Below are 57,150 nucleotides of genomic sequence, written 5' to 3' on the forward strand. Positions count from 1 at the left end.
CGCCCGCGCCGGCCGCGAACGGGCCGCGCGCCCCACGCGGCCTCGTTCACTAAGTCGACGTTTTCAGAAGAAGCGGTTGCTGCGGCGGCGCGCTCGGCTCAGGCGCGCCAGTCGTAGATCCAGTCCTGCCGCGCCAGCATGCGCTCCGGACCGATGGCGCGGATCGCAAGATCGCGCGCGATCGCCAATGGTCCACTCAGATGATAGATGCGGCCCTGCTGCCGCGCCATCCGCTGCACCTTCAGCACACGTCCGCGCCGCATCCGCGCGTAGCGCTTCAATGCGGCGGGAATGCCCGCGGTGTTCTCGCCGGTGCAGTCGGCCAAGGCCTTGGCGAGCACGGCCGCATCCTCGATCGCCATGCCGGCGCCTTGTGCGGCAAACGGCAACATCGCGTGCGCGGCGTCGCCGATCAGTGCGACGGCGCCTTCGCTCCAGCGGCCAATATCGGGCAGGGTGAACAGGGCCCATTTGCGCCAGCCATCGACCGCGCCGATCAGCATCCGCGCCGTGGCGGGCCAGCGCGCGGTGGCGAACGCGCCCTTGATCTCGTTGCCGTCGCCGGGCGCGCTCCAGCCGGGCCGATTCCAGGTGCCCGACACGATCGCGACCACGTTGATCTGGCGTCCGGCCGAGATCGGATAGGCCACGAGATGGGCGTCCGGTCCCATCCAGAGCTGCACGCGCGGCGCGGTGTATTCACGGGGCAGGGCGGTTGCGTCCAGCGTGCCGCGCCAGGCGATCAGGCCGGAGAATTGCGGCTGCACATCCGGAAACAAATGTCCGCGGACCGACGACCAGATGCCGTCGGCGCCGACCAGCGCGACCGCCAATTCCTCCTGCCGTGAATTGCCGCGGCGCTGCACCACCGTCAGGCCCTTGGCGTGCTTGGTGACGTCCTCGAACTGGCAGCCGAGCCGCAGATCGATATCGGGATGCTCGTTGACGGCGGCCTGCAATGCGGCCTGCAGATCGGCGCGGTGGATCACCCAATAGGGGGCGCCGGCGCGGAACTCGGCCGCCTTGCCGAGCGGCATCCGTGCGATCTCGCCGCCGGCCCGCGCGCTTAGGATGTTGACGGATTCAGGCGTGACCGCGCGCCGCGCCAGCGGCTCCTTGAGCCCGAGCTCGACCAGGATACGGCTGGCATTGGGGGAGAGCTGGATGCCGGCGCCGGCTTCCTCGAGCCGCTCGGCCTTTTCCAGCACCACGACGCGAAAGCCCTGTGCCGCCAGGGTCAGCGACGCCGTCAGTCCTCCGATCCCGGCGCCAGCAACGATGACGGTTCGCGTCAGCGCCACGGAGCGGTCAGGCGACCTTGTCTTTCAGCACGCATTCCGGCGGCCGCGCTTCGCCGGCAGCAAGGTCGGGCGCGAAGCGATAGAGCGTCGAGCAGTACGGGCAGATGATCTCGTTGTCGTTGCCGAGGTCGAGGAACACGTGCGGATGATCGAACGGCGGGTTGGCGCCCACGCACATGAACTCCTGCGATCCGATCTCGATCACCGAAACTCCGGCATCGTTATGGAAGTGCGGGACGACGTGGTCGGACATATTCTCACCTTGGTGGCAACGATGGGCAGACGCAATCAACAGCATGCGGCATCGCGAAATGCCGCGCACCATACTGGCGGGAACAGTTGATTCCTAGAGCCCCGATGGCTCATTTGCTCATGCAAATTCGACACAATCTTGTCGTCCCAGAGAAGCCCTTCTTTGGTCGGAGCCGTTGTGTCGCAAAAACGGCACACTATGTCCAAGGCGAACGAAACAAGGCGAATTAAACTTGAGGTTTCAAGCGGAATGAACGGGGTGCGCCTCGGCGTTGCGGTGGCTGGCCTGGCAGCAAGTGCTGCCATGGGCGTGGCTATTTGGCCGCATGCCCGTGACGCCGGCGCGGTGCTGTCAGCGCGGGACGATCCCGCAGATCTCGCCGACCTCAGGGTCAATTCCGTGCTGCGCAACAACCCGGCGTTGATCTCGGACAATATCGAGGCGGCACTCGCCTCCGGGGACGCCGATCTTGCGACCAGCTTTGTCGCGCTGGCGGGCGAAAAGAACATCGCGCTCAGTGCGGAACTCACCAAGCGCGTCGACGACGCGCGCGCCGAGCAGTCGTCCACCACGCATTTCGCCAAAGGGTTCGCCACCGGCCTCGTGACCGGCAACGCCGACGATGTCGCGAGCCTGTCCGGCACGGTCGCGGGCGACCTGTTCGTGTTCGGTGACATCAGGGATGTCGTGCGCGAGGGCAAGCATCTCGTGATGGGCGAGGACACCGACCGGCTGGTGCTCGGCCTTGCGGCCGCCGGGCTCGCCGTGACCGCGGCGACCTATGTGTCGGTCGGCGGCGTCGGGCCGCTGCGCGCCGGGCTGACGCTGGTCAAGGACACGCGCAAGGGCGGGACGGCTGAGCGAGGGCATGATCGAATGGGCCGGACGCTCGACCCGCGAGATGGTCGATCAGCCGGCGCTGCGCGAGGCGGTCGCGTCCGGCTCGGTGCTTCGGCCGGCGGAAACCGCAACCGCCATTCGCGCAGCGTTCCGCGCCGAGAAGGCCGGCGCGCTGGTGCGTGTCGCCAAGGATGTCGGGCGGATCGGCGAGGCGGCCGGCGTTCGCGCCGCGCGCGACACGCTGAAGGTCGCGGAGAACCCGCAGGAGATCGCACGCGCGACCCGCATCGCCGACGTGAAGGGCGGCCAGACCCGCGCGATCATCAAGCTGCTCGGCCGCGGCGCGCTGCTGCTCGTGGCCGGCACGTTCAATCTCGCCATGTGGCTGTTCGGCGCGCTGCTCGCTCTGTTCGGCTTCCTGTCGTCGATCAAGGCCACCAGCGAGCGAGCCACGGCGTGGTGGCTGAGACGAAGCAAGGCCCTGCGCCTGAAGCGGCAGATGGCTGCGCAGGCGGCGCTGGCGAGTATGCCTGCCAGAAGTTAGGTTTCTGGCTAAGCTGGCGGTCGCCGGTCGATCGCAAATCCCAACGACAAAAATCCCAAGAAAAATCCCAAGAACAAAACGGAATCGATGATGCCGAGTTTCCACCACGGCGATGTTGAAATTGCCTATATCGACGAAGGCGCGGGCGAGCCGATCGTGCTGGTGCACGGCTTTGCCTCGAGCAAGAACGTCAACTGGATCTATCCGACCTGGGTGTCGGAGCTCGTCAAGGCCGGCCGGCGCGTCATCGCGCTCGACAATCGAGGTCACGGCGAATCCGCCAAGCTCTACGATGCCGCGCAGTACGAGATCGCGATCATGGCAGGCGACGTGATCGCGCTGATGGATCATCTCGGCATCGCGCGCGCCGACATCATGGGCTATTCGCTGGGCTCGCGGATGACGGCGATCCTGGCGCGCGAAAATTCCGAGCGGGTGCGCTCGGCGATCCTGGGTGGCATCGGCATCGGGCTGATCGAGGGCGGCGGTCCTGGCGACGCCGTCGCGCTGGCGCTGGAGGCGCCGTCGCTGGACGATGTCACCGATCCGGTCGGCCGCACCTTCCGCGCCTTCGCCGATCAGACCCGCTCCGACCGCCGCGCGCTCGCGGCCTGCCTGCGCGGCTCGCGCCGGCTGATGACGCGCGAGGAGGCCGCCGGCATCCGCGTGCCGATTCTGATCGCGGTCGGCAGCAAGGATGAGATCGCGGGCTCGGCGTCAGCGCTCGGCCGCATCATTCCGGGGTCGCAGGTGCTCGACATTCCGAACCGCGACCACATGCGGGCGGTCGGTGACAAGGTCTACAAGACCGGCGTCATCGACTTCCTGTCGCAGCGCAAATAGCTCGTCGGCGTCGTTCTCGGCATCGTCTTTGGCGAAGGCACGCGCCCCCGCGATCAGCACCACGAAGGTTGCGACCCACACCATGCGCGCGCCGTAGCGGTCGTGCGGTCCCGAGATCACGCCGCAGATGGCGGCATTGCCGAGCAGAGCGAGCGTGACCGTGCCTGCCAGCAGCGTCAGATCGTCGAGCCGGCGCTGCCACAGCCCGCGGCCGAACAGCAGCACGGTGAGCAGCATCGAGGCCAGCGCGACCGGCACATGGATGCGGTTGATCGCGGTGAAGTCGAGATGCCATTTCTGTTGCCGCGCCGCGCGCATCGGCGCGACCTGCGCGGGAATGTAGCGCTCGATGATGCCGTAGGTGTGCGGGATCCAGCCGCTGGTGCCTTCGCCGGTCGCGACATGCATGAGCTGGTCGGCGGTCGCAGTCAACGCGGCCTCGGCCTGCCATGCCGGATATTCGGCCAGCGAACGCTTCACGATATAGCCCATCTCGTCGTTCAGTCCCTGGAAGCGGCCGAGCGTGTTGAACATGCTGTGGCCCCACAGGAAGTCGTCGGCGGTCGGCGGCAGCTCGTCGCGATAGGGACAGAGCTTCAGGTTCTCCTTCGCGCAGTTGTCGCGCAGATATTGCGCGACGATGCCATCCTGCAGCATGCGGCCGAACGCGACGCCGATGCCGCCGGGCGTCCAGGCCAGTTGCCCGGATAGCGCAAAATTCGCCGCCAGCAGCATTGCGGCACCCGCGACGGTCGTGAGGCTGCCTTGCACGAGGCTTGCGACCGGGATGCGCCGGCCGAGCCACGGCCGCAGCATCCAGCCGACGCAGCACAGGCCAAGCAGCACCCCGAGCGTTGCGCTGTGCGTTGCCGCCGAAAACGCGACGAAGCCGAACAGCACTGCCTTCTCCAGCGTCGAAACCCTGTCGCCGTGCAGGACGAGGATGAAGAGCGCGAGCACCGAAAGGCCGGCAAAGATGTCGGTCAGCAGCATGCTCGCGAGCCAGGGCAGCGCGGTGGTTGCGATCAGCGCAAGGCTGATCGCGATCATCCGGACCGGCCGGGCGAGGCCGAACACGCGCAGGGTCAGCTGCAGGACCCACAGCGTCGCCAAGGTCTGGATGCCGAGGTTGAGCCAGAAGCCCGATGTCTCGCCGGCATGGAGGTAGATGCCGAATACCGTGGACCGGCTCGGCACCAGATAGCCCTCATACCAGCGCGCCAGATAGCCGCCGGTATCCCATTGGAGCAGCGGATAGCCGTTCCAGAAGGCAGGGGCGAGCAGGAGGAGGGGGATGGCAATGGTGGCGATCCAGACCGACCGTGCGTCGGTCAGGCGGGCGCCCAAACTCCGGGTATTGATGATGTTTCCCCCTTTTTATTGGGGCCGACCATGCCCAAAACCACACTGGAGACGAAATCCGCCAATAGTTGCAGAAGCACGGCTTGATTTCGGCAAAATCCCGACCAACTCCCCTAGACGCTGGTCCGGGAGCGTGGGGGTGGGGTTTACCGCGCCGAGCCTTCCCGGGACGCGCTGGGTCCACCGTGCTATAACGCACATCAGAACAACCGAATTGCGAGAGCAGCTATGGCAGTTCATCAGGTCAATCCGCAGGGGAGCAAGCTGGCGGCGCTCGATCCGATCTGGGATCGGATCCGCGGCGAGGCGGAGGACATCCTGCGGCGCGAGCCGGAGCTCGCATCCTTCATCTATGCGACCGTGCTGCATCATGAGCGCCTCGAAGATTCAGTGGTCCATCGCATTGCCGAGCGGCTCGACCACGGCGCGCTGTCGGGCGACCTGATCCGCCAGACCTATGGCGAGGCGCTGCGCGACGAGCCCGATATCGGCAACGCGTTCCGCGCCGATCTCGTCGCCGTCTATGACCGCGATCCCGCGACCTCGCGCTTCATCGACCCCTTGCTCTACTTCAAGGGCTTTCATGCGCTGCAGACCCATCGCTTGGCGCACTGGCTCTATCAGAAGGGCCGCAAGGACTTTGCCTTCTACCTGCAAAGCCGCTCCTCGGCAGTGTTCCAGACCGACATCAATCCGGCCGCCAGGATCGGCCGCGGCATCTTCCTCGATCACGCCACCGGTTTCGTCTGCGGCGAGACCGCCGTCATCGAGGACGACGTCTCGATCCTGCATGGCGTGACGCTCGGCGGCACCGGCAAGGAGAACGAGGATCGCCATCCGAAGATCCGTCACGGCGTGCTGATCGGCGCCGGCGCCAAGATCCTCGGCAATATCGAGATCGGCCATTGCGCGCGCATCGCGGCGGGCTCCGTCGTGGTCAAGCCCGTGCCGCACAACGTCACGGTCGCGGGCGTGCCGGCGAAAATCGTCGGCGAGGCCGGCTGTGCCGAGCCGTCGCGCACCATGGATCAGATGCTGGGCGCGATCGGTCTTTGATTTCATTCGCTTTCTGATCGGCAGCGCGTTTCAGCGTGTGCGCAACATCACGTCGCCAAAGCCTGAAAAGGCTCTGGCGATCTTTGCCGTCTCGTCCTAAAACCTCCCCGAAAATCATCGACCCGATTGGAGACGGCCGTGGACGTTCAGGAAGTCAGGAAGCTCGACGCGTATCTGAAACGCGTGTTCAGCAATCCCAAGATCCGCGTGGTGCCGCGGCCCAAGAAGGACGACTCCGCCGAGGTCTATATCGGCGAGGAGTTCATCGGCGTGCTGTTCGTCGACGACGAGGACGATGATCGCTCGTTCCAGTTCCAGATGGCCATTCTGGAAGAAGATCTCGCCGAGTAAGGCTGAGCGGCTTGCCCCGTCATTGCGAGCGGAGCGAAGCAATCCATCGAACCTCACGCGCAGAAGCATGGATTGCTTCGTCGCTTCGCTCCTCGCAATGACGGATAGCAGGTCGCGCTAACCCTTCGCGCTGTGCATCTGCGCGGAGAGGCGGCCCATCGCGGTAGCGATGTCGCGCCATTGCGCGAGCCAGCTGCGCGGAAAGCGGAAGGTCAGGTCGGCGCCCTCAATGCGCTGCTCGCTCAGGCACATGCCAGGTGTTGAGGTGTCGCGGGTGCAGCGCGCGACCAGCTGCGGCTCGGTCGCGGTGAACAGGTCCTCGCCGCCATAGGGCGTGCCCTCGCGGAACGCGCGCGCCGTCAAGCCGTCATCGGTATTGGCACGCTCGTCGAGATAGCGCGGGTAGATCGTGCGCAGGCGCATGTCCGGCGCCAGTGAATCGTGGTGCGCCGCGATCGACACGAAGATCCTGTCGATCGGCTGCACCTTGTCCTCGACCGTATCGGCGCTGTAGTGCTTCGGCGCGGCAGGCGCCTCCAGCGACGGATAGAGGAAGCTCAGATCGACGCGCTCCTGCGGCCCGGAATGGCGCTGGATCTTCATGCGCACGGCCATCGTCGGCACGTTGAACAGCGTGCCGCCGACGCTGACCGGCAGCCGCGACGGATCGCTCGCCGGGACGGTCGTATAGGTCGGCCACAGCAGGTAGGCGACGAGCGCAATCGCGCCGGCCGCGATGACCGCCGACGCGATGATCGGGACGAGATGCGCGCGCGGATTGCGGCGGGTGTCGCGGGCGAGATGCTGGGCGGTCGACAGAAGCGTCATGAACGAGGCAAAGACCGGATCGGGGGTGGTCGAATCACCCGCCGAATATGCCATGAGGCGAGGAATTTCCGTACGATTCCAACGGAATCCCTGAGCGAATGGCCATGCGCAAACGCCGCGCCAGGCGAGCCGGATTAACCTTTCCTTAAGGATGATGTGGCGGCCGGCGGCCAATTCTGCGAAGCAGGGGTGAGTAGCCAGTTGCGTACCGGAAGTTCCCGATGTCGCCCGATACCTTGAATTCCCTGTTCTCGCTCTTGATTGGCTTTGCGTTCGCGGGCGCACTGGCGAGCGGCTATCAGGCAATGGCCGAGCGCCCGGCCGGCTTCGGCCTGCTGCAGGAGGGCGTGGCGCCGAAGACCTTCGCGGCGGTCCCGTTCCTCGTCTTCGCCGCACCTTTCATCATCATGCGCAACACGCTGCGCGGCGCACGCATCGAGCGCCGCCGCTTCGAGTTCGTGATGATGGCAACCGTCATCTCCGGCTTCTGGAGCCTGATGTCGGGCACCTTCTTCATGATGACGCTGCGCGCCGCGGGCGTGCTCGGCTGATCCGATCGTGATCCGCGCCGGATCATGGTCGCGCTTGCTTGAAACCATGTCGGCCGCTGTGCCAAGGTCTCCTCCGATCCAAGGAGACCTCAATGGCGATCTACGAACTCGACGGGCAGGGGCCCGATCTTCCCGCTGACGGCAGCTATTTCATCGCCGACAACGCCGTCGTGATCGGCAAGGTGCGCCTCAAGCCCGGAGCGAGCGTCTGGTTCGGCGCGGTGCTGCGCGGCGACAATGAGTGGATCGAGATCGGCGAGGGCTCCAACGTCCAGGACAATTCGACCCTGCATGTCGATCCCGGCTTTCCCCTGACCATCGGCTACAACGTCACGATCGGCCACAACGCGATCGTACATGGCTGCACGCTGGAAGACGGCGTGCTGATCGGGATGGGATCGATCGTGATGAACGGCGCGCGCATCAGGCGCGGCAGCGTGGTCGGCGCCGGCTCGGTCATCACCGAGGGCAAGGAGTTTCCGGAAAACTCACTGATCATCGGTGCGCCCGCGCGCGTGGTGCGCACGCTTGATGCCGCGCAGGCGGAAGCGTTGTCGCGGCCGGCCAAGTCCTACGCGATCAGGGGACCGCAGTACAAAGCCGGACTGAAGAAGATCGGCTAAAGCATGATCCGGAAAAATGCGAAGCGGTTTTCCCACGCGACAAACGCGTAGCGTTTGCGCGGAGATCATGCTTAGACAATAGTTCTGGTTTTCAGCGCTTGCGGCCCTGCTTGCGCGCAGCCTTCGGTGCTGCGGGGCCGGGCTTTGCTGCCTCCTGAAGTCTTGCGCTCTTGCGCAGCGCATCCTTCAGGTCGATCGGAATACCGTGCTTCCTGAGCAGGTCGGCGAAGGCCTCGTCTGCGAGCTCCTGCAAGGTCGCCATCCGGTCGCGTCCAAGCTGCTTCAGCTTGTCGAAAGTGTCGTCGTCAAACTCGATCAGCTTGCGCAAATTGCATTGCTCCCAAACCTTATCGCTCCAACGCCGGTGGGAACCGGCGTTTTGCGGACCCGTTGATGTTCGCAAGGGAGAACTTCCATGCGCAAATTATCCGTCACCATCGCACTCACGACAATCGTGATTCTGTCTGCGCCAGTCGTTGCGTTCGCCCAGGGTGCTGGGACCGGCAGCCCCTCATCAGCCAGCCCGACATCACCACAAGTGGCGTCGCCGCCCGGGACGAACAGGGCCGGGACCGCGCAATCCTCCGGCAGCCTCAATACCGGTAAGGGCGTCACCACCGGTTCGGCGACGACGACAGAGAGCGTCGACAAGGCGATCGCCGATGAGAACAAGGCGGTCGAGCAACGGCTGAAGGGCATCTGCCGCGGCTGTTAACTTTTGACGTGTGTGCCTTGATGAATGCGGGTCGCGCAGAAGTGAGCGCGACACAGGCGCGCGTTGGAAGCCGCGATCCTAGATTGGGTTAGCATGCGCGCGACGCGGCGGAGGAGGCTTGAAAAGAAGAGCCTTGGAAAAGGAGTAACGGGTGATGTTGCGTAAAACGATGATCGCCTTGCTGGCGACGGCCTCGGTCGGCCTGTTCACGGTCGACGCCGCGTCGGCGCGCGGCGGATTTGGCGGCGGTGGCTTCCACGGCGGCGGCGGTTTCGGCGGCTTCCACGGCGGTGCATTCCGCGCCATGGGCGCGGGCGGCGGCTTCCGGTCGGCTGCGATCGGCGGCGGTTGGGCTGGCGGAGGCGGTTGGCACGGCGGCGGCTGGCATGGTGGCGGCTGGCACCGGCGCGGCTGGGGCTATCCGTTCGCAGCGGCAGCGATCGGCTTCGGGCTCGGCTATGGCGCCTACGATTACTATGACGGCTACTACGGCAATCCGTACTACGCCGGCTACGGCTACGACGATGGCTACGGCTATGGTTATGGCTACGGTGACGGCGGCTGCTACGTCGTGCGCCGTCGCATGCTGACACCGTATGGCTGGCAGGTCCGGCCGGTGCAGGTTTGCAACTGAGCCATCCGCTGATGCATGGCCGGTCCATGCGATCGCCATGCTGATGGTCTTGGAATGTTTGGCGCGGCCTCGGTGTCTTGATGCCGAGGCCGTCGCGCATTGGTATGCAGCTTGCTTTGCGTGACGGCAGTTGCGTGAGCGCGTCGCGAATACACATGGTCCGGCTGCGGTTGGAGCCGGGCCTCAGAGGACATCCGAGATGCTGACCATTCCTGATCTGACATTGCTGTTCATGGTGGTTGTTTCGAGCCTTGCCGTTGCGCTGGTCTACATGCTCCACGAGCTCGAGCCGCAGCTTGCGCGGTTGCGGCAGAAGGGCGGTCGCGTCATGCGCGATCGCATCAAATAAGCGGCAGCGCCGTTCGCTGCGCTATAGCCGTAGCGATGCCGTAGATGCAGAGCCCGGTCAGCCGGGCTCGTCGTGCTGCTTCGGCTCGAGCGTTTTCGAGCGAAGTGGATACCGGTTCGCGTGAAGAAAACGCATCAAGACAAAAACCTAGAGCCCCGTTCCGACTCTGTCGGAACGGGAAAGACTCTAGGTGTCGGGAGCCAGGCCTTGGCGGGCCAGTCCCGAGACCGGGATTCCAGCGCCCCAAAAAACAAGGCCGTCGACGTAGTATACCGTCAACGACCTTGCCAGCCCCGGATATTGAAATCGGCTCACGCCATCCGGTGATTTAAGGATGACTCGGATTCGAAGTCGGTTATGTGAACCAGTTCACAAAGTCCGGATTAATTCACGGTAGCGGGCACTCAAGCGAGGCCGCCGTCAGCAGGCCTGGAGTCCGCGAGTTCCACCTTAGCTGCTGATCTTGTTCGGGATTTGGCGCATTTTGATGGCCGCCGGTGACCGGGTGATCGCCATCTTCGCTCGTCAACCGCGCGATCTGTGGCGCTTGCGGTTGGCGCTCCGTGTGGCGTTCGACCGCTTGCGCGGCTCGGGCTCGGCGGCCGGCTCATTGGCTTGCGCGCTCGCCAGCGACTGGCGCAACCCCTCGACCTGCTCGGTCAGTGCGGCGACCTGGTCGGACAGCCTCTTGGCGTCGGCCTGCTGCAGGGCGAACTGCTTGCGCATGGTCAGCAGCTGGTCCTGCACTTCCTGCAACTGGTCGATGGATTCCTGCTGGGTCGCCTCCATCCCCTTGGTCTTTTCCACCAGGGCCTCGGAGACCTGTGCGGTCCGCGCCTGCAACTGGCGGACCGCGACCATCCGATCGGTCTCCGGCACGTTGCCGCCGAAGCTGCGCCACAGCGCGATCGAGCCGAACCCGAACAGCACGAGCACCAGCGCCACGGCGCCGATCGCGATCGGCTGCACGCCGATCAGGCTGCTGGCTTGCGAATTCCGGGGGGCAAGTTCGACCATGCGACCAGAACCGGACATCAATTGAAAGGTTCGAAATAGCACAACCTCGCCGCGGGCAAAACCCGGGGCTTCAAGCCGATGGCGCGGGGTCTGCGAAATCAGCCGCAAATTCCGAGGCTTCTGCCCCAAAACGGGACTGTGCGGCGCCTCAGCCCGCGGGCGCGATCAGGCCGACCCTCATGTCCTTTGCCAGATAGACGCAAGCGCCGCCGGCGAGCACACGGCCATCGGCGATCCCCAGCACCAGGCGGCCGCGCCGGACCTGACGCATGTCGACCTCGTAGCGCACCAGCCTGACGTCGGGCGTGATGTGCCCCCGGAACTTGACCTCGCCGACCCCGAGCGCGCGGCCTTTGCCCGGCGAGCCCGACCAGCCGAGCCAGAAGCCGATGATCTGCCACATCGCGTCGAGACCGAGGCAACCGGGCATCACCGGGTCGCCGGCAAAGTGACAGGCGAAGAACCAGTGGTCCGGCGCAACGTCGAGTTCGGCCGCGACGCGGCCCTTGCCGAACGCGCCGCCGTCGATGTCGATATCGGTGATGCGATCCATCATCAGCATCGGCGGGGCCGGCAGCTGCGCATTGCCGGGGCCGAAATAGCCGCCCTCGCTCGAGCGCAGCAGATCCGGCTTGCTGTAGGACGATTGCGGCGTGTGAAAATCGTGCGGGTTGAACAAGATAGCCACCGACCTTGGGGTTAAAGTTGAACGTTAGGTGCGGCTGCGCCGCGTGGTCTTTGACTGCTGGGCGGGGGGCCGGGCGGCAGGCGCAGCGCGGCGGCCATGAAGGCCCAGATGTCCCCGGTCAGCCTTGCCGGATCCGGCCGCCGTTCGCCTGTCAGCGCGCCGATCAGCGCCTGGCGGATGCCGCCGATCATGAGCGCGATGGTGAGGTGAGGGTCGAGCTCCGCGGGCACGATCCCGTCGCGCTGCGCGGCTTCGAGCATGCGCGCACCGGCCGCGAGCTGGCGGCCGGTGAAGGCGGTCTCGACGTCGAGGACCTCGGGTGCACGGCTCAGCGGGCCGATCACGAGGGGTGCGAACGGGTGCTCACAGTGAAAGGCGACATAGACGCCGATCCGCGCCTTCTCCCGATCCGCCCAGTTCGTTGCGGACAGCTTGGCGCCGCCGAATGCCGCCTCGTCGAGGCGCTCATAGAAGTCCTCGACCACGGCGGCGATCAGGCAGGCCTTCGATCCGAAGTGGTGATAGGCGAGGCCGACCGAGACCTGCGCACGTCTCGCGACGGCCTGCATCTCGAGGTGCCCCTGGCCCTCGATCAGTTCCTGTTGGGCCGCCGCGAGCAGCCGTCCGCGTGTCCCGAGACTCGTTGCGCCCATCGCTTGTCCCTGAATTGAATTCAATTCAATCGAGTGGATGCTAGGATGTCAAGCCTCGGACGCCGGACGGCCGAGCGAACCGGCGAAAGGCGTGCGATGGCGTTTGCGATCAAGACCGAGATCCGTGAACCACGGGCGAAGGCGTTCACCTTCGCCGCGCAGAAAACCATGTACGGCGGCAAGCTGATCGTCGCAGGCGACGTCGTGTTCGTATTCGCGAGCGAGAACGAGGGCGGCAACGGCCTGATCGCGCGTGGCATCGTCACCGCGGCCGAAGCGGTGCCGCGCAAGGCTGGCATCGCCAGGCAAACGCCGCGCGTCGGCATCGCGGTCAGGCGCGTTGCGTTGGCAAGGCGCCCGCCCGGACGCGACCAACTCAAGCGCTTCAAGGATTGGGACGATGGCCGGCCCGAGACCGAGCTCAACTTCAAATTCTATCGGCAGGCCACCAACAAGATCGTCGGCATCACCGACCAGACGGCGGCCTTCCTCGATCGCTTCTTTTGATCAGCGGTCGCCGCTTTCCCAAAATGGTTGCGGCCAGGCTTTGGGGGAAGCCTGGCCGCGCGCGAACCGGTCTGGGACGGGGAGGGGTGGGGATGTGACCGGGTCGCGAACTCGATTCCTTGTTGCCGCTCAGCGCGAGCTTGCGGTTGAAATTGCGGGGCGGCTGTCGCCGAGCGAGACCCACACATTGGCATCGCTCTGCGATTGCCGCTTGACGAAGCGGTAGCCGGTCTCCGTCCAGGCGACGATGCTCTCGTTCTGGTTATCGAGCACGAACTCGCCCTTGTCGGTCTTCACCGTCAGCACCGCGTGGCCTTCGCCCTTCTTGTCGCGCACCACCGTGATCAACAGCGCCGAGCGCGGCCAGCCGGCATCCATCAGCATCTTGCGCTTCAGGAGCACGTAGTCCTCGCAGTCGCCGTAGCCGTCTGTCGGCAACGACCATTTCTCGATCACGCCCCAATGATCCATGTCGGTCATCGGCTTGATGGATTCGTTGACCCACTTGTTGACCCGCACGAGGTCGCGCCAAGCGGTCTGCGACATCACGATGTCGCGTGGTTGCGTCGCGCCGCCGCGGCATTCGGCCGGATTGTCGGCGCAGAATTCGACCCAGCCGATCGGCGAACGCGCAACGTCACCCAGGCTGGCGTAGACCACGTCGCCGGCCTTGGCCGACACGCACGTCGCAAACAGAATGGCGGCAACCGCCAAACCTTTCCCCTGTCCCCTGAACCCAAACATCGTGGCCCCCGTTCTTCTTGTTGGGACCACGTTTCGCACAAAGCTTTTGCGCCGCCGCTAAGTACGCAAAGTAGATTTGATGCGAATACTGGTAAAAGCTGCGGCGAATTCGATCTATACTTGAATCGAATTCGCGTAAAATTTGAAACAACTGCAATTGATTCAAATTTTATGCATTAACACGGCAAGCGTTGCGCCAGCGCGGTTTGTTGCGCCAAACGGCGCGGCCGTTAACCGCCGATTGTGCCGGGCCAAAAGCGGCGAAGGCGGCCACCGGTGCACCGGAGGCCGCCTTCGCAGGCTGAAAACGGGGGCTTGAGCGGTTTTTCGCTTTACCTCGCGGTAACGCTCTCTTCGAGGGTTTCCGCGGATTGCTCGTGGACGAACTCGAGCGCGAAGCCTTCCTCGAGGTTTCGCACCACGCGGGCCTGCACCCGGCCGAGCATCACCAGCGATTTCAGCGGCGGGCGGTTCTCGGCGGCAATAGCCGCACCGGACAAGGAGAGGTCGATGATGCGGCAGGTCATCCGCGTGCCGTCTTCCTGGGTCAGCAGGGCGATCGGGTTGCGCGGCACGATACGATCGTGGCGGCGATCCTCGGGCAGATTGAGGATGTCGCGATTGGCGAGCCAGGTGAGCTGGGCGGCGAGCTTGTCGCGCTTGCGCGCGGTGGCGCCGATCGTCATGGCAAAGCCGTTGTCGATGATGCGGGTGATGCGGCCCTCGACGCGGCCGATATGGTCGAGATAGGCGATCACGCGGTCGCCGACATTGCCGATGCCGGGCGCCAGCAGCGCGAGGCCGCCCGGGGACATGTTGATAATCTGGCAGGGAAACTCGCGCCGGTCGGGCAGCATGTAGCGGCCGAGCAGGTGCACCTTGACGCGCTGGAAGCGGCGCCGCTCTTCGGCAACGGGGACGACGTTAGTTTTCTTCTGTGCAAACGACATCACGACAAACCCGGCCACCGTCCATTCGGAGCCCCGATGACCCTAAAGCTGATAGGGTTAACGGGGCGTTACGGTTGTGAAATGGAACCCGGACACGGAGCGAGAGCGTCAGCGACGTTCGCCTGCGCCGTACCCAAAGGCGTCAGTCTCCTTGATATGCCGCGTCAGGCTCTCCGAACCATCGCGTCGCGGCTCGAGCAGTCTCCTTCAGATCCGGCTCGATTTCTGTGGCCCAGGCCACAAGTCCGTCAGGGCGCACCAGCAATGCGGTCAAGCCCAGCCGATCCCTGGCGTCGCTTGCGACATAGCCGATCCGGCCTCGCCAGCGGTCGGCAAGCGCTCGCAAGGGCGCGCGCGGATTAAAGTCCAGCAGCAGGCCGCGCCCGCCTCTGAGCATTTCGCCAAGTCTCATCCCGCAAGCGAGCTCGAAATTCGGCGCGCTGCGGCCCACCAGCGGATGGCCGCCGCCAAGTTCGTGGCGTAGCGAAACGCCCCACACCCGCTCGGCAAAATATGTCGCGCCGTCGGGCGTTGCGATCAGATCGCGGATGATGGCTTCGAGCGCGCGCGAACTCCGGCTCGGCCGCATCAGCGCGACCTGGGCGCGGGACCAGTCGAGAACCTGCGCGCCGACCGGACGCCGCTCGCGCGAATAGCTGTCGAGCAAATCCGCCGGCGCGTCGCCGCGGATCGTGGCCGCGAGCTTCCAGCCGAGGTTCATCGCATCGCCGAGTCCGAGGTTGAGCCCTTGGCCGCCCAACGGAGAATGGATGTGCGCGGCGTCGCCGGCGAGCAGCACGCGGCCCTTCCGGTATTCCGTCGCCTGACAGGCGCGATCCGTCCAGGTGGTGGCAAGCTGGAGCGCCGTCAACGTGACGTCGGTGCCGGAGACGCGGCGCAAGACGGCCTGCACATGCTCGCAGGTGATCGGTTGGGTGCGGTGGAACGCGCCGCCGTCGAACTCGACCATCGCGATGACGCCGGGGCGCGCGTACGTGTACATGCCCGTCGGCGTGTAGTGGCGGCCCGCGGCGAGCTTGCCCGGATCGGCGATCTCGACCACAGTCGAATAACCAGTGAACTCGGGTTCGGTGCCGGCGAAGTCGAATCCGGCCGCCTTGCGCACGGTGCTGCGGCCGCCGTCGCAACCGACCAGCCAACGTCCATGGAAAGTTTCGCCGCCGGCGCGAATGGCGACGCCGTCATCCGACTGCTCGAATGCCTCGACGCCCGTGCCGCGTCTGACCTCGACGCCCATCCCGGTTGCGCGAGCGGCGAGGGCGAATTCGAGCGACGCCATGTCGACCGCCATGCTGGTGCGGGCCGGACTCGGCAGGCGAAATGGCCATTTCGACGTGTCGATATCGTCGTGATAAAACTGGATGCCGGCGAAATGGCCCGCCGGGCGGCGCGGCTGTTGCATCCAATGCGCGGCGTTCGACGCGTTGCTGCCTGCGCTATCCATCGCACGCTGGAGCGCCGCGATCTCGTCCAGCATACCGCGACGATCGAAGGCTTCGATGGTGGGCGCCGACAGGCCGCGCATGCCGAACGGCAGCCGCTTCAACGGCGAGCGCGGGTCCGCGGCCTGCTCGAGCACCAGGACCGAGAGTCCTGCAAGCCGCAGCTCGCAGGCGAGCATCAGGCCGACGGGGCCGGCACCGGCAATCACGACATCATGGAGAAGGTGGTGGTGGTTGGGCATGAACGGCTCCTTTGTCGGTGTTCGACCGGAGCGGTTCGTCGGGTTGAGAACCACACGGACGAACAATGGGCGCCTTGATGGCGTCCGGTGTTCGTCGTGGGGATCCCGTGCACGAGGCAGGAGACCAGAGCTTTCGCTTTCGAAAGGACTTCGTTCGCGAAAGGACTTGGGCTTACCAAACCAAGTCTGCCTTTTCCGACAGGGGGCGATATAGCGGCATCTAGACAGATCTGCAACTCGCGCGGCGGACGGCACCAACGCGTTCGCTAGGTCCTGGCGACCGCACCGGCGTCATCAGGGCCGTCGACGCGGCGCGCGCCCGGGCGCGGCGCAAGATTGTCCGGCGTCTTGATGTTGCGCGCGAGACCTGCCGCCTCGAATGCCTTGATCAGCCACCAGCCGAGATCGATCTGGCCGGGCAGCAGCCCGAGCTTCGCGGAACCGGGATAGGCATGGTGATTGTTGTGCCAGCTTTCGCCCATGCTGATCAGCCCGGCGATGCCGACATTGTAGCCCTGGGCTGCAACGCCCTCGATGACCCACGTCTGTCCGCCCCTGCGATGCGAGTAATGACCGATCAGCCAGTGGCCGGTGACGCAGACGCTGACCCGGACGCAGATGCCCCAGACCAGCCAGCTCCACGAGCCGACTGCAAAAAACAGCAAGGCCCAGGGCAATTGCTGCCACATCCAGCTTCGCTCGACGAATGCATAGAAGCGATCACCCGCGAGCCGCGGTTCGAGCCGGAACAGCGGCGGGTGCTTCAGCACGAGCGTGCAGTGCAGCTGCCACCAGGCATCGCGCCAGAAGCCGGCCGCGTGGCAGGAATAGGCGTGACACGCCGCCTGACGTTGCGCCCAGTCGCGAAAATCATGCAGCCGCACCATGCCGTAGGGGCCGGCCATCCCGACCAGCGTGCGGAGATAGACGCAGAGCCGCTCCAGCCACAACGGGCAGTCGAAGCTCGCATGGATCAGGCGGCGGTGCATGCCGACCGAATGTCCGAAGCACAGGGTGATTGCGCTGGTCACGATGAACAGCGCGAATGCGCTCCACGAGAACAGCAGCGGCCCGAAGATGATCGCGCCCGCGGTCATGCTGCCGAGCCACAGCGACTTCGCCGGTGCCCATTGCACGCGTCCATCCAGCGGGTCGGTGCGCTCGTCCGCGAAGATTCGTTCGGAGCCGGGCTGTAGCTTCATTCCGTAACCTGAAATTGTGCCGCAGCTTGGGATGGAGCTGCCGTTACTGTCAATCCGCCGCGCCCGTCCGTCGTGTCGCAGCAGGCATTGGCAACCCCGGCGAGTTCACCTAGCCTCGACAATGAGTAGGCTCATGGGGTGGAGACGTTCAATCATGCGACTGAAACCGTGGCTTGCGCTTGTCGCGGCCATCCTCGCAGGCTGCGGCATGGCACGTGCTGCCGAGATGCGCGTCACCTTGCTCGGCACTGGAACGCCGACGCCGCGGCTCTCCAGCTTCAGCGCCTCGACGCTGGTGGAGGCGGGGCCCGAGAAGCTGATCTTCGATCTCGGGCGCGGCTCGACGATCCGCCTGTTTCAGAAGAATATCCCGATCGGCGCGATCACGGCGCACTTCATCACCCATCTGCATTCCGACCACCTCGTCGGCCTTCCCGACATGTGGCTGACGGGATGGATCGGCACGCCGTACGGCTCGCGCAAGACGCCGATGGTGATCTTCGGACCGAAGGGCACGGTGGCGATGACCGAAAATCTCACCAAGGCGTTCTCCGAGGACATCCGTATCCGCGTCGATGATGAGGACTATCCGCCTTCGGGTGTCGCGTTTGCGGCAAAGGACATCGAGCCGGGTCCCGTCTATGAGAAGAACGGCGTCAAGGTCACCGCGATCGAGGTCAATCACGGCGAGAAGATCAAGCCGTCGTTCGGATATGTCGTCGAGTATGACGGCAAGAAGGTGGTGCTGTCGGGCGACACCAAGCCGGACGAGCGGGTGGCGAAGGCGGCCGAGGGCGCCGACCTTCTGATCCACGAGGTCGCGGTCATCGATCCCGACCTGTTCAAGGCCTATCCGAACTACCGGGCGATCGAGAACCATCACACTTCGCCGGAAGAGGCCGGCAAGATGTTCGCAGAGGCGAAGCCGAAGCTTGCGGTCTATTCGCACATCGTGTTCGCAAGCCAGCCGCCGACCCAGGACGTGCCAGAGGACGTCCTGCTGAAACGGACGCGCACGACCTATCAGGGGCCGCTGGTGATCGGGCACGACCTGATGTCGTTCGTGATCACGGCCAAGGTCGAGGGCTTTGCCCCCGACGGCACCGCGATGAATTGACGATCTCCGCGGGAGCTGTGCGGTGAGGCGCTATTTGGCCTCGGCGTCCATGGCCGGCTCGACCGTCACCGCTGGTGGTTCAACGGTCACGGCTTTCAGCACCTTGCGCTTCGCCGCGCGGATCTCGAGCTGCATGGGCGGCTGATAGGACCCGGCGGGCGGCTCGAACATGAAGGCGTGGTGCCCGTCGCCCTTGTTGAGCTTGAGCAGGTCCTTGCGGAACTGATCGGCGACGACCTCGGCAACGAGCTCGCCGTTGAAATAGATATCGATCGTCACCCGTTTGTCGGGATGCTGGTCGTACAGGGCCCAGCCCGCGATCCTGTTCTCGTTGAAGACGTCGACATGGCCGGTGACCTCGCCTGAGAGGCTCTCGATGCCGGCTTCGATCACCTCGAGGTCGCTTCGGTAGATCGATCGCGTCACATCGAAGCTGAAATTCGCCGTATCGACGCATTGCTCCAGCAGGTTCTGCCGATGCTCCTTCATGCGTTGCAGCGTGTCCAGTTCGCCCAACTTGACGTACATGCCAACGATACCTTCGATACCTGCATTCATGGTGTCGTCCCCGCAATGCTACTCACTTCTGCGCACTCAGCTGCGTTCACAATCGATGGTTTCTTGCGATGCTTCCTTGCGGAAAAATACTCCCGTCAAGACTTGAAGCGCCTCGTCCCGCCAAGGTCAGTCATGAAGACCTTCATGACAGGCCTTCATGACATCCCAATCGTCCTGACCTAAACTCGGAGCGGCCGTACCCGGCCCAACGACAAGGACAGGGAGAGCGAACCGATGGAGCAGATCCGCGTTTGCACGCATGATGGACCTGGAGCCAAGCCCGTAATCCGGACCGTGCCATGGCCGGAAATCGGCAAAAAGGCGGCCTTGATCAAGGTCGGCGCCTGCGGGGTTTGCGGAACCGACCTGCATATCCTGAAGGGACATTGGCCGAAGCCCCTGCCATGGCCGTTCACGCTCGGCCACGAGCTCGGCGGCGTGATCGTCGAATGCGGCCCAGAGTTCACCGAAGACTTCATGAGCAAGCCGCTCAAGGTGGGATCGAAGGCGATGATCCCGCCCTTGATGCCGTGCGGCCGCTGCTATTACTGCATCCATTATCCAGAGAGCGCCAACAAGTGCCTGACGCCGGTGTATTACGGCCGCTATCTCGGCTTCGACAAGGCGCCTCACATGTGGGGCGGCTGGGCTGAATATGTCTATGTCGATCTCGACATGCTGCCCGGCACCAAGATCTACAAATTGCCCGACGACATGTCGCTGCGGCTGGGTGCGCTCTCCGAGCCCTTGACCTCCTGCATCCGCGCCTTCAACCGCGCCACCCGCGCCGGCGGCTTTTCCTGGGGCGGCACGGTGGTGATCCAGGGCTCCGGGCCGATCGGCATCCTCGCGGTGGCCGCCGCGCAGGAGATGGGGGCAGGGCGCGTGATCTGCGTCGGCGCGCCGGAAAATCCGCGGCTCAAGCTGGCGCGCAAGTTCGGTGCGGAGGCGACCGTCGACATCGAGCAGCTCAAGACGCCGGAGGCGCGCATCAAGGCGGCGCGCGACATCGTCGGCGGCTTCGGCGCCGATCTCGTGATGGATTGCTCCGGCCATCCGACCGCGGGACCCGAAGGCATCGAGATGCTGCGCGACGGCGGCACTTATGTCGAGATGGGCCAGTTCACCGATGCCGGCTCGATCAACACGTCGTGGCATCGCATCTGCACCAAGGACCTCAACGTGCTCGGCTCCTGGGGCTTCACCGGCAACGATCTGCCGCTCGGCGTCGACATGCTCTACCGCACCCGCGACAAATATCCCTGGCTCGACATGCAGACCATCTATCCGTTCACCGAGGACGGCGTCGCGCAGGCGGTCGCGGACGCAATGGCGATGAAGACGGTGAAGTCGACCATCGTGCCGTGGCCGGAGCTGGTGGGGTGAGGCAGGCAAATGGGAGTGCTGCAATTCCTGTTGCAGTGCTCCCAAGGGAATAGCGGCCGGGTGCTGCCGATCATGCTCTGATATCGCTCGCCGGGACGACGGCCTGGCGCTAACATCCGATCATGCAGTCGAACCGCGTGCCGCCGAGTGCAACGTTTGCGTGGGGAAACCTGTCCGAGGACTTCCCGCTGTTCAGGACGCTCAGCGCGGAGCAGCGGCTGATCGCCTTTGGCGCGATGACCCGGCGCGACCTGGTGCGCGGCGAACTGCTGGTCGAGCAGGGCGGCGCCTCGGACGCCTTGTTCCTGGTGCTGCACGGTGCGCTCGCCGTGTACCGGACCGATCATCCCGAGCCGATTGCGGAGCTTCGCGCCGGCGAACTGGTCGGCGAGATCGGCTTCTTCGCCAACATCCCGCGCACGGCCAATGTGATCGCGATCCGCGATAGCAGCGTGCTGGTGTTGACGCGCGCGGCCTATGCGCGGCTTGTCGAGGAAACGCCAGGGATCGTCGAGGCGCTGCTGGCCGCGCTCGCGCAGCGGTTTGCCATCCAGACCGCGCGGCTGCTGCCGGTCCGGACGTCACCGAAGGCGCGCACCGTCGCGCTGATCTCGGGCGGACGCGAGCCGGTGCCGGCCGCCTTTGAACAAAGGCTGCGCCAGGGCCTCGCCGCCGCCGGTGCCGAGATCGTCGACCTCGCGCGCGTCCAGGCGATGTTTCCCGGCCGCACGCTTGATGCCTCCGAGGTCGCCGACTGGCTCAACCGGATCGAGTACGACGCGCCGCTGGTGGCCTATTTCGGCGGCTCCGAAGCATCGGAATGGGCGCGCAAGACCATCCGCCAGGCCGACCTCGTCGTGTTTGCCTGCCGCGGCCCGGCGCCGACGCCTGATCTGACCGAGCTCGAGAGCTTCGCCTGCGCCGTGCATCCGGCGTCGGCGCGGCGCCTGGTGCGCGTTCATGACATCAGGCAGAACGAGGTCAGTGGCACCGCGGCCTGGCTCGCTCGGCTGCCCTGCTTCATGCACCACCATGTCGCGCTCGAGGACCAGATCGATATCGACAGCCTGGTGCGCTTCCTGTGCGGCCGTGCCGTCGGGTTCGTCGCCGGCGGCGGCGGCAGCCTCGGCACCGCGCATGTCGGGGTCTACAAGGCCTTTCGCGAGCGCGGCGCCATGTTCGACATCTTCGTCGGCACCAGCGTCGGTTCGGCGATGGCGGCGGGCTTTGCCAAGAACTACGACGCCGAGCATCTCGAGCGCGGCACGCATGAGATCTTCGTCTCCAGCCGCAGCTTCCGCCGCCCGACCTGGCCGCGCTATGCACTGCTGGACCACAAGGCCTTCGATGCGGCGCTTGCCGATCAATACGGCCACAATTGCCGGATCGAGGATTGCTGGCGGCCGTTCGCGGCGGTCGCCACCAATCTGTCGACGCACAGTCTCGAATTGATCCGAACCGGCCTGCTCTGGCAGGCGGTGCGCGCATCCAGCGCCATTCCCGGCCTACTGCCGCCGTTCTACACGAAGGACGGTCTGATGCTGGTCGACGGATGCCTCGTCGACAATGTTCCGCTGGCGCAGATGCACCAGATGAAGAGCGGCCCGAATCTGGTGGTCCATTTCGGCGAGCCGGCCACCGAGATGTTCGACGTCGACTACGCCGCGCTGCCGGGAAGGTTCGAGCTGCTTGCGACCTTGCTGATGCCGTTCCGGCGGAAGTCGCTTCCGGCCGCGCCGAGTGCCGTCAATGTGTTGTGGCGAAGCCTCGTCGCGCATCAGCGCTACGACACGCTGCCGACCACGCCGCTCGACATGGTGATGCGCCCGCCGACGCCCGATGGCGTCGACGTGACCGACTTCGACCGCCATCAGGAGATTTTCGAGTCGTCGTATCGCTGGGCCCAGGAAATCATTGCCGCCTCGGAGGCGGCGCATAACCCCGCCATTGCGGCGATCGTCGCGTCCGCCAAGAACAGGGACAAGGATACGGACAGGGATGCAGACAACAGCGCGGATCAGGTGACGACGGCGACCACGCCGGTTTCCCATCAGGCCCGCGTCGGTTGAGCCGCTTGCAGGCGCCGTCGAAGTCGACCATCGTGCCGGACTGAAATCCGGAGATGACGATGCCTTTCGATTTGATTCTGCGCGGCGGACGGGTGATCGACCCGTCGCAAAAGCTCGATGCGGTGACCGACGTCCGCGACGTCTCCGGGCTGATCGTCTCGCCGGGGATCATCGATTTGCACACCCATGTCTATTGGGGCGGCACCTCGCTCGGCATCGACGCGGAGGAATTCTGCCGCAACTCCGGCGTCACCACCTCGGTCGATACCGGCAGCGCCGGCCCGGGCAATTTCGCCGGCTTCCGCAAGCACGTGATCGAGCCGAGCCAGGTCCGTATCCTCGCCTATCTGCATGTCTCGCATGCCGGCATCTTCGGCTTCTCGGACCGGGTGATGGTCGGCGAGAGCGAGGAGTTGCGGCTGATGAATCCGGTCGATGCCGCGCGCGTCGCGGACGAGAACCGCGACCTCATCGTCGGCATCAAGGTCCGCGTCGGGCTGTTCGCCTCGGGCACCTCGGGGCTGGTGCCGCTCGAGATCGCGCTCGAAGTGGCGGAGCAGGTCGGCATGCCCTTGATGGCGCATATCGATCATCCGCCGCCGAGCTATGAGGAGGTGCTGGCGCGGCTGCGCCCGGGCGACGTGCTGACCCATGCGTTCCGGCCGTTCCCGAACACGCCGGCGACCGCGCAGGGCACGGTGAAAAGGAGCGTGCTGGAGGCGCGCGAGCGCGGCGTGCTGTTCGACATCGGCCACGGCAAGGGCTCGTTCGCCTTCAAGACCGCGCGCGCGATGCTCGCCAACGGCTTCTCACCCGACACCATCTCGTCCGACATCCATCAGCTCTGCATCGACGGTCCGGCGTTCGACCAGGTGACGACGATGTCGAAATTCCTCTGCATGGGGATGCCGCTGCCGGACGTGATCGCGGCATCCACCGTCAACGCCGCGATGGCGTTGCGGCGGCCGGAGCTCGGCAGCCTCAAGCCGGGCAGCGTCGGCGACGCCACGCTGCTCTCGATCAGGCAAGGTCAGTTCGACTATGTCGACGTGGTCGGCGAACATCTGACCGGCGATCGCAAGATCGCGTCGGAAGGCGTCGTGATCGGCGGCCGCTGGTGGCATCCGAAGCAGGACGCGGCCTCATTGACGCGCGGCCATAGCTCGGCCGTGTAGGTGGCAGGCAGTCACCCCACTACTCGGAAGCAACGAGGCCGCCACGTCGAGGCGGCCTCGCGACGAGAGCCCGGGCGTTCCCGAAGCGTCGTCCTATTTGCGCTCGATGAAAATCTGCCGGCAGTCTGCCGGGCCAATATTCTCCGACGAGTGTGAAGCGATGACGGGGACCGCATTCACGCTTCCGGCCTTGGTGTGGGTATCCGTGGTTTTTCCGTCAGCTGCGTAGAGCCTCGTATCGCAATCAGTCAGGTGGTAGAGAACCGACGGAAGAGGATGGCCATGCACCTTGTCATGGACCCCTTGCTTTCGCACCGTCTCGATGACGCGAAAGTTTTGATCCTCGAAGATCACCTTATAGACGTCTGGGTCCCCTTCAAACGTTGGCGGCGCGTTTTGCGCAACCGCGGCGGATGACACCAGATACAGTGCCGCGAATGCGCCCAGCGCGAATGTGCTGTCTCTAGTCATTTCGCAACTCCTCATTGGCGACGGTTGAGTTCTTCACGGACGTCGGGACGCGCCGCGGAATGCTTCGATGCTTCGAAAGGCTACGTGGCGATTTGACGTCGGCGGTACCGGATTGGATCATGCGCGCGCCTCGCCATTTCCACCACCAGCCAGCGCAACCGCGGTGACATCACTTCCGGACTACCTCGATTGGCGGAAGCTCGTCGTAGCGCGCTGCGCTCCGATAGGTCAGCGAACGGCAAGTTCGGCTGCGATGACGACGGGGAAGTTGAGTGGAAGGTGGGCGACGCCGATCGCGGTCCGTGCATGCGTGCCGACGTCAGGGCCAAAGCGCTTTGCCTTCATGAAGGCGACATGGAAGCCGGTCTGAATGAAGTCGGCCAGGGGCCGAGCGCGGACATCCCGCACACTTCCCAATCGCTTCAAAGTGCGGTCATATGCGTCCGCTCGCACTCGGCGTTTTGGGGCGAGGGTGTCCGCTTGCACGGGGGAGAATGCGCGTGAAGGAACTTGCTGGAAGGACCGCGTTCGTGACCGGTGCAGCGTCGGGCATTGGATTGGGGATCGCGACCGCTCTCGCCCAGGCGGGCGCGAAGGTCATGCTTTGCGATATTGAAGAAGCGGCTCTGTCCGCGGCGCTCGAGCAACTGAGGCGCACCAACGCCGATGTCGACAGCGTGAAGGCGGACGTCTCACTCAAGGCCGAACTCGCGGCCGCCGCCGAAGCCACGACGGCCCGCTACGGCAAGGTGCATATCCTCGTCAACAACGCTGGCGTCGGCGGCGGCGGCCCCTATGGCACCTGGACCGACGCGTCGTGGAATTGGACCCTCGAGGTCAACCTGATGGCGACCATCTGGGGGATCGAGATTTTCGGGCCGTTGATCGAGCAGCATGGCGAGGGTGGACACATCGTCTCCACGGCCTCGCTCGCTGGCATTATTTCAGGGGCGAGCACTGCATACAACGTTTCGAAGTATGGCGTCGTCGCGCTGTCCGAGGGACTGCGGCAGGAACTCGCGCCTCGCGGGATCGGCGTGTCAGTGTTGTGTCCCGGGTTCATCCGCACGCACATCATGGACTCGAGGCGCAACCTTCCCAAGCGCTTCGAGGGGGAGACGCGTACCTTGCCGACGTCGGGCCCGCTTGCCGAGCGGATCAATCAGGTCCGCCAACGCATCTCCGATGGCATCGATCCCATGTATGTCGGTGAACTCGTCCGCGAAGGCGTCGAAAACGACTGGCCCTATATCTTCACCGACCTCGAATTCGAGCCGGTGGTCGACGCGCGCTTCGCCGCAATCAAGCAAGGCTTTGACCGGATCCGCGGGCGCAACCCGAAACGTTGAGCACGCGGCCCGTCCACCAGCTGCTGCGAATGATGCGCAATCGCAGCATGCTTTTCGCGCCGATCGATGTCGCGCCACCAGTGCTGCGGTTCATTCCGTCATCAAAAAAAGATTGGCAGTGCGAATAAAGTTCATGCCTTGCGCCGCCATGGCCGCACCACATGTCCGCACCGCAATTCTTGGGTCAGGTTTGGGTCCCCAAACCGCCCAATTGCGAATTGTGGAGACGGACTATGGACTTCGTCGGTTTTCTTAATGGCTTGGGTTTAACCCAACCGGCCATTTGGACCGCAGTCGTGATCGCGATCGTGATCCTGCTGCGCGTATCGAACGTATTTCGCTACATTCCCAACAATCAGGTCGGCATCGTCGAGAAGTTGTGGTCGACCAAGGGCTCGATCGATGACGGCTTCATCGCGCTGAACGGCGAGGCCGGCTATGAGCCGGAGGTGCTGCGCGGCGGTCTGCACGTGATGTTTCCCCTCATGTATCGGATCCATCGCTCGGACCTCGTGACCGTCGGCCAGGGCAAGATCGCCTATGTGTTCGCGCGCGACGGCGCGGCGCTGGAGCCGTCGCAGGTGCTCGGCGCCAACGACACCGAGGATAAGTCGGACTTCCAGGACGCGCGCCGCTTCCTGCTCGGCGGCGGCCAGAAGGGTCCGCAGCGCAAGATCCTGCGCGAGGGCACCTATGCGATCAACACCACACAGTTCGCCGTCATCACCGACGAGCGCGTCTACGGTCACGCCTTGAGTGAGCGCGAGCGCGGTGTGCTCGAGAGCATGCAGCTCACGATCACCGAGCGCTGGGGCTTTGCCCCGGTCGTGCTGGCGGCCGACCACGATTTGGTCGGCATCGTCACCGTGCATGACGGCCCGTCGCTGCCTCCGGGCGAGATCATCGCGCCCGAGGTCGGTATCGAGCTGCGGGATGCCGCGACCTTTCACAACAATTTCCAGGAGCCGGAGAAATTCCTCAGCGCCGGCGGCTATCGCGGCCGCCAGCTCCAGGTCATTGTCGAGGGCACCTGGTACATCAACCGGCTGTTTGCGACCGTCGAGGCGGTACCGAAGACCGTGATCCCGGTCGGCAATGTCGGCGTCGTCATCTTCTACACCGGCCCGCGCACGGATGACGTCTCGGGCGAGCAGTATCGCCATGGCGAGCTGGTGCTCAACGGCAGCCGCGGCGTCTGGAAGGACCCGCTGTTGCCGGGCAAATACGCCTTCAACACCTATGCCGGCAAGATCGAGGTGATCCCGACCGTCAACTTCATCCTGAAATGGATGCGAGGCGAGGTCGGCGCGATGAAACTCGACGAGAACCTGTCGGAGATCTCGCTGATCACCAAGGACGCGTTCGAGCCGACGCTGCCGCTCTCGGTGGTGATGCACATCGACTACAAGAAGGCGCCGATGATCATCCAGCGCTTCGGCGACGTGAAGAAGCTGGTCGAGCAGACGCTCGACCCGATGGTCTCTGCGTTCTTCAAGAACATCGCGCAGAAGATGACGCTGATCGAGCTGTTGCAGAACCGGGCCGCGATCCAGGCGGAAGCGGCCCACGACATGAAGGCGAGGTTCGAGAGCTATTCGCTCGACCTTCAGGAGGTCCTGATCGGCACGCCGCGCGCGGCGCCCGGCGACCACACCATCGAGAACATCCTGATCCAGCTCCGCTCGCGCCAGATCGCGCGCGAGCAGATCGAGACCTATCAGGAGCAGGAGAAGGCCGCAGTGCAGGAACGCGCGTTGAACGAGGCCAAGGCGACGGCGGCGGCGCAGTCGGCGCTGACGCAGTCGCTGATCCAGGTCAAGGTCAACGAGAACGAGGGCGCGGCGGCGCTGGCCCGCGCGCAGAAGGATGCCGAGACCCGCAAGGTGACCGCAGCCGCGGTCGGCCAGCAGTCACGGCTGGAAGGCCAGGGTGAGGCCGACCGGGTGCTGGCGGTCGGCACCGCGAACGCGCAGGCGACCAAGCTGTCGGTCGATGCCTATGGCGGGCCGGAATACCGGCTTGCCGAGCAGAACTTCGCGAAGTTCGCCGACGCCCTGACGCGGATCAATCAGCCCTTGGTGCCGCAATTCCTGATGTCGGGCGGGCAGGGCGCGGAGAGCAACAGCGCCGGCCTGATCCCGACCGCGATGCTGAGCTCGATGTTCGGGCAGATGATGCCCGGCGCATTGGAGAAGCTGAAGGACGAGGCCCCGAAGGCCGCGCGCCGGACTAATGGTCAGTGAGGCCGCGATAATGCGATGAGGTCGAAGAGCTGCCGCAAGGAAGTGCGCTCCCTCTCCCGCTTGCGGGGGGAGGGCTGGGGTGGGGGCTCTCTCCGCGAATCGCATTGTGGAGAGAGCCCCCACCCGCATCGCATCTTTGATGCGATGCGACCTCCCCCGCAAGCGGGAGAGGTGCAGCGAGTTCGTGGCAACGCCACATCATCACACGTCCGCCCATGGCACGATCACGGCTTCGCGCTGGAACTCGGCGCGGTAGGCGCTGACCCGGAACACGCTCGCGAGCACGCTCTCCGACAGCGCCTCCGCCGGCGCGCCCTGCGCCGCCAGCCGCCCCTCGGACAGCACCAGCACATGGTCGGCAAAGCGCGCGGCGAGCCCGAGATCGTGGGTCACCACGACGACCAGCACGCCGGTGTCGGCGACATTGCGCAGCTTCTGCATCACGTCGATCTGGTGGCGCGGGTCGAGCGAGGCGGTCGGCTCGTCGGCAAGGATCACCGGCGCCTCGACTGCGAGCACCCGGGCCAATGCGACGCGGCTGCGCTCGCCGCCGGACAGCTCGGTGACGCGGCGGTCGCTGAACGCCTCGACATCGACCGCCTGCATCGCCCGCAGCACCGCCTCGACATCCCTCGGTGACAGCCGCGCCGGGTCGGTCGCGCCATGCGGATAGCGGCCGAGCGCGACGATGTCGCGCGCCGGCAACGGCCAATGCACCATGTGGCCCTGCGGCAGATAGGCGAAGCGCTTGGCGCGCTCGCGCAAGGGCAGCGACGCCAGCGCGTCGCCGCCGATCCGGATCTCACCGTCCGACGGGATCAGCCCGGCCAGCGCGCGCAGCAGCGTGGTCTTGCCGGCACCGTTCGGACCGACCAGCGCGACCAGATTGCCCGCTGCGAGCGACAGCGAGATCTCGTGCAACACCTTGCGGCTGCCGAGCGACGCGCTGAGGCCGGTGGCGGAGAGCAGCGTCATGCCACGCCTCCACCGAGCGCGCGGCGTTCGCGCATGATGAGGTAAAGGAAGAACGGCACGCCGATGATCGAGGTCAGCACGCCGACTTTGATGTCCGAGGTCGAGGGGATAATGCGCACCGCGATGTCGGCCGCGAGCAGCAGCGCGGCGCCGGTAAGCGCGCTCGGCACCAGCAGCCGCGCCGGATCGTGGCCGATCACCGGACGCATCAGATGTGGCGCGACGAGACCGATGAAGCCGATCGTGCCGGTGACGGCGACCGCACCGCCGACGCCGAGCGCGGCGCCCGTGATCACGAAGAGCCGCAGCCGTCCGACATCGACACCGAGGCTCTGCGCGGCCTCCTCGCCGAGCGTCAGCGCGCGGAACGCGCTCGCCTGGCTGAGCAGGATGGCGGCGCCTGCAATGATGAAAGGCAGCGCCAGCGCCACGTGCTGGAAGCTGCGGTCCTCGAGCGAGCCGAGCAGCCAAAATGCGATCTCCAGCACCACGAAGGGATTGCTGGAGAGGTTCATCACCAGCGCCGTGGCGGCGCCTGCAAAGCTCGAGATCGCGAGCCCCGCGAGGATCAGGATCAGAAGCCCGGCATTGCGGCCGGCGATCGCGAGCAGCGCGAACACCGACCCGAATGCGGCGATGATCGCCACCACCGGCAGCGCGTAGGAGCGGACATCGGCGAGGCCCAGCGCGATCACCAGCACCGCGCCGAATGCCGCCGATTGCGGCGCGCCGAACAGCGATGGCGAGGCCAGCGGATTGCGCAACAGGCCCTGCAGCGCGGCGCCCGATAGCCCGAGAATGCCGCCGATCGCGAACGCCAGAATGGTGCGCGGCAGGCGGATCTCGCGCACGATCACCTGCGCCACGTCGCTGCCGCCGCCGAACAGCGCCTCGATCACCGCAAGCGGCGACAGCTGCACCGGCCCGATGCCGAGCGAGAGCACGCTCAGCAGCACCACGAGCGCGAGCAGCGCCGCGGTGGCGCCCCACCGGCGCCGCGTCGCGACCTCGGTCGCCAAGGCAAAATCCTGCACGCTCATTGGATCCATGCTCTTACAGCGATCGCCGTGGCAGACAAGCGACACTCGACAAAAACCGGGGCTGCCTGAGCGCCGCCCGGCTGCCGCCGGATTGACTTTGCTGCCCGGCCGAACCCTAGATGAACATGACGGTTCTTTGATGAGATGAAAAGGGAATGCGGTTCGGGGAAACTTCCCCAAGGCCGCGGCTGCCCCCGCAACTGTATGCGGTGAATCCTTCGTCAGATGCCACTGGGAAACTCGGTCCTGGGAAGGCGACGAAGGGTAACGACCCGCGAGCCAGGAGACCTGCCGTCAGCCGTGGTCACACGCGAGGATGCCGGTCGGGGAGTACAGGCATGAACTTCACCTGATGCTGCAAGCACATGGTGAGACTGGTTCGCGGTGACGTGCCACTGACGTTACCGAGGTCTCGCCTATGTTCTCCTTCCCACCCCATCGGCGCCGCGCGCTTTTGCTCGCGTCGACGATGATCGTGCCGGCGATCATCATTTCAACCGCGCGGGCGCAGCAGGCTCCCGATCAGCTTCCCGCGATCGAAGTCACCAAGCCGGGCGACCAGAATTTTACGCGTGCCAAGCCGGCGGCTGACGAAACGCCGGCGCCGCACCGCCCTGCGCCAGGCACCGCGCAGAGCAGCAACACGGGCAGCGGGAGCGGATCGGGCACGACCGGGACCGGCCTCGCCACCGGAACAGGCGGCGCTGCCGGCGGCCGCCAGTTCGCCGGCATTGTCGGCTCATCCTCGACCGTGATCACCGCCGACGACATCGCGCATGCGCCGGTGCAGTCGCTGCCCGAGATTCTCGCGCAGGTGCCGGGCGTGCAGCTGCAAACGCCTTATGGCGGGCCGAACGGCGCCAAGACCGCGGTGGACCTGCGCGGCTTCGGCGCATTCGCCTCCGACAACACGCTGTTCCTGCTCAACGGCCGCCGCCTCAACGACGTCGACAAGGCCGGCTTCGATCTCACCACGATCCCGCTCGATTCGATCGCGCGCATCGAGATCGTCAGAGGCAACAGCGGCGCGGTGCTCTATGGCGACAACGCGGTCGGCGGCGTCGTCAACATCATCACCAAGACCGGCGCTGGCGGTCCACCGGCCACGATCCGGGCCGAGGGCGGATACGGCTCGTTCAACACCCGCATGGCCGCGGTCTCGGCAGCGCTCAATTCGGGACCGTGGTCGACCTCATTCTACGGCAATGGCATCAAGTCCGACGGCTACCGCGTCAACAATGCGCTCGACCAGCGCAATGCCGTCGGCAACGTCAACTACACGGCCTCAGATCTCACGGCCTTCCTTACCGTCACCGGCAGCGACCAGAAGCTCGGCCTGCCCGGCGGACGGCTGGTCGATCCGTCGATCGGCGTCAACGAGCTGCTGACCGATCGCCGCGGCGCGGCGACGCCCTTCGACTACGCCAATCAGCAGACTGCGAGCGTCACGGCCGGTTTCACCAAGACGCTGGTGAATGGCGTCGACCTCATCGTCGATGGCGGCTGGCGGCAGCGCGAGACGCAAAGCGGCTTCTTCGGCACCGTGCCGACCATCAGCTTCGCCTCGACTTACAATGACGCCGCGCTGCAGACCTGGTCGCTGACACCGCGCCTCAGCGTCAAGAACGTCGCGCTGGGGATGCCGTCCACGATCCTGACCGGCATCGACTATTACGATTCCACGTTCCGTGAGGCGCGCGGCGCCTATCAGGGCGTCGATCCCTACCACATCTACAATATCGAGCAGCAGACCGTGGCCGGCTACTGGCAGCACACGCTCGGCCTGCTGCCGACGACCGACTTCTCCTACGGCGCGCGCGTGCAAAACACCAATGTCTCGGCGCGCGATCGCTACGATCCGAATGCACCGTTCGCCTTCGACACCCAGGCGGCGCCGCTCGACAGCAATGAGACGCAATACGCGCTGCATGTCGGCGTCGAGCATCGCTTCACCGACACCTTCTCGGTGTTCGGCCGCGCCGCGCGCGCCTTCCGCACACCTGACGTCGACGAGCGCGTCGCGTCGGGCCCGTCATTCGATCCGCTGACCTTCGCCCCGATCCCGCAGACCTTCCAGCTCAAGACCCAGACCTCGCAGGACGTCGAGGGCGGCTTCCGGATCAAGACCAATCTGTTTCAGGTGCAGACCAGCGTCTATCTGATGGATCTCGAGAACGAGATCCACTTCAACCCCGTGCTGTTCTACAATACCAACCTCGACCCGACCCGCCGCTATGGCAGCGAGACCAGCGCCTCGCTGAAGGTCAGCGACACCGTGACGCTGCGCGGCGGCATGGCGATCACCCGCGCAGTGTTCCGCGAAGGGATCTGGGCCGGCAACGACGTGCCGCTGGTGTCGCGTACCACCGGCAATCTCGGCGTGACCTGGAATATCTGGCAGAACTATCTGGTGTTCGACGCCACGGTGCGGGCCTGGAGCTCGCGCATCATGGACAACGATCAGGCCAACACCCAGAGCCGGATTCCCGGCAACGCCACCGCCGATTTGAAGCTGAGCGGGCAAGTTGACCGCTTCTTCTGGTCGCTCAGCGTGAACAATTTGTTCAACGCGCTCTACTACGACTACGCCATCGCGAGCACGTTTGCGGATGGCCGCTTCTCGGCCTATCCGCTGCCAGGCCGCAGCTACATGGTCAAGGCCGGCGCGACGTTTTAAGGCGTGATCCGGCGCGGCGGGTGTGTCCCCCGTCGCGCTGTCTCCCACATTACCAGCGCCAGCAAACTGGGGTAGAATTCCCTTAGCTGATTTGACCCGTGCAGGGGAAACGCATGGCCAAGGCCGGAAAGACGAGCAAGGGCGGCGCCAAGATCAACGACAAGATCAAGGACAAGACCGACGACAAGGCGACGAAGCCTCCGCTACAAGCAGCGCCGCAGGACGATGACTATTATGAAGACGGCGACATCGCCACGCCGAAGCTCGACCGCTACGGCAATGATGACGAGCCGTTGTAGGGGCTGCCCGACATCCATCCCCTCGTCGTCCCGGCGAAAGCCGGGACCCATAACCACAGGATTGAATTGTTGAAGCGCGCTGTGGCCCCAGCGGGTCGTAACAATCACCGCTGGTGGTTATGGATCCCGGGTCGCGCTTCGCTTGCCCGGGACGACGTGGGGATGGAGCTAACAGAAGTCTTCCCCCTCGATCATCTCGATACTCCCGCGATCCAGCAGATGCGCGCCGAAGCCGCCGCGCGCCAGCGACGCGGCGATCGGCGGCGAGGCCAGCAGCAGCGCGGCCGTCATCCCAAGCGGCACGGCGCTGAGCCAATCGAGCCGGAGCGGCGTCAATTCCTCGGCGCTTCCTCGATAGAGGCCTTTGCCCGCGGCGATGCGGCCGCATTCCCGGATCAGGTCGCGCCGCGTGCCGTCGCGCGATGCGCTGCCGAGCAGCGCCTGCATCGCAAGATGCGTCCGCACGCCGGCGCGGCTCTCGGCCAGCGGCGCCGGCGTCTCGCCGAGCGAGACGCGCAGCAAGAGATCGACCAGATCGGTGCCGGACTGGTACGCGTTCATCGGCTCGACCAGCCGCGGGTTGCAGTCGATCAACAGCGGCGTCGCACTGTCGAGCGGCATGATGACGTCGACCGAGAGCGCGCCGTGCCAGCCGAGATGCGCACCGATGGTCTCGAGCGCGGCGCGGATCGCCGGCCGGCTCACGCTCTCCTTGATCGCCTCGCCACCGCCGACGCCGGCCGCAATCTGACGGTAGGCGTGGAAGCCAATGAGCGTGCCGCGGCAGAACACCGACTGCGCCTTCTCGACCGTGCCGGTGATGAGATCCTGCACCAGCACCTCGCCGGCAAGATCGCCGGCGGATTCGAGATCGTAGAGCGCGCGGTTGAGATCGCTGGCATCGCGCACGAACCAGACGCCGCGGCTCGCGGTGCCGACCGAGGTCTTGACCACGGATGGAAACCGCAGGCCGTCGCGCAGCTCGTCGGCCGAGCGCACGATCCGGGTCGGCGGCTGCGGCAGGCCGAGCTGATCGAGCAGTCGGCTGAAGCCGGCCTTGCTGTGCACGGCGCGATAGACGACGAAATCCGGCAGCGCGACGCCGGCATGCGATGTCAGCCGCGCTGCGGCACGGGCGAACAGGAAGCCCTGCTCATGGGTCGGCAGCAGCACATCGAAATGCCGCGACGTCAGCAGGCGCTCGACGAAGCCGAGATAGCCGGCCGGATCCGATCGCAGCGGCGGGCAATGGTGATATTTGCGGACAAAGCGGGAATAGCGCGCCAGGCACCAGCGCGAGGGATCGCAGACCTCGACGTGATGGCCGGCCAGTCCCAGGATCGTGATCGCCTCGCGGCCGGAGGTGCTGGAGCCCTCCGACACCAGCACGCGGAGCGGCTTTTTGGCGTCGATCATGACCGATCATCACCGCGCGGCCGCACTTTGTCGCCGCCTTTAATGCCGCATGTGTCGATCCGGCACGCCCGTGCCGGGGGCAGCCATGCGCCTGCGTTCATGGACAATTAGCGGCCAGCCTCTATTTTCGGCCCGCCCTGCCGGGCTTTGCTTCTTATTTGACGCGTTTTCTTTACGCGAACCGGTACCACTTCGCTCGAAAACGCGCTGTAAAATCGGGTTGTATCAGCAATGGTCGATATTCTGGCCGCACCGCAGCAAGCGAAAGCCGACGGCGCGCTGCGTACCCTGACCGGGATTTCGGTCGCCCATTGGGTCAGCCACTTCCATATCTTCGTGCTGCCGATGCTGTTCCCGTTCCTGAAGCAGCAGCTCGGCGTCGGCTATGTCGAACTCGGATTCGCGCTGACGGTGTTCGCGGTGGTCTCGGGCCTGACCCAGGCGCCGATCGGCTACCTCGCCGACCATATCGGCGCGCGCAAAATCCTGCTGGTCGGACTGACCGTCGGCGGCTGCGCGCTGATCGGGCTCGGCCTGCATCTGAGCTATACCTCGCTGATCGTCTGTGCCGTGCTGCTCGGCCTCGCCAACAGCGTCTATCATCCGGCCGACTACGCGATCCTCTCGGCCCATATGGACGAGGCGCGGATGGGCCGCGCCTTCTCGATCCACACCTTTGCCGGCTTTCTCGGCGGCGCGGTCGCGCCCGCGATCATGGCAGCGCTCGTCGCCTCGGTCGGCGGCCTCGGCGCGCTGATCGTGGCCGGCGCGGTCGGCCCGCTGGTGGCGCTGTTCCTGATCGTGCTCGGCATTCCCGATGCCGGCGCCAACAAGAACAAGCCGAAGGACGACGCGGCACCGAAGGCCAGCGTGATCACGCCGGCGCTGATGGTGCTGACCGCGTTCTTCACGCTGCTCAGCCTGTCGACCTCGGGCATCAACAATTTCGGCGTCGTCGCGCTGATGGGCGGTTACGGCGCATCGTTCTCGACCGCCAACATCGCGCTGACCGCGTTCCTCGGCGCCAGCGCCGCGGGCGTGCTCGCCGGCGGCTATCTCGCCGACTGGACCCATCGCCACAGTCAGCTCGCTGCGGCCTGCTTCGCGGTCAATGCCGTGCTGGTGCTGCTGATCGCGCTGATGAACCTGCCGCCGGTCGCGCTGACGCTCGCGATGGGGCTTGCCGGATTCCTCGGCGGCGTGATCGCGCCGTCGCGCGACATGATGGTGCGCAACGCCGCGCCTCCCGGCGCCGCCGGCCGCGCCTTCGGCATCGTCTCCACCGGCTTCAACTTCGGCGGCATTGTCAGCCCGCTGCTGTTCGGCTGGATCATGGACCAGCGCATGCCGCATTGGGTGTTCGGCGCCTCGGTGGTCTTCATGGTGCTGACCGTGCTGCTCGCGCTGGTCACCGAGCGCAAGCCGCAGGCCTCCGCGGGCGCTGTCCAGGCGCAGGCGCGTTAGGACTCAGCGGCCCCAGAATACGGGCGTCGTCTTGAACCGCCGCCAACTCTTGCGCAGCGTTTTCGTCACCGCGATCTGATCGCGGGCCAGCCAGCCGGCCATCGCGCCGATGCCGAGATGCAGCGCAGGCTGGTCGTCCTGCGCGATGGTGTGGAGCAGCACGCGCGTGCTGCCAATGTCGCACACCCGGCCGAGACTGTTCTGCAGCCTGGCGAGCCGCTTCACGTAGCGCTTCGCCGGCGCGTGGGCGGCGTAAAGCGGCAGGAAGAACTCCGCGGCATAGCGCAACTTCTTGAGGTTGATCCTTAGGTTGTGCTGCGCGTGGATATCGAGCCGCCGGAAGCGCGCACCACGCTTCAACGTCTTGCGATGCAGCCGTTGCAGAATTCGATCGGCAAGCACCGGCATCGGTTGCGACAGGATCGCCAGCGCTTCGCTGTCGATCTCGTTGCGCCAGCTGCGGCGCTCCACCAGCTGCCCCAGCGAGAGCAGGAAGCGGCTGCAACGGGGATCGGCCAGGACGCCATGCAAGGCGCCGTAGCTCGACTTCTGACGCTGTTCGACCGCCTGGCGGAGGCCATCGAGATCGATATCCGGAACCGCTTTGACCAGGCGGGTGATCGTCGTTTCGGCGAACACGTCCCAATCCCGCGCCTTGCCGAGCTGCCGCATCAGCCATCTTGCTTCGGCATTGACCGTCAGAAATGCCGGCGATGGAATGTCGCGCCGGAACAGCGCACAGATCGTCCGCAAGCGCCGCAAGGCCACGCGCATCTGGTGCACGCCTTCGGGGTCGGTCCCCTGCTCGGCCACCGCGTGATTTTTCAGGAGATGATGCCAGCAGGAGCCCACCAGCAGTGCGATGACGTCGTCGACCGCAAGCTCCGCGGTGATGCCCGACAACTCGGCCTTCACTGCGGATGGCGCAACATCGAACGCCAGCGCATAGCCGCGTTCCGCCTTGCTTCGCGTGCCGATCTGCAGCGGCGCCGCGTCGAGCAGCTGCGTTCCGAGATCGAACAGGACGCCGGCATTGCCGCTCTTCAGTTCGATCTCGATTTCCGACAGCACCTCCTGGCGCGAAGCGGCCTCGATCGTCCCCTCGTCGAATACGACTTCAACCGACGCATCGGGCAGATCGAGCTGTCGGGCGTGCCGACGCACCTTCGTCTCGAACACCGGCACCAGCGCGTCGTTGCTCAGCGCCGCAACGGGATCGCCGACCTCGTCGGCGGGAAATAGCGTAAGATCGGGGGTGATACCCCCAACAGGCATCTCCCATTGGCGGCGCATCAGCGGCTGCGCGGCATTGGGGGGAAGCTTCAGCGTCTGGATGAAGCTCTTGCCGCTGTGGCGGACGCGCAACGACATGCCAAGCTGAAACAGCAGGCGCTCAGCCGTGTCGTAATACACCGTTTCCAGCCGGTGAAATGCGCCGCGATTGCGCGCATGCTGCACGATGCACGGCGCCTCGCGCAGCTTCTCGAGGCTTCCTTGCGGCGCAAGCAGCTTGAGCTCGAATTCCGTCTGATCGCCATGCGTGACAGCAATGGCAGTGCCCGCATCGGTCACGACCGGCCGCCGTCCATTCAATGATATCGCCCCCGGTTTTGTTTATGAAGGTTTCATGACATTGGCAAGGCGCACCGCCGTATCGCAGCGTGCATTTAGCCGCGTATTTTATCTAAAATTACCCGGTCAAGTTGTTTGTGGCTACTGCGCCAGCCAAGGGGCGAGGAAGCCCGTCGCGCGAAGCGTCGCACACGACGCATTCATTCCGATCGTCGCGACAGGACCTGCTTCAACAGCGGCTCGATCCGCGACAGCTCATCGAGATGCACCGCAGACAGTTCGGCGAGATGATCGGCCGCAAGGCGGGTTAGCTTCAGCAGCACCCGTCGCTGGTCGGCGGGATCGAGCACGCGCTCGACCAGCCCGGCCTCGGCGAGGCGATCGACCAGCTCGACCGTGGTGTGGTGGCGAAGCCGCAGCCGCTCGGCGAGGTCGCCGATCGTGACCGGGCCGCCGCCCGGATAGCCCCGGATCGCCAGCAAGGCCTGATGCTGCCGCGGCGTCAGGCCCTCGGCCTTCGCTGCATCCTGGCTGAATTCCAGAAATCGGCGGATCAGATAGCGGAATTGCGACAGCGCCTCGTAATCGACCTGGCTGGGAACCCGTTTTCGGGCCTTGATCGGGGATTTGGCCGGCGATTTCGGGGGTCTCTTCATCGCTGCCATTCGCTCTCACCCGCTTGTAATTATATCGCAATACGATATGACGCGCCCGTCCACGTCACACGCGAGCCTTCCGCCACCGATGAGCGTCATTTCCACCAAATCGAGCACCGCTGCCAAGACCAGTGCCAAGACCAGTGCCAAGACCAGTGCCAAGATCGGCGACAAGGCCAGTCACCTTCTGAGCGACTTCACCACCGATCCGCGCGTCGTGGTGATCTCGGCGATCGCCGTGTTTGTCTCCGCCGCCGGCGTGCTGGCCGGCGCTGGCCTGCTGGAGCTGATCAAGCTCGCCACCAATATCGCCTATTTCGGCAAGTTCAGCTTCGCCGACCTGAAATTGCAGAACTCGCCGCTCGGCCTCTGGACAGTGCTGGTGCCGGTCGCGGGCTCGCTGATCATCGGCCTGATGGCGCGCTTCGGCAGCGAGAAGATCCGCGGGCACGGCATCCCGGAAGCCATTGAAGCCATCCTGCTCGGCCGTTCACGGCTCGATCCCAAGGTGGCGATCCTCAAGCCGTTGTCGTCAGCGATCTCGATCGGCACCGGCGGCCCGTTCGGCGCCGAGGGCCCGATCATCATGACCGGCGGCGCGATCGGCTCGCTGATCGCGCAGATGCTCCCGGTGACGGACAACGAGCGCAAGACCCTGCTGGTGGCCGGCGCCGCCGCCGGCATGACCACCGTGTTCGGAACGCCGATTGCGGCAATCATGCTCGCGGTCGAACTGCTGCTGTTCGAATGGACGCCGCGCAGCTTCATTCCCGTCACCGTCGCCGCCGTGGTGGCGGCGGTCGGGCGCACCTTCCTGCACATGCCGGCGCCGCTGTTTCCGTTCACGGGCAGCGTCGACATCTCGGTGCTGCAGCTCGGCGCCTGGATGCTGATCGGAATCCTCTCCGGGCTGCTGTCGGGCGTGCTCACCCAGCTGGTTTACGGATTCGAGGACCTGTTCCTGAAGCTGCCGATCCACTGGATGTGGTGGCCGCTGATCGGCGGCCTGGTCGTCGGTCTCGGCGGCCTGATCGAGCCGCAGGCGCTCGGCGTCGGCTACGACAATCTCGCGTCGATGCTGAGCGGCGACGTGGTGCTGAAGGCCGCGCTATTGCTGCTCGTGGTGAAGGCCGTGATCTGGTCGGTCGCGCTCGGCTCCGGCACGTCGGGCGGCGTGCTGGCGCCGCTGCTGATCATGGGCGGCGCGATGGGAACGGCGCTGAGCGGCTATTTGCCGGCCGCGAGCCCCGGCTTCTGGGCGCTGCTGGCGATGGCGGCGACGATGGGCGGCACGATGCGCTCGCCCTTGACCGCGACCTTCTTCGCGGTCGAGCTCACCGGCAACACCCACGTGCTGCTGCCGCTGATCGCGGCCTGCTGCAGCGCGCATGGCGTCACGGTGCTGCTGATGCGGCGCTCGATCCTCACCGAGAAGGTGGCGCGGCGCGGCCATCATCTGGTCCGCGAGTATCGCGTCGATCCCTTCGCGCTGACGCGCGTGCGCGACGTCATGACCAAGGCGGTCGAGAGCGTCGCCGACACCATGACGCTGCACGGCGCGGCAGCCTTCCTGACCGACCCGAAGACCAGTCATCCGAGCTTTCCGGTCGTCGACGCCAACCATCACGTGCTCGGGGTGATCGACCCGCCCTCCGTGCTGCGCTGGCGCCGCGCGGGCAAGCATCGCACCGCGACGCTCGGCCAGCTGCTAACGGGGAGCAAGATCACCGTTGCCTATCCCGACGAATATCTCGACCGACTCGCCGACCGCCTGATGCAGGTCAATGTCTCGCATCTGCCTGTGATCTCGCGCGAGGACCAGCGCCTGGTCGGCTATATCGGCTGGAAGGACCTGATGCGCGTGCGCGCCAGGCTGCAGGCCGAGGAGACCCAGAAGACGGCGTTCTTCGGCGCACGATAGACCGCGATGGCTTGCCTGGCGGAACAAATTTCCGCCGGGCGGCAACGCCAAAGCGCGAAGAACTGCCAGCGCATCCCAGAGCTTCATCGGCGATGGTTGACAGCATCAAGGGCTCACCCATGATGCCGCATAACCAAGAACAGCCTCGGGATGAAATGCCATGACCTCGACCCCAGACCTCGTGATCCGCGGCGGCACCATCGCCGATGGCAAGGGCGGCGATCTCTATGAAGCCGATGTCGCTATCAGCGGCGGCAAGATCACCGAAGTCGGCAAGGTCTCCGCCAAGGGCAAGGAAGAGATCGACGCGCGCGGCAAGCTCGTCGCGCCTGGCTTCGTCGACGTCCACACCCATTACGACGGTCAGGTGACCTGGAGCCAGGACATCACGCCGTCGTCGCAGAACGGCGTCACCACCGCGATCATGGGCAATTGCGGCGTCAGCTTCGCGCCATGCCGGCCGAGCGACCACAACAGGCTGATCCAGCTGATGGAGGGCGTCGAGGACATTCCGGAGCCGGTGCTCTCCGCCGGCATTCCCTGGGCGTGGGAGAGCTTCCCCGACTACATGGAGTGGCTGTCGAAGCGCAGCTTCGACATGGATATCGGCGCGCAACTGCCGCACGCGGCGCTGCGCGTCTATGTGATGGGCGAGCGCGGCGCGCGCCGCGATCCCGCAACACCGGAAGACAACAAACAGATGGCGGCGCTCGCGGGTGATGCGGTGCGAGCGGGCGCGCTGGGATTCTCGACCTCGCGCACGCTCAACCACCGCACCTCGACCGGCGACTACACGCCGACGCTGAAAGCGGGCGAGGATGAACTGACCGCAATCGCCGGCGCGATGCACGGCGTCGGCCGCAGCGTGCTGCAATTCGTGCTCGACCAGAGCACCGTGCACGAAGACCTGCCGATGATGCTGCGGGTCGCCGAGAACACCAAGTGCCCGATCTCGTTCTCGGTCGCCCAGGCCGACAAGGCGCCGCGGCGCTGGCGGCAGACCATGGACACCATCAATGAGGCCGCCGCCCGCGGCCTGTCGATCACGACCCAGATCGCGGCGCGGCCGGTCGGGCTGCTGCTCGGGCTCGAATTGTCGCGCAACCCGTTCCAGACCCATCCGAGCTATCGTGAGATCGCCAAGTTGCCGCTGGCCGAGCGGCTCGCGCATCTGCGCCGGCCCGAGGTGCGCGCCGCGATCCTGAGCGAGAGCGCGACGGCGACCGACGATCCGCTGTTCTTCCGGCCGAACTACGACAAAATGTATCTGCTCGGTAATCCGCCGGACTATGAGCAACCGCCGGAGAATGCGCTCGGCCCGCAGGCGCGCCGCCAGGGCCGGCAGCCGGAAGAGCTCGCCTATGACGCGATGCTGACCGACGAGGGCCGCGGCATGCTCTATGTGCCGTTCCTGAATTATGCCGACGGCAATCTCGACGCCGTGCACGAGATGCTGCGCGAGCCCAGTGCCGTGCCGGGCCTGTCCGACGGCGGCGCGCATTGCGGCATCATCTGCGACGCCAGCTTCCCGACCTATCTCCTGACGCACTGGACGCGCGACCGCAGCCGCGGCGAGAAGCTGTCGATCCCGTTCGTGATCGCGGCGCAGTCGCGCAAGACCGCGCTGTCGGTTGGACTGACCGATCGCGGCGTGATCGCACCGGGCTTCAAGGCCGACGTCAATGTGATCGACTACGACCGGCTGCATCTGCATCCGCCGAAGGTGCATTACGACCTGCCGGTCGGCGGCCGCCGCCTCTTGCAGCAGGTCGACGGCTACGACGCCACCATCGTCTCGGGCATCGTCACCCAGCGCGACGGCAAGGCCACCGGCGCACGGCCGGGCCGGCTGGTGCGCGGCGCTCGGGGATTGCAGTAGAGCCACCACGCCCGATAGCTCGCTCGCTCATCGGTCCCCAACGGATTGATGGTTTACGAGGCCAATGTCGCGGTGAGCATCCGGTGGATGGGCGTGCGAGCCGGACTGGAACGTCGGCGATGCCGTTGGCAAGTGGCTGCTTAGCAGCGCGAGCCGGCAACGGATCGACCGGGCCGGCTTCCCGTTGATCTCGGCGGTCGGAATGATCAGGCCGGCGAATGTTTCGCGAGTGCCGCCGCGATCCTCTCCAATGCGGCGTTCCTCCGCCGCATTTCAACGAGTTCCTGTTCGCCAATTTCGACCGCCGCCCCGGGCCGCCCCCGCGCGGACGCGCTCCTTCGGAGATTAGGCCAGACCCCGACCACCACACACATCATAAAAATAGTAAGCATAAGGGTCCATGGGAGCACCTGACTATAGTCGGCGATCGAGCGGCCGAGGTCACCCTTGGATAGGTACGCAACGGCGCGACGGCCATAGGGGTCCCTATCTTGCGGATCGAGCGCGATTGTCTGACTGTAGTCTGCGATCGCGCGGTCAAAGTCCTTCTTGATCTGGTAGGCGTACCCGCGGTTGAGGTAGGCGTCCCTATATCTCGGAAAGAGCGCGATCGCCTGACTACAGTCGCCGATGACGCGATCGACGTCCCCCTTGTCCCTGTACGCGAGGGCGCGGTTGTAGTAGGCGATAGCAGATTTCGGATTAAGCGCGATCACCTGATCGTAATCGGCAATGGCGCGATCGGGATCGCCTTTGGCCAGGTACGCGTTTCCTCGGTTGACGAGTGTAACCTTGTTGTTCGCATCGAGCCGAATACTCTCGCTAAAGTCCGCGATGGCATGGTCGTAGTCACCCTTGGCTTGGTAGGCGTTGCCGCGCGCCTGGTATCCGACCGCCTTTCCATGGTCCGACAGACCGCTTTCGAACGCCTGGTTGGCGTCCACTATCGCGCTGTCGTAGTCGTGTCGTTCATTGTAGATATTCGCCCGGTTGAGCAGTGAGCTAACGGCCTTCGGGTCCACCCGGATCGCCTCGGTGTAATCCTCGAAGGCGCGGTCGACGCGATCAGCGGCGCTTGTCCATGACCAAGTGTAGCCACGGTGATGATACAGGTCGGATAGGTCCCGGCCCTCATACTCGCCGCTTTCGATCGCGCGTGTGCAGGGGGCGATGGCCGCAGCAGCGGTTTCTCTCGAGGTCTTCAAACACTCCTGTCGATCATCGGCTGCGGCCGGCTGGCTGACAGCGGCAACTGCTGCGAATACCAGAGCAACCGTCCAGACATGCGCGGAAATCCCCGAGCGCATACCCTTCCTCCCGCGATCCACCACTGTTCGAGCTAACCCGGCGACCGCTTTTCCAACGCCTCCGCGACCCTCTCCAAGACGACGTTCGTGCGCCGCATTTCGGCGACCTGTTGCTCGGAAATCTCAATCAGCAACCGCCCGCGCCTTGCGCCGCCGCGGAGATACAGCAGATACCCCGCGAAAAACACCACAACGAGAATAAACGGGGTCCATGAGACCAAAATTGTAAACCAATCAGGCTTCATCCACGGACCTCCGTCGCAAATTGATTATCGCCCGATCCTGAACTGCGAACATCTTGTGCAATTTTACAGGTAGAATATCGGCAAATCTTGCAGCCTTACGTTGCGAGAGTCAACGCGGCGTCATCGATCTGGAGGTCGCTATTCGGGTTGAGGGGCGCGGTCTCTCGACAGACGCGAACCCTTGGAGACGACCCCTTACCCGGATGTCCCGTTGACGCGCGACATCCGGCCTCTCCCACAAGGGGAAAGGCAAAGCCGAGCAAGCTGCCAAGATAGAGCTGAGCGCTCCGAACCGCCTTACGTCGACGACACTGCGCCCCTGATCGTGTCCGCCGGCTGCGTTTCCCCCGTCAGCCGCGCGCGCTCGGTGTTCGGCCACAGCAGCAACAGCCCGAGCAGGCCGGATCCCGCCATGATCGCGGCGTTGATGGTGAAGCCGGACATGTAGCCCGCCATCGGCGTGGCCGCGTGCTGGATCACACTGCCCATCACCGTCGGCGCCAGGATACCCGAGATCGTGTACAGCGCGCCGTAGATCGCGATGATCGCGCCGCGCTGCGACACCGGCGTGAACTCGCCGAGCATCGGCGGGCACACCACATAGATCGAGCCGCACAGGCCGGAGCCGATCACCAGCAACGCGATCATCAGCCCGCCCGGCGGCGCGTAGGGCAACGTCGCGAGAATGGCGCCCCCGATGATCAGCGGCACCGAGCCGAGCACGCCGCGCGCGCCGCGGGTGGTGAAACCGCGCGCCAGCATCAACTGCGAGATCCAGCCGGTCAGGATCACGATCGTCGCGCCGAAGATCCAGGGCAGGATCGAGACGAAGCCGGCCTGCTGCTGCGAGAAGCCGAGCCCCTCGATGATGAATGAGGTGAACCAGGTGAGACCGAGCGACAGCGCCCAATAGGCGCCGAAGGTCGCAATCACACAGCCGATGAAGGTGCGCGACGTCAGCAGCTTCCAGTAGGGAATCCGCGGCTCGTCGGCGACGACAGCGGTCGTCGACACAAGTGGCCCTTCCTTGCCGAGCGCGAACCAGGCGACGGTCCAGAGCAGGCCGACGATGCCGAGCGCGCCAAAGGCATGATGCCAGCTGTGATTGACGATGATCCAGTTCAGCGCGGGCACCGCAAGGATCACGCCGAAGGCCGAGCCCTGCGACAGGACCGCGGTCGGTAGCGTGCGCTTCTCGTCCGGAAACCACTTGTAGATCGCGTGCGCGGCGACCGAGAAGGCCGGCCCCTCGCCGGCGCCGAGGATGATGCGGCAGATCGTGAGCGTCGTGAGGCTGACGGTGCCGATCATCGGAAATTGCGCCAGCGACCAGATCACCGCCAGGACCAGCAGCACCCAACGCGTATCAACGCGGTTGACGATGAACCCGACCACGATCGCCGAGATCGAGAACAGATAGAAGAAGGCCGAGCCAAGATCGCCGAACTGCTCCGGGGTGAGGCCCATCTCCTTCCTGATCGGCACGCCGGCCAGCCCGACCACGATCTTGTCCGCAAAGTTCACCACCATGAACAGGAAAAGGAGGAAGGTGATGGTCCAGGCGCCCTTGGGCGTCGACATCCCCTTGGGCGTCGGTTGCGTCGTCATGTCTGGCTCCCCGTCGTTTCGTTTTTTTGGCTTCGTAAAATCGGCCCCAATTGGCGATGCTAGCCACGCCTCGCCGCGCAACGCAACACCGCATTTCCTCGGGGCCCGACAACCAAGAGCGCCTCTGGCGGCCGATCACGATCGCGTCGTCGCCGCCGTTGAAGCGGTGAACTGTCATGTCTCCCCTGCTATGTTCGGGCCAACGAAAAGCCAAGGTTATCGAACGCATGGGTTATTTCATGAACAGATCGATCCTACGCGCGGCCGGCTGTATGGCATTGGTGTCCGCCACGCTGCTCGCCATGCCCGCTGTCCGCGCCGAAGATGCCACCAGTCCCGACTACGCCGCGATCGTCGCCGCACCCGATCGCAGCGATGCGGATCGCCAGGTCGATCAGCGCCGCCAGCCGGCCAAGATGCTCGCCTTTGCCGGCGTCAAGCCCGGCATGACCATCCTCGACATGGCAGCGAGTGCCGGCTACAGCACCGAACTCTTGGCGCGCACCGTCGCCCCCTCGGGCAAGGTCTACGCGCAGGATTCGGCGACCGTGCTCGAGCGCTTCGTCAAGGACAAGTTCGACACCCGCGCGAAGTCGCCCGCGATGAAGAACGTGATCCACGTGGTGCGCGACTATGACGACCCGATCCCGCCCGAGGTCAAGGACCTCGACATGATCACCTTCTTCTTTTTCTATCACGACATCAGCTATCTGCCGGTCGATCGCGCCGCGATGAACAAGAAGATGTTCGCCGCACTGAAGCCGGGCGGCTTCCTCGTCATCGCGGACCACTCGGCCAAGCCGGGCGACGGCACCAATGTTGCCAAGACACTGCACCGGATCGAGGAGAGCACCTTGAAGCAGGAGATCGAGGCGGCCGGCTTCAAGCTGGTGGCCGAGGGCGATTTCCTGCATCATGCGGAGGACCCGAAGGACATTCCCGTCTTCAAGGCCCCGGTGCCGATCGACGAGTTCGTCCTGAAATACCAGAAGCCGCAATGAGGCACCGCCATCGCTGCACCTGACCAGACCGCCGCGGTGCTTCGCGTCACCGGCCTGACCAAGAGTTACCGCTCTGCCGGGGAAGACGTCGCGGTGCTGCGCGGCGTCGATCTTGCCGTTGCAACCGGCGAGAGCGTCGCGCTGACGGGCGAATCCGGCAGCGGCAAGAGCACGCTGCTGCATCTGATCGCAGGGTTGGATGCCGCCGACGGCGGCGAGATCGCCCTCGCCGATATCAACGTCTCCGGGCTCAACGACGCGGGCCGCGCCGAATTGCGCCGCGACCGGCTCGGCCTCGTCTTCCAGCAGTTCAATTTGATCCCGAGTCTGTCCGTCGCGGACAATCTCGTCTTCCAGTCGCGCATCGCCGGCCGCCACGATGCCGCCTGGCATGACGAACTGGTCGAGCGTCTCGGCTTGAAAAACCTGCTCAGGCGCTATCCCGAGCAGTTGTCCGGCGGCCAGCAGCAGCGCGTCGCGATCGGCCGCGCGCTGGCGCCGAAGCCGCTGTTGCTGCTCGCCGACGAGCCGACCGGCAATCTCGACGAGGACACCGCCGACGAGGTGCTGCATCTCGCGCGCGATCTGGTTGTTCGCACCGGCTGCGGCTTCCTGATGGTCACCCACAGCGCGCGGCTCGCTGCGACGCTCGACCGCCAGGTCAACCTGCATGCTGGAGTCATTGCGTGAGGCGCCCACTGTGGATCCTCGCCGTGCTGCTCAGCCACTGGCGGCGGCATCCGATGCAGCTCGCGACGCTGCTGATCGGGCTGATCTCGGCGACCGCGCTGTGGAGCGGCGTGCAGGCGCTGAACCAGCAGGCCCGCATCGCCTATGACCGCGCCGCCGCGACCTTCGGCGGCTCACGCACCGCCATGCTGGTGAGCAAAGACAGCGCCACCTTTCCGCAACAGCTGTTCGTCGATCTGCGCCGCGCCGGCTGGCCGGTGTCGCCGATGCTGGAGGGCCGCGTCCAGATCGACGGCCGCAGCTTCCGCCTGCTCGGCGTCGAGCCGGTGACGCTGCCCTCCGAGGTCGGCAATGCGCCGGCGGTCGGGCGCGGCAGCCTGCAAGCTTTCGTCACGCCGCCCGGCGAAATGCTGGTGGCGGGCGAGACGCTGCGCGATCTCGGCCTCAAGGAAGGCGACCGACCGCAAGCCAACGGCACGAGCCTGCCGCCGCTGCGCGTGCAGGCGGAGCTCGCGCCCGGCGCGCTGGTGGTCGATATCGGCATCGCGCAGGACATTTTGAAAATGCCCGGCCAGGTGTCGCGCCTCTTGGTCGGAAAATCTAAGGCGCCGCATGCCACGCTCGAAAGCGTGGCGGGTGACAAGCTGCGTCTGGTCGAGCCGAGCGCGGAGAGCGATCTCGAACGCCTCACCGACAGTTTCCATCTCAACCTCACCGCGTTCGGCCTGCTGTCGTTCTTCGTCGGCCTGTTCATCGTCAACTCCGCGATCGGCCTCGCCTTCGAGCAGCGGCTGCCGATGCTGCGGACGCTGCGCGCCTGCGGCGTCTCGGCGCGGATGCTCAACACGGTGCTTGTCGTCGAGCTGGTGTCGCTGGCGCTGGTCGCCGGCCTGATCGGCCTGGTCTGCGGTTACTTCATCGCGGCAGCCTTGCTGCCCGATGTCGCGGCGTCGCTGCGCGGGCTCTATGGCGCGCAGATTCCCGGACAGCTTTCACTGAAGCCCGTCTGGTGGTTTGCCGGCATCGCCATCAGCATTCTCGGCGCGCTGGCCGCCGCGGCCGCCAGCCTTGCCAAGGCGATCCGGATGCCGGTGCTGGCAACGGCGCAGCCGCAGGCCTGGCAGCAGGCGCAGCGGCGCTGGCTGATCTTCCAGAGTGCGGCCGCGCTCGCGGTGTTCGCGGTCGCAGCAGTGCTCATCCAGTTCGGCGATTCCCTGATCGCGGGCTTTGCCGTGCTGGCCGCATTGATGCTCGGCGCGGCATTGATCCTGCCGATGGTGCTGCAGATCGCGCTCGCGTTCGGCCAGCGCAGCGCGCGAGCACCGGTCGGCATCTGGTTCTGGGCCGACAGCCGCCAGCAATTGTCCGGCCTGTCGCTGGCGCTGATGGCGCTGCTGCTCGCGCTCGCGGTCAATGTCGGCGTCGGCACCATGGTGGAGAGCTTCAGCCGCACCTTCCTGGTCTGGCTCGACGGCCGCCTCGCCGCCGACGTCTATGTCAGCGCCGCCAGCGATCAGCAGGCCAAGCAGATCAAGGCCTGGCTGCGCGACCGGCCGGAGGTTGAGGCGATCCTGCCCGGCGGCCGCGCCGACACCCAGCTCGGCGGCGCGCCGATCGAGGTGCTCGGCCTGCCCGACCACGCCACCTATCGCGACAACTGGCCGTTGCTGGAAAGCACGGCGAATGCCTGGGTCAGGCTGCGGCCGGGCGACGCGTGCCTGATCAGCGAGCAGCTGTCGCGGCGGGTGAAGCTTGCGATCGGCGATCACATCGAGGTGCCCGCGCCGGGCGGCAACTGGCCGCTCGAGATCGTCGGCATCTATGCCGACTACGGCAACCCCAAGGGCCAGATCGCGGTCAACTTCGCCGCGCTGACACGCCACTTCCCGCAGACGCCGCTGACCCGGATCGGGCTCCGCGTCGCGCCGGACAAGATCGCACCGCTGATCGCGGCGTTGCAAGCGACGTTCGGCCTCGACGACCGCAACGTCGCCGACCAGGCGACGATGAAGCGGGAATCGAAGCGCGTGTTCAACCGCACCTTCTCGGTGACCGCGGCGCTCAACGCCTTCACGCTCGGCGTCGCCGGCATCGCGCTGTTGACCAGCCTGCTGACGCTGGCCAATTCGCGGCTGCCGCAACTGGCGCCGCTATGGGCGATCGGCCTGACGCGGCGGCGGCTCGCGGCGCTCGAACTCTTGAAGACCATGGCGGTGGCGCTGATCACGGCGCTGTTCGCGCTGCCGCTCGGCCTGCTGGTGGCGTGGTGCCTGCTTGCGATCGTCAATGTCAAGGCGTTCGGCTGGCGGCTGCCGTTCCACGTCTTCCCGCTGCAATTGATCGAGCTGCTCGCGGTGGCGATGGCCGCAGCGCTCTGTGCCGCGGCGCTGCCGGTTGCTAGACTGGCCCGCATGCAGCCGGCCACCCTGATCCGGACCTTCGTCAATGAGCGCTAGCGGCACCATCACGCGGCGCGCCTTTGCCGGTGGCACATTGGCGCTCGCGCTGGGTGGCAAGACGTTCGCGCAGGGCTTTGCCGGGCTCGGCGAGAATGCCGAAGGCTTTGCCGCCGTCACGCCGGGCAAGCCGTTCGTCTTCCCGATCGATCACGGCCCACATCCGGAGTTCCGGATCGAATGGTGGTACGTCACCGCGAATTTGTCGGATGCCGGCGGCGCGGCCTATGGCGCGCAATGGACGCTGTTCCGCCAGGCCATGAAGCCGGGCGGGCCCAGCGAAGGCTGGGCCAATCAGCAGGTGTGGATGGGCCACACCGCCGTCACCAGCGCGACCACGCATCGCTTCAGCGAGACGTTTGCGCGCGGCGGCGTCGGGCAGGCCGGTGTCGAGGCCACGCCGTTCCGGGCCTGGATCGACGCCTGGGAGATGCAGGGACTGAACGACTTCGATGCGCAACGCGTCGCGCCGCTCGAGTTGAAGGCCTCGGCCGCCGACTTCTCGACTGCGCTCCGGCTCGACGCCGATCGCGCGCTGGTGCTGCAGGGCGACCATGGCTACAGCCGCAAGTCGGATCGCGGACAGGCCTCCTATTACTACAGCCAGCCGTTCTACAAGGCGTCCGGCCGCGTCGTCATCGACGACAGGCCGGTCGACGTCACCGGCGTCGCCTGGATGGATCGCGAATGGAGCAGCCAGCCCTTGGCGGCGGATCAGACCGGCTGGGACTGGTTCTCGCTGCACCTGCCCGGCGACGAGAAGCTGATGCTGTACCGGCTGCGCCAGAAGGATGGCCGCGAAAACCTGTTCGGCAACTGGATCACGCCGGATGGCCGCTCGGCCGAGATCGCCGCCAGCGGCAACAGCATCACGCCGACGGCGATCACCGACATCGACGGCCGCAAGCTGCCGACCTCGTGGCGCGTCGCGCTGCCTGCGCGCGGCCTGGCGATCGAGACCGCGCCGCTCAATCCGAAGGCCTGGATGGGAACCAGTTTCCCCTATTGGGAAGGCCCGATCCGATTCACGGGCAGCCACGCCGGAATCGGCTATCTTGAGATGACGGGATACTAGGACGTCGACGGAAGATCGGCGCCGCCAAAATAGCCCTGCCTGTCACACCGCGCGGCGCCGCCGCGTCATGACATCGGGGGCCAGCAGAACAAGAGGACACGCCTGCCATGTACCACTACACGGCCATCGTCACCTGCCTTGCCGTTGCGTTCTACTTCTTCACCTCGACGCAGGTCGCGCGCGCCCGCGTCGCCTATGGCGTCAAGCTGCCGGCGATTTCAGGCAATCCGGATTTCGAGCGGATCTTCCGCATCCAGATGAACACGCTGGAATGGATGCCGATCTTCCTGCCGTCGCTCTGGCTGTTCGCGATCTATGTCGGCGATGCCGCGGCGGCGGCGATCGGCGCGATCTGGGTGATCGGCCGCATCGTCTACTTCATCGGCTATCGCGAGGCGGTAGCGAAACGCAGCCCCGGCTTCGCCATCCAGGCGGTAGCCTCGATCGTCCTCTGGGTCGGCGCGATCGGCGGCGCGGTGTGGCGGCTGGCGCATTGAAGGCGCGATCGCGCCACAACCACCGCCGTCGTCCTGGCGAAAGCCAGGACCATAACCACAGGGCCAAGTTTTGCGATGGCTGGGGCTCCGGCCTTTCGCAACAACCGAGTGCGGTGGTTATGGGTCCCTGCACCAGTGCGCAATTGCGCACAAGGCAGGGACGACACCTGTGTTGTTCCACGAGCTGCGTGATACGTCAGCTCCGGGTCACTTGGTCAGCGGGCAGCCGCTTTCCTTGGCGGTGAAGAATGCCTTGTCGCCGGGCACCACGGCGATCTGCTTGTAATAGTCCCAGGGCTTCTTCGATTCCGAAGGCTTCTTGACCTCGAACAAATAGAGATCGTGCACCATGCGGCCGTTCGCGAGCACCTTGCCCTTGGCGAAGGCGTCATCGACCGGGAGCTCCTTCAGCTTGGCGGCGACCGCATCGCTGTCCTTGGTGCCGGCGGCCTTGACCGCCTTGAGGTAGCTCAGCGTCGCCGAATAGGTGCCGGCATGGATCATGCTCGGCATCCGGCTGGTGCGCTTGAAGAAGCGCTCGGAGAAGGCGCGCGAGGCATCGTCGTGATCCCAGTAGAAGCCCTCGGTGAGCACGAGGCCCTGCGCCGCCTCGAGCCCGAGACCGTGCACCTCCGACAGCGTCATCAGCAGGCCGGCAAGCTTCTGGCCGCCGCGCACGATACCGAACTCGGCCGCCTGCTTGATCGAGTTGGTGGTGTCGAGGCCGGCATTGGCGAGCCCGATGATCTTCGCCTTCGAGCTCTGCGCCTGCAGCAGGAAGGACGAGAAGTCCGACGAGTTGAGCGGCACGCGGACCGAGCCGACCACCTTGCCGCCCTTCGACGCGACGATGTCGCTGGTGTCCTTTTCCAGCGCGTAGCCGAAGGCGTAGTCGGCGGTCAGGAAGAACCAGGTGTTGCCGCCCGCTTCCGTCAGCGCGCCGCCGGTCCCAACCGCGAGCGCGCGGGTGTCATAGGCCCAATGGAAGCTGTACGGCGTACAGGCGTCGCCCGAGATGCGCGAGGTCGCCGCGCCGACCACGATGTCGATCTTCTTCTTTTCCTTCGACAGCTCCTGCACCGCGAGCGCGACCGATGAGGTGGTGAGCTCGGTGATCATGTCGACGTTCTCGACCTCGTACCAGCGCCGCGCGATCGCGGTCGCAAGATCCGGCTTGTTCTGATGGTCGGCGGTCACGATCTCGATCTTCTGGCCGAGCACCTCGCCGCCGAAATCCTCGACCGCCATGCGCGCCGCTTCGAGCGAATACTTTCCGCCGTAATCGGCGTAGACGCCGGACTGGTCGTTCAGGATGCCGATCTTGACGCCCTGCGCCATCGCCGGCGCCGCCAGCATCAGGCTGCACGCCGCGACCGCAGCCAAAAATCCCGATTTCATTGTTATGCTCTCCCAGCAGTTTCTATCAGGAAAAATCCGCGCGACATTATTTTATAACCTAGCTGCTGCCCATCGATTTCCACCTCGTTCCGATCAGCCAAAAGTATGGGCCGACGTCGACGCGCGCTCGCAGTTTCCCCGTCACCCTGAGGAGCGCGGAACGCGCGTCTCGGCTGGTGGCCGTGCATCCTTCGAGAACGCCTGCTCCGCAGGCTCCTCAGGATGACGGGGAAGTACTTGCTGCTGCGGAATGCGGGATCGCGCACTACCCCGCCACAGCCGCCGGCTCCTTCGGCTTGCCCTCATTCTTTCCTTCCGCGAGGTTGCGCACCACCATGTAGAAGATCGGGGTGAAGACGAGGCCGAACAGGGTGACGCCGAGCATGCCGAAGAACACGGCAACACCGACCGCCTGACGCATTTCCGAGCCCGAGCCGGTCGACAGCACCAGCGGCAGCACGCCGAGGATGAAGGCGAACGACGTCATCAGGATCGGCCGCAGGCGGAGCCGGCAGGCCTCGATCACCGCCTCCAGCCGCGGCCTGCCCTCGAGCTCGATGTCGCGCGCGAACTCGACGATCAGGATCGCGTTCTTGGCGGCGAGGCCGACCAGCACCACGAAGCCGATCTGGGTCAGGATGTTGACGTCCTGGCCCATCAGGCGCACGCCGATCGTGGCGGCGAACAGGCACATCGGCACGATCAGGATCACCGCGAACGGCAGTGTCCAGCTGCCATATTGCGCGGCCAGCACCAGGTAGACGAACAGCACGCAGATCGGGAACACGTAGAGGCCCGCACTGGCGCCATTGACTTGCTGGTAGGACAGGTCGGTCCATTCGAACGAGAAGCCGCTGGGCAAGGTTTCTTCGGCGAGCTTCTTGATGGTGTTGAGCGCGGTTCCCGAGCTCGTACCGGGCGACGGCTCGCCCTGCAGCTCCGATGCCGAATAGAGATTGTAGCGCGCGACGCGATCCGGCCCCGAGACGTCGCGGAAATCGACCACGCTGCCCAGCATCACCATATCGCCCGCCGCATTGCGCGTGCGCAGCCTTGCGAGATCGGTGCTTTCCTTCCGGAACGGCAGATCGGCCTGCGCGGTGACGTGATAGGTGCGTCCGAACAGGTTGAAGTCGTTGACGTAGGTCGAGCCGAAATAGGTCTGGATGGTGTCGTTGATGCTGGCGATCGGCACGCCGAGCTTCTGCGCCTTGACCCGATCGATGTCGACGAACAGCTGCGGTGTGTTCGCCGTGAACGGCGAGAACACCGAGGTGAGCGACGGCGATTTGCGCGCGGCCGCAACCAGTTCATCGGTCGCGGACGCCAGCAGCTCTGGCCCACGTCCCTGCCGATCCTGGACGCGGATGGTGAAGCCGCCACCGGTGCCGATGCCGGGCACGGCTGGCGGCGGAATCACGATGATGAAGGCGCCCTGGATCACCGACAAACGCTTACGCAACTCGGCCGTGATCGCAGTTGCCGTCAGCCCCTTCTTCAGGCGCGCCTCCGGCTCGTCGAACACCGGGAACAGCGCCGCGGCGTTACCTTGCTGCGTGCGCGTCGCACCGGAGAAGCCGGCGAAGGCCGCGACGCGGACGATGCCCGGCGTGTCCAGCGCGATCCGCTCGATCTCGCGCACCACAGCCGTGGTCCGCGCCAGCGACGCGGCGCCCGGCAGCTGCGCCGAGATGATGACGTAGCCGCGATCCTGCGCCGGGATGAAGCCCTGCGAAGTGGTCGCAAGCAGCCAGCCGGCGCTGCCGATCAGCACGAGATAGATCGCGAGCATCACCACCGTATGCCGGATCACGAAGTCGGCCACGGCCGCATAGCCGTGGGCCAGCCGGTCGAACACGCGGTTGAACAGCGCGGTGAAACTGTCCCAGCCGCGGGCGATGATGTTCCAGCGCGCCGGCGGCCGCTTCTCCTCGTGCGGCACCAGGATCTGCGAGGCCAGCGCCGGTGACAGCGTCAGCGAGCAGAAGCAGGAGATCGCGGTCGCGACCGCAATCGTCACGGCGAATTGCTGGAAGAACTGCCCGGAGATGCCGCCGAGGAACGCGGTCGGCACGAACACCGCGCACAGCACCAGCGCGATCGAGACCAGCGCGCCGCCGACCTCCTCCATGGTCTTGAGCGCGGCCTCGCGCCGGCTCATGCCGTGCTCGAGATGCCGCTCGACATTCTCGACCACCACGATGGCGTCGTCGACCACAATTCCGACTGCGAGAACCAAGCCGAACAGCGTCAGATTGTTGATCGAGAAGCCGAGTGCGGCCATCACCGCGAAGGTGCCGACCAGCGACACTGGAATGGCGATAATCGGGATGATCGCCGGCCGCCACCCCTGCAGGAACACCAGCACCACGATGACGACGAGCGCCATCGCTTCGTAGATCGTCTTGACCAGCTCGTGGACCGATTGGGCGATGAATTCGGTCGGGTTGTAACCGATGTTGTAGTCGAGCCCCTTCGGGAAACTCGCCTTGAGCCGCACCATCGTGTCGGAGATGTTCTTGGCAGTCGCCAGCGCATTCGATCCGGGCCGTTGCGTCACCAGCATGCCGACGGCGGATTTGCGCAGCAGGAAGCTGTTGGTGGTGTAGGACAGCGCACCGAGCTCGACGCGGGCGACGTCGCGCAGGCGCACAGTGCGGCCGTCGGATCCGCCCTTCACCACGATGTCCTCGAACTGCCTGATGTCCTTGAGGCGGCCGGTGAAGACGAGGTTCGGCTGGAAAGCCCGGTCGGCGATCGGCGGCTCGGCGATCTGGCCGCCCGCGATCTGCAGGTTTTGCGAGCGGATCGCCGCCAGCACTTCGGCGGACGTCAGGCCGAGATTGGCGATCCTGTCGGGGTCGAGCCACAGCCGCATCGAATAGTCGCGCGCGCCGAAGATCTGGATGTCGCCGACGCCGTCGAGCCGCAGCAACTGGTCGCGGACCTGCAGCAGCGCGTAGTTGGAGATGTAGAGCTGATCGAAACTGTCGTCGGGCGACAGCATGAACACGACCATCAGGATGTCGGGCGAGTTCTTGCGGGTGGTCACACCGTTGCGCTGCACCTCTTCGGGCAGCCGCGGCTGTGCGATCGCGACGCGGTTCTGCACCAATACCTGGGCCTTGTCGAGATCGGTGCCGAGCTTGAAGGTCGCGGTGATGGTGAGCTGGCCGTTCGAGGTCGCCTGGCTGTAGAGATACAGCATGTCCTCGACGCCATTGATCTCCTGCTCGATCGGAGCTGCGACGGTGTCGGACACGGTCTGCGCCGACGCGCCCGGATACTGCGTGGTGACGACGACGGTCGGCGGCACCACTTGCGGATATTCCGAGACCGGCAGCGTCGGATAAGCGATCGCGCCGACAATCAGAAGCACGATCGACAGCACCATCGCGAGGATGGGCTGGTTGATGGAGAGCCTGCCGAGATTCATGGCTTCGCACCTGCCGGGGGCTTGGCACCTGCCGCGGGCTTGTCGCCGGCCGGCGCCTTGGTGTCGGCCGGAGCCGCCTGCGCCATCTTCGGCGTCACCTTGGCGCCGACGCGGGCGCGTTGCAGCCCGTCGACGATCACATGGTCCTCCGGCTTGAGGCCCTCGCGGATCACGCGCAGGCCCTCATCGAGCGGACCGAGCTCGACGGTCCGCGCTTCCACCGTGTTGTCGTCCTTGACCACGAACACGATCTTGCGCGACTGGTCGGTGGCGATGGCGGTGTCCGGGATCAACAGCGCCTCGTAGGGCGCGGAGCCGATCAGGCGGACGCGGCCGAACTGGCCGGGCAGGATCGAAAGATCCTTGTTCGGGATCACCGCGCGGCTGCGTAGCGTTGCGGTCGAGACGTCGAGGCGGTTGTCGAGGAAGTCCATCTTGCCCTCATGCGAGGGCTTGGTCTCGCCGGTCAGCGACACCTGCACCGGGTTCGCGGTGTCGCGCGAGCTCGGCCGCCTGCCTTCGAACCACAGCTTGCTGTTGCGCTGATAGGTCGCCTCGTCGACGTCGAAATAGATGTAGATCGGGTCGAGCGACACGATCGAGGTCAGCAGCGTCGCGCCGCCCTCGCTGCCCTGCACCAGGTTGCCCGGGGTCACCAGATGCCGGCTGACGCGGCCGGTGATCGGCGCCAGCACATGGGTGAATTCGACGTTGAGCTGCGCGGCCTTCAGCGTACCCTCGGCCTGCGTTTCGGCAGCACGCGCCGCCTGCAGGGCCTGGCGGCGCTGGTCGACGACCTGCTCCGAGACCGCGCTGGTCTGCACCAGGTTCAGCCCGCGCTCGAGATCGCGCTTGGCAAGCTCGCCCTTGGCCCGCGCGTCGGCGAGCTGGCCTTCGGCCTGCAGCACCACCGCCTCGAACGGCCGCGGGTCGATGATGTAAAGCAGATCGCCGGCATGGACGATCGCACCATCCTTGAACTCGACACTGTTGACGAAGCCGCCAACGCGGGCGCGGACCTGAACCTCCTCGATCGCCTCGAACCGGCCGGTGAATTCGTCCCAATCGGTGACGGTGCGCTTGACCGGCTGCGCGACGGTCACGGGCGGCGCCGGCGGCGCGGCCTGCGATTGCGCGCTCTTGCTGTCGCAGCCACCGAGCGTCAGCGCGGCCAGCAGGCCAAGCGGCGCGAGGCCGCGCCAAAGGCCGAGCGATGCATGGCGGCGAAGCGAATGAGGCCCGACGCCGGTCACCGGAGCCGGATGCTCCGCTCTGTCAATCGAACTCAATTCACTCTCCCCCAAAAGACCACGAAGCACGCCGACCAAAGCAGGGCTACGAAAGTCGCAATTGAATTTGCGGTGATTCAACGCTGATGGACCACCGCGATGCCGCGGCAGCGGACGTCACAGATGTAGCCGCACCCCAGTCTGTTCAAGATGGCCGCCGGATCA

At 65.5% G+C, this 57,150-nt stretch carries 50 protein-coding genes, 2 pseudogenes and 1 riboswitch; of the genes and pseudogenes, 26 read left to right on the forward strand and 26 right to left on the reverse strand.

Annotated features, from left to right (window positions below; all coding sequences use genetic code 11):
- Positions 1–98: 98 nt before the first annotated feature.
- Both AC628_RS05125 and AC628_RS05130 read right to left on the reverse strand, forming a co-directional pair.
- Positions 99–1,301, reverse strand: coding sequence for an FAD-dependent monooxygenase (locus tag AC628_RS05125; protein ID WP_074125659.1), 1,203 nt, complete (start codon positions 1,299–1,301; stop codon positions 99–101).
- Between the two features lie 7 nt (positions 1,302–1,308).
- Positions 1,309–1,554: a zinc-finger domain-containing protein gene (locus AC628_RS05130; protein ID WP_021077734.1), complete on the reverse strand. Its 246-nt coding sequence runs from the start codon at positions 1,552–1,554 to the stop codon at positions 1,309–1,311.
- Between the two features lie 249 nt (positions 1,555–1,803).
- On the opposite strand from AC628_RS05130, the pseudogene AC628_RS05135 reads away from it, so the two are divergent.
- Both AC628_RS05135 and AC628_RS05140 read left to right on the forward strand, forming a co-directional pair.
- Positions 1,804–2,938, forward strand: a pseudogene (locus AC628_RS05135) (hypothetical protein).
- Positions 2,939–3,028: 90 nt separating this feature from the next.
- A complete protein-coding gene (locus AC628_RS05140; RefSeq protein ID WP_074125698.1) occupies positions 3,029–3,781 on the forward strand; it encodes an alpha/beta fold hydrolase in 753 nt (250 codons plus the stop codon).
- Between the two features lie 15 nt (positions 3,782–3,796).
- Here AC628_RS05140 and AC628_RS05145 read toward each other — a convergent pair.
- A pseudogene (locus AC628_RS05145) lies at positions 3,797–5,128 on the reverse strand (hypothetical protein); the annotation flags it as partial.
- Positions 5,129–5,371: 243 nt separating this feature from the next.
- On the opposite strand from AC628_RS05145, the gene cysE reads away from it, so the two are divergent.
- Both cysE and AC628_RS05155 read left to right on the forward strand, forming a co-directional pair.
- Positions 5,372–6,199 carry a serine O-acetyltransferase gene (gene cysE / locus AC628_RS05150; RefSeq protein ID WP_074125660.1) on the forward strand — a complete coding sequence of 276 codons (828 nt, stop codon included), beginning with the start codon at positions 5,372–5,374 and terminating at the stop codon, positions 6,197–6,199.
- Between the two features lie 138 nt (positions 6,200–6,337).
- The gene (locus tag AC628_RS05155) at positions 6,338–6,550 is read left to right on the forward strand and encodes a DUF3126 family protein (RefSeq protein ID WP_021077729.1); all 213 of its coding nucleotides are present in this window, start codon (positions 6,338–6,340) and stop codon (positions 6,548–6,550) included.
- Between the two features lie 117 nt (positions 6,551–6,667).
- Here AC628_RS05155 and AC628_RS05160 read toward each other — a convergent pair whose 3' ends face one another.
- A complete protein-coding gene (locus AC628_RS05160; RefSeq protein WP_074125699.1) occupies positions 6,668–7,378 on the reverse strand; it encodes a hypothetical protein in 711 nt (236 codons plus the stop codon).
- A gap of 221 nt (positions 7,379–7,599) precedes the next feature.
- On the opposite strand from AC628_RS05160, the gene AC628_RS05165 reads away from it, so the two are divergent.
- Both AC628_RS05165 and AC628_RS05170 read left to right on the forward strand, forming a co-directional pair.
- Positions 7,600–7,929, forward strand: a complete 330-nt coding sequence (locus tag AC628_RS05165; RefSeq protein WP_074125661.1) for a DUF6949 family protein — start codon at positions 7,600–7,602, stop codon at positions 7,927–7,929.
- A 92-nt stretch (positions 7,930–8,021) separates the two neighbouring features.
- Positions 8,022–8,552, forward strand: a complete 531-nt coding sequence (locus tag AC628_RS05170; protein WP_074125662.1) for a gamma carbonic anhydrase family protein — start codon at positions 8,022–8,024, stop codon at positions 8,550–8,552.
- 91 nt (positions 8,553–8,643) lie between these two features.
- On the opposite strand, the gene AC628_RS05175 is transcribed toward AC628_RS05170, so the two are convergent.
- Entirely contained in the window at positions 8,644–8,880 is a 237-nt protein-coding gene (locus AC628_RS05175) for a hypothetical protein (protein WP_074125663.1), read from the reverse strand.
- 87 nt (positions 8,881–8,967) lie between these two features.
- Between AC628_RS05175 and AC628_RS42565 the strand changes: the two genes are divergently transcribed.
- The 3 genes from AC628_RS42565 to AC628_RS43740 all read left to right on the forward strand — a co-directional run bounded on the left by AC628_RS42565 (position 8,968) and on the right by AC628_RS43740 (position 10,250).
- On the forward strand, positions 8,968–9,267 hold the full coding sequence (locus AC628_RS42565) for a hypothetical protein (RefSeq protein ID WP_143201445.1): 300 nt from the start codon (positions 8,968–8,970) through the stop codon (positions 9,265–9,267).
- 154 nt (positions 9,268–9,421) lie between these two features.
- Complete coding sequence (locus AC628_RS05180) at positions 9,422–9,901, forward strand: hypothetical protein (protein WP_074125664.1); 480 nt, start codon at positions 9,422–9,424, stop codon at positions 9,899–9,901.
- A gap of 199 nt (positions 9,902–10,100) precedes the next feature.
- On the forward strand, positions 10,101–10,250 hold the full coding sequence (locus AC628_RS43740; protein WP_168193304.1) for a hypothetical protein: 150 nt from the start codon (positions 10,101–10,103) through the stop codon (positions 10,248–10,250).
- Between the two features lie 525 nt (positions 10,251–10,775).
- Here AC628_RS43740 and AC628_RS05190 read toward each other — a convergent pair.
- From AC628_RS05190 to AC628_RS05200, 3 genes are all read right to left on the reverse strand, one after another.
- Positions 10,776–11,267: a hypothetical protein gene (locus AC628_RS05190; RefSeq protein WP_074125666.1), complete on the reverse strand. Its 492-nt coding sequence runs from the start codon at positions 11,265–11,267 to the stop codon at positions 10,776–10,778.
- A 148-nt stretch (positions 11,268–11,415) separates the two neighbouring features.
- Positions 11,416–11,946, reverse strand: a complete 531-nt coding sequence (gene fabA / locus AC628_RS05195) for a bifunctional 3-hydroxydecanoyl-ACP dehydratase/trans-2-decenoyl-ACP isomerase (protein WP_074125667.1) — start codon at positions 11,944–11,946, stop codon at positions 11,416–11,418.
- Between the two features lie 20 nt (positions 11,947–11,966).
- Positions 11,967–12,608 carry a TetR/AcrR family transcriptional regulator gene (locus tag AC628_RS05200; protein WP_074125668.1) on the reverse strand — a complete coding sequence of 214 codons (642 nt, stop codon included), beginning with the start codon at positions 12,606–12,608 and terminating at the stop codon, positions 11,967–11,969.
- Positions 12,609–12,653: 45 nt separating this feature from the next.
- Here AC628_RS05200 and AC628_RS05205 point away from each other — a divergent pair, with 45 nt between their 5' ends.
- A complete protein-coding gene (locus AC628_RS05205; RefSeq protein WP_245321033.1) occupies positions 12,654–13,115 on the forward strand; it encodes a hypothetical protein in 462 nt (153 codons plus the stop codon).
- Positions 13,116–13,244: 129 nt separating this feature from the next.
- On the opposite strand, the gene AC628_RS05210 is transcribed toward AC628_RS05205, so the two are convergent.
- From AC628_RS05210 to AC628_RS05225, 4 genes are all read right to left on the reverse strand, one after another.
- Positions 13,245–13,859 (reverse strand): transglutaminase-like cysteine peptidase, encoded by a 615-nt coding sequence (locus tag AC628_RS05210; RefSeq protein WP_074125669.1) that lies wholly within the window; start codon positions 13,857–13,859, stop codon positions 13,245–13,247.
- A gap of 332 nt (positions 13,860–14,191) precedes the next feature.
- The gene (locus AC628_RS05215) at positions 14,192–14,809 is read right to left on the reverse strand and encodes a PilZ domain-containing protein (protein ID WP_021077717.1); all 618 of its coding nucleotides are present in this window, start codon (positions 14,807–14,809) and stop codon (positions 14,192–14,194) included.
- Positions 14,810–14,951: 142 nt separating this feature from the next.
- Positions 14,952–16,514 carry an FAD-dependent monooxygenase gene (locus AC628_RS05220; protein ID WP_074125670.1) on the reverse strand — a complete coding sequence of 521 codons (1,563 nt, stop codon included), beginning with the start codon at positions 16,512–16,514 and terminating at the stop codon, positions 14,952–14,954.
- A gap of 266 nt (positions 16,515–16,780) precedes the next feature.
- Positions 16,781–17,716 (reverse strand): acyl-CoA desaturase, encoded by a 936-nt coding sequence (locus AC628_RS05225; RefSeq protein ID WP_074125671.1) that lies wholly within the window; start codon positions 17,714–17,716, stop codon positions 16,781–16,783.
- Positions 17,717–17,870: 154 nt separating this feature from the next.
- On the opposite strand from AC628_RS05225, the gene AC628_RS05230 reads away from it, so the two are divergent.
- On the forward strand, positions 17,871–18,833 hold the full coding sequence (locus tag AC628_RS05230) for an MBL fold metallo-hydrolase (protein ID WP_074125672.1): 963 nt from the start codon (positions 17,871–17,873) through the stop codon (positions 18,831–18,833).
- Between the two features lie 30 nt (positions 18,834–18,863).
- On the opposite strand, the gene AC628_RS05235 is transcribed toward AC628_RS05230, so the two are convergent.
- Positions 18,864–19,391 carry a hypothetical protein gene (locus AC628_RS05235; protein ID WP_074125673.1) on the reverse strand — a complete coding sequence of 176 codons (528 nt, stop codon included), beginning with the start codon at positions 19,389–19,391 and terminating at the stop codon, positions 18,864–18,866.
- A 234-nt stretch (positions 19,392–19,625) separates the two neighbouring features.
- Between AC628_RS05235 and AC628_RS05240 the strand changes: the two genes are divergently transcribed.
- The 3 genes from AC628_RS05240 (at position 19,626) to AC628_RS05250 (ending at position 24,021) form a co-directional block, all read left to right on the forward strand.
- Positions 19,626–20,777: a zinc-binding dehydrogenase gene (locus AC628_RS05240; RefSeq protein WP_074125674.1), complete on the forward strand. Its 1,152-nt coding sequence runs from the start codon at positions 19,626–19,628 to the stop codon at positions 20,775–20,777.
- 122 nt (positions 20,778–20,899) lie between these two features.
- A complete protein-coding gene (locus AC628_RS05245) occupies positions 20,900–22,846 on the forward strand; it encodes a patatin-like phospholipase family protein (RefSeq protein ID WP_074125675.1) in 1,947 nt (648 codons plus the stop codon).
- Positions 22,847–22,905: 59 nt separating this feature from the next.
- On the forward strand, positions 22,906–24,021 hold the full coding sequence (locus AC628_RS05250) for an amidohydrolase/deacetylase family metallohydrolase (RefSeq protein WP_074125701.1): 1,116 nt from the start codon (positions 22,906–22,908) through the stop codon (positions 24,019–24,021).
- Positions 24,022–24,114: 93 nt separating this feature from the next.
- On the opposite strand, the gene AC628_RS05255 is transcribed toward AC628_RS05250, so the two are convergent.
- Positions 24,115–24,492: a hypothetical protein gene (locus AC628_RS05255; RefSeq protein WP_074125676.1), complete on the reverse strand. Its 378-nt coding sequence runs from the start codon at positions 24,490–24,492 to the stop codon at positions 24,115–24,117.
- A 228-nt stretch (positions 24,493–24,720) separates the two neighbouring features.
- Positions 24,721–24,900 (reverse strand): RidA family protein, encoded by a 180-nt coding sequence (locus AC628_RS45145; RefSeq protein ID WP_245321034.1) that lies wholly within the window; start codon positions 24,898–24,900, stop codon positions 24,721–24,723.
- Positions 24,901–24,986: 86 nt separating this feature from the next.
- Here AC628_RS45145 and AC628_RS05265 point away from each other — a divergent pair, with 86 nt between their 5' ends.
- Positions 24,987–25,841 carry an SDR family NAD(P)-dependent oxidoreductase gene (locus AC628_RS05265; RefSeq protein WP_245321035.1) on the forward strand — a complete coding sequence of 285 codons (855 nt, stop codon included), beginning with the start codon at positions 24,987–24,989 and terminating at the stop codon, positions 25,839–25,841.
- Between the two features lie 233 nt (positions 25,842–26,074).
- Entirely contained in the window at positions 26,075–28,084 is a 2,010-nt protein-coding gene (locus tag AC628_RS05270) for an SPFH domain-containing protein (RefSeq protein ID WP_074125677.1), read from the forward strand.
- A gap of 201 nt (positions 28,085–28,285) precedes the next feature.
- Here AC628_RS05270 and AC628_RS05275 read toward each other — a convergent pair whose 3' ends face one another.
- Positions 28,286–29,059 carry an ABC transporter ATP-binding protein gene (locus AC628_RS05275; RefSeq protein ID WP_074125678.1) on the reverse strand — a complete coding sequence of 258 codons (774 nt, stop codon included), beginning with the start codon at positions 29,057–29,059 and terminating at the stop codon, positions 28,286–28,288.
- Positions 29,056–30,099 carry a FecCD family ABC transporter permease gene (locus AC628_RS05280; RefSeq protein WP_074125679.1) on the reverse strand — a complete coding sequence of 348 codons (1,044 nt, stop codon included), beginning with the start codon at positions 30,097–30,099 and terminating at the stop codon, positions 29,056–29,058. The genes AC628_RS05275 and AC628_RS05280 overlap by 4 nt, the downstream gene beginning before the upstream one ends.
- A gap of 112 nt (positions 30,100–30,211) precedes the next feature.
- Positions 30,212–30,409, forward strand: a riboswitch (cobalamin riboswitch).
- Between the two features lie 159 nt (positions 30,410–30,568).
- On the opposite strand from AC628_RS05280, the gene AC628_RS05285 reads away from it, so the two are divergent.
- Together AC628_RS05285 and AC628_RS05290 are read left to right on the forward strand one after the other, a co-directional pair.
- On the forward strand, positions 30,569–32,776 hold the full coding sequence (locus AC628_RS05285) for a TonB-dependent receptor (protein WP_245321036.1): 2,208 nt from the start codon (positions 30,569–30,571) through the stop codon (positions 32,774–32,776).
- A gap of 113 nt (positions 32,777–32,889) precedes the next feature.
- Positions 32,890–33,075, forward strand: a complete 186-nt coding sequence (locus AC628_RS05290; protein WP_074125681.1) for a hypothetical protein — start codon at positions 32,890–32,892, stop codon at positions 33,073–33,075.
- Between the two features lie 168 nt (positions 33,076–33,243).
- On the opposite strand, the gene AC628_RS05295 is transcribed toward AC628_RS05290, so the two are convergent.
- Entirely contained in the window at positions 33,244–34,491 is a 1,248-nt protein-coding gene (locus tag AC628_RS05295) for an ATP-grasp domain-containing protein (protein ID WP_074125682.1), read from the reverse strand.
- A gap of 231 nt (positions 34,492–34,722) precedes the next feature.
- Between AC628_RS05295 and AC628_RS05300 the strand changes: the two genes are divergently transcribed.
- The gene (locus AC628_RS05300; RefSeq protein ID WP_074125683.1) at positions 34,723–35,955 is read left to right on the forward strand and encodes an MFS transporter; all 1,233 of its coding nucleotides are present in this window, start codon (positions 34,723–34,725) and stop codon (positions 35,953–35,955) included.
- A gap of 3 nt (positions 35,956–35,958) precedes the next feature.
- On the opposite strand, the gene AC628_RS05305 is transcribed toward AC628_RS05300, so the two are convergent.
- Both AC628_RS05305 and AC628_RS05310 read right to left on the reverse strand, forming a co-directional pair.
- Positions 35,959–37,527, reverse strand: coding sequence for a CYTH and CHAD domain-containing protein (locus AC628_RS05305; RefSeq protein WP_074125684.1), 1,569 nt, complete (start codon positions 37,525–37,527; stop codon positions 35,959–35,961).
- A 200-nt stretch (positions 37,528–37,727) separates the two neighbouring features.
- The gene (locus AC628_RS05310; RefSeq protein WP_074125685.1) at positions 37,728–38,192 is read right to left on the reverse strand and encodes a MarR family winged helix-turn-helix transcriptional regulator; all 465 of its coding nucleotides are present in this window, start codon (positions 38,190–38,192) and stop codon (positions 37,728–37,730) included.
- Between the two features lie 79 nt (positions 38,193–38,271).
- On the opposite strand from AC628_RS05310, the gene AC628_RS05315 reads away from it, so the two are divergent.
- A complete protein-coding gene (locus AC628_RS05315) occupies positions 38,272–40,104 on the forward strand; it encodes a chloride channel protein (protein ID WP_074125686.1) in 1,833 nt (610 codons plus the stop codon).
- A 160-nt stretch (positions 40,105–40,264) separates the two neighbouring features.
- On the forward strand, positions 40,265–41,983 hold the full coding sequence (locus AC628_RS05320) for an N-acyl-D-amino-acid deacylase family protein (protein ID WP_074125687.1): 1,719 nt from the start codon (positions 40,265–40,267) through the stop codon (positions 41,981–41,983).
- A 206-nt stretch (positions 41,984–42,189) separates the two neighbouring features.
- On the opposite strand, the gene AC628_RS05325 is transcribed toward AC628_RS05320, so the two are convergent.
- From AC628_RS05325 to AC628_RS05335, 3 genes are all read right to left on the reverse strand, one after another.
- A complete protein-coding gene (locus AC628_RS05325; RefSeq protein WP_074125688.1) occupies positions 42,190–43,290 on the reverse strand; it encodes a tetratricopeptide repeat protein in 1,101 nt (366 codons plus the stop codon).
- Positions 43,291–43,322: 32 nt separating this feature from the next.
- Entirely contained in the window at positions 43,323–43,535 is a 213-nt protein-coding gene (locus AC628_RS05330; protein ID WP_074125689.1) for a hypothetical protein, read from the reverse strand.
- A 297-nt stretch (positions 43,536–43,832) separates the two neighbouring features.
- Positions 43,833–45,143, reverse strand: coding sequence for an MFS transporter (locus tag AC628_RS05335; protein ID WP_074125690.1), 1,311 nt, complete (start codon positions 45,141–45,143; stop codon positions 43,833–43,835).
- 239 nt (positions 45,144–45,382) lie between these two features.
- Here AC628_RS05335 and AC628_RS05340 point away from each other — a divergent pair, with 239 nt between their 5' ends.
- From AC628_RS05340 to AC628_RS05360, 5 genes are all read left to right on the forward strand, one after another.
- Positions 45,383–46,144 carry a class I SAM-dependent methyltransferase gene (locus tag AC628_RS05340; protein WP_074125703.1) on the forward strand — a complete coding sequence of 254 codons (762 nt, stop codon included), beginning with the start codon at positions 45,383–45,385 and terminating at the stop codon, positions 46,142–46,144.
- Between the two features lie 36 nt (positions 46,145–46,180).
- Positions 46,181–46,834, forward strand: a complete 654-nt coding sequence (locus AC628_RS05345) for an ABC transporter ATP-binding protein (RefSeq protein WP_074125691.1) — start codon at positions 46,181–46,183, stop codon at positions 46,832–46,834.
- Positions 46,831–49,290 (forward strand): ABC transporter permease, encoded by a 2,460-nt coding sequence (locus AC628_RS05350; protein ID WP_074125692.1) that lies wholly within the window; start codon positions 46,831–46,833, stop codon positions 49,288–49,290. The genes AC628_RS05345 and AC628_RS05350 overlap by 4 nt, the downstream gene beginning before the upstream one ends.
- Positions 49,280–50,365 (forward strand): lipocalin-like domain-containing protein, encoded by a 1,086-nt coding sequence (locus tag AC628_RS05355; RefSeq protein ID WP_074125693.1) that lies wholly within the window; start codon positions 49,280–49,282, stop codon positions 50,363–50,365. Before AC628_RS05350 ends, AC628_RS05355 begins: the two co-directional genes overlap by 11 nt.
- A gap of 107 nt (positions 50,366–50,472) precedes the next feature.
- Entirely contained in the window at positions 50,473–50,862 is a 390-nt protein-coding gene (locus AC628_RS05360; RefSeq protein WP_074125694.1) for an MAPEG family protein, read from the forward strand.
- Positions 50,863–51,069: 207 nt separating this feature from the next.
- Here AC628_RS05360 and AC628_RS05365 read toward each other — a convergent pair whose 3' ends face one another.
- From AC628_RS05365 to AC628_RS05375, 3 genes are all read right to left on the reverse strand, one after another.
- Complete coding sequence (locus tag AC628_RS05365) at positions 51,070–52,260, reverse strand: ABC transporter substrate-binding protein (RefSeq protein WP_074125695.1); 1,191 nt, start codon at positions 52,258–52,260, stop codon at positions 51,070–51,072.
- A 265-nt stretch (positions 52,261–52,525) separates the two neighbouring features.
- Positions 52,526–55,696: an efflux RND transporter permease subunit gene (locus AC628_RS05370; RefSeq protein ID WP_074125696.1), complete on the reverse strand. Its 3,171-nt coding sequence runs from the start codon at positions 55,694–55,696 to the stop codon at positions 52,526–52,528.
- Entirely contained in the window at positions 55,693–56,949 is a 1,257-nt protein-coding gene (locus tag AC628_RS05375; protein WP_074125697.1) for an efflux RND transporter periplasmic adaptor subunit, read from the reverse strand. Before AC628_RS05375 ends, AC628_RS05370 begins: the two co-directional genes overlap by 4 nt.
- Between the last annotated feature and the right edge of the window lie 201 nt (positions 56,950–57,150).

Origin of the sequence: Bradyrhizobium sp. NAS96.2 (assembly GCF_001908235.1) — a bacterium.
Lineage (GTDB): Bacteria > Pseudomonadota > Alphaproteobacteria > Rhizobiales > Xanthobacteraceae > Bradyrhizobium.

Coding starts and splice junctions, on each gene's coding strand:
- AC628_RS05235 (WP_074125673.1), bottom strand. CDS start 19,391: ATGAATGCAGGTATCGAAGGTATCGTTGGCATGTACGTCAAGTTGGGC.
- AC628_RS05170 (WP_074125662.1), top strand. CDS start 8,022: ATGGCGATCTACGAACTCGACGGGCAGGGGCCCGATCTTCCCGCTGAC.
- AC628_RS05285 (WP_245321036.1), top strand. CDS start 30,569: ATGATCGTGCCGGCGATCATCATTTCAACCGCGCGGGCGCAGCAGGCT.
- AC628_RS05180 (WP_074125664.1), top strand. CDS start 9,422: ATGTTGCGTAAAACGATGATCGCCTTGCTGGCGACGGCCTCGGTCGGC.
- AC628_RS05200 (WP_074125668.1), bottom strand. CDS start 12,608: ATGGGCGCAACGAGTCTCGGGACACGCGGACGGCTGCTCGCGGCGGCC.
- AC628_RS05215 (WP_021077717.1), bottom strand. CDS start 14,809: ATGTCGTTTGCACAGAAGAAAACTAACGTCGTCCCCGTTGCCGAAGAG.
- AC628_RS05340 (WP_074125703.1), top strand. CDS start 45,383: ATGAACAGATCGATCCTACGCGCGGCCGGCTGTATGGCATTGGTGTCC.
- AC628_RS05210 (WP_074125669.1), bottom strand. CDS start 13,859: ATGTTTGGGTTCAGGGGACAGGGGAAAGGTTTGGCGGTTGCCGCCATT.
- AC628_RS05160 (WP_074125699.1), bottom strand. CDS start 7,378: ATGACGCTTCTGTCGACCGCCCAGCATCTCGCCCGCGACACCCGCCGC.
- AC628_RS05190 (WP_074125666.1), bottom strand. CDS start 11,267: ATGGTCGAACTTGCCCCCCGGAATTCGCAAGCCAGCAGCCTGATCGGC.
- AC628_RS05300 (WP_074125683.1), top strand. CDS start 34,723: ATGGTCGATATTCTGGCCGCACCGCAGCAAGCGAAAGCCGACGGCGCG.
- AC628_RS05240 (WP_074125674.1), top strand. CDS start 19,626: ATGGAGCAGATCCGCGTTTGCACGCATGATGGACCTGGAGCCAAGCCC.
- AC628_RS05250 (WP_074125701.1), top strand. CDS start 22,906: ATGCCTTTCGATTTGATTCTGCGCGGCGGACGGGTGATCGACCCGTCG.
- AC628_RS42565 (WP_143201445.1), top strand. CDS start 8,968: ATGCGCAAATTATCCGTCACCATCGCACTCACGACAATCGTGATTCTG.
- AC628_RS05355 (WP_074125693.1), top strand. CDS start 49,280: ATGAGCGCTAGCGGCACCATCACGCGGCGCGCCTTTGCCGGTGGCACA.
- AC628_RS05140 (WP_074125698.1), top strand. CDS start 3,029: ATGCCGAGTTTCCACCACGGCGATGTTGAAATTGCCTATATCGACGAA.
- AC628_RS05290 (WP_074125681.1), top strand. CDS start 32,890: ATGGCCAAGGCCGGAAAGACGAGCAAGGGCGGCGCCAAGATCAACGAC.
- AC628_RS05205 (WP_245321033.1), top strand. CDS start 12,654: ATGTCAAGCCTCGGACGCCGGACGGCCGAGCGAACCGGCGAAAGGCGT.
- AC628_RS05365 (WP_074125695.1), bottom strand. CDS start 52,260: ATGAAATCGGGATTTTTGGCTGCGGTCGCGGCGTGCAGCCTGATGCTG.
- AC628_RS05280 (WP_074125679.1), bottom strand. CDS start 30,099: ATGAGCGTGCAGGATTTTGCCTTGGCGACCGAGGTCGCGACGCGGCGC.
- AC628_RS05315 (WP_074125686.1), top strand. CDS start 38,272: ATGAGCGTCATTTCCACCAAATCGAGCACCGCTGCCAAGACCAGTGCC.
- AC628_RS05265 (WP_245321035.1), top strand. CDS start 24,987: ATGCGCGTGAAGGAACTTGCTGGAAGGACCGCGTTCGTGACCGGTGCA.
- AC628_RS05330 (WP_074125689.1), bottom strand. CDS start 43,535: ATGAAGCCTGATTGGTTTACAATTTTGGTCTCATGGACCCCGTTTATT.
- cysE (WP_074125660.1), top strand. CDS start 5,372: ATGGCAGTTCATCAGGTCAATCCGCAGGGGAGCAAGCTGGCGGCGCTC.
- AC628_RS05335 (WP_074125690.1), bottom strand. CDS start 45,143: ATGACGACGCAACCGACGCCCAAGGGGATGTCGACGCCCAAGGGCGCC.
- AC628_RS05245 (WP_074125675.1), top strand. CDS start 20,900: ATGCAGTCGAACCGCGTGCCGCCGAGTGCAACGTTTGCGTGGGGAAAC.
- AC628_RS05275 (WP_074125678.1), bottom strand. CDS start 29,059: ATGACGCTGCTCTCCGCCACCGGCCTCAGCGCGTCGCTCGGCAGCCGC.
- AC628_RS05225 (WP_074125671.1), bottom strand. CDS start 17,716: ATGAAGCTACAGCCCGGCTCCGAACGAATCTTCGCGGACGAGCGCACC.
- AC628_RS05220 (WP_074125670.1), bottom strand. CDS start 16,514: ATGCCCAACCACCACCACCTTCTCCATGATGTCGTGATTGCCGGTGCC.
- AC628_RS05295 (WP_074125682.1), bottom strand. CDS start 34,491: ATGATCGACGCCAAAAAGCCGCTCCGCGTGCTGGTGTCGGAGGGCTCC.
- AC628_RS05320 (WP_074125687.1), top strand. CDS start 40,265: ATGACCTCGACCCCAGACCTCGTGATCCGCGGCGGCACCATCGCCGAT.
- AC628_RS05360 (WP_074125694.1), top strand. CDS start 50,473: ATGTACCACTACACGGCCATCGTCACCTGCCTTGCCGTTGCGTTCTAC.
- AC628_RS05270 (WP_074125677.1), top strand. CDS start 26,075: ATGGACTTCGTCGGTTTTCTTAATGGCTTGGGTTTAACCCAACCGGCC.
- AC628_RS05325 (WP_074125688.1), bottom strand. CDS start 43,290: ATGCGCTCGGGGATTTCCGCGCATGTCTGGACGGTTGCTCTGGTATTC.
- AC628_RS05130 (WP_021077734.1), bottom strand. CDS start 1,554: ATGTCCGACCACGTCGTCCCGCACTTCCATAACGATGCCGGAGTTTCG.
- AC628_RS05310 (WP_074125685.1), bottom strand. CDS start 38,192: ATGGCAGCGATGAAGAGACCCCCGAAATCGCCGGCCAAATCCCCGATC.
- AC628_RS05370 (WP_074125696.1), bottom strand. CDS start 55,696: ATGAATCTCGGCAGGCTCTCCATCAACCAGCCCATCCTCGCGATGGTG.
- AC628_RS05255 (WP_074125676.1), bottom strand. CDS start 24,492: ATGACTAGAGACAGCACATTCGCGCTGGGCGCATTCGCGGCACTGTAT.
- AC628_RS05165 (WP_074125661.1), top strand. CDS start 7,600: ATGTCGCCCGATACCTTGAATTCCCTGTTCTCGCTCTTGATTGGCTTT.
- AC628_RS05230 (WP_074125672.1), top strand. CDS start 17,871: ATGCGACTGAAACCGTGGCTTGCGCTTGTCGCGGCCATCCTCGCAGGC.
- AC628_RS43740 (WP_168193304.1), top strand. CDS start 10,101: ATGCTGACCATTCCTGATCTGACATTGCTGTTCATGGTGGTTGTTTCG.